Origin of the sequence: Streptomyces sparsogenes, assembly GCF_001704635.1 — a bacterium.
In the GTDB taxonomy this organism is placed as follows: domain Bacteria; phylum Actinomycetota; class Actinomycetes; order Streptomycetales; family Streptomycetaceae; genus Streptomyces; species Streptomyces sparsogenes.
Genome location: NZ_MAXF01000032.1, coordinates 1 through 55194, shown reverse-complemented (window position 1 = coordinate 55194; position 55194 = coordinate 1). Strand labels below are relative to the sequence as shown.

Annotated in this window: 42 protein-coding genes and 1 tRNA gene; 18 read left to right on the top strand and 25 right to left on the bottom strand. The window is 73.0% G+C overall.

Translation table 11 applies throughout. The features are described 5' to 3' along the window. The 5 genes from BBH68_RS07050 to BBH68_RS07030 all read right to left on the bottom strand — a co-directional run. A partial coding sequence (locus tag BBH68_RS07050) for a non-ribosomal peptide synthetase (protein ID WP_141712963.1) occupies positions 1-2618 on the bottom strand: 2618 nt, incomplete at its 3' end. Then, positions 2615-10618 (bottom strand): non-ribosomal peptide synthetase, encoded by an 8004-nt coding sequence (locus BBH68_RS07045; protein WP_065959812.1) that lies wholly within the window; start codon positions 10616-10618, stop codon positions 2615-2617. The genes BBH68_RS07050 and BBH68_RS07045, both read right to left, overlap by 4 nt. Before the next feature lie 2 nt (positions 10619-10620). Continuing rightward, positions 10621-11619 carry a 2,3-diaminopropionate biosynthesis protein SbnA gene (sbnA, locus tag BBH68_RS07040; protein ID WP_065959810.1) on the bottom strand — a complete coding sequence of 333 codons (999 nt, stop codon included), beginning with the start codon at positions 11617-11619 and terminating at the stop codon, positions 10621-10623. A gap of 38 nt (positions 11620-11657) precedes the next feature. Further along, positions 11658-11930 (bottom strand): hypothetical protein, encoded by a 273-nt coding sequence (locus BBH68_RS07035; protein ID WP_065959807.1) that lies wholly within the window; start codon positions 11928-11930, stop codon positions 11658-11660. A gap of 182 nt (positions 11931-12112) precedes the next feature. Further along, positions 12113-12382: a hypothetical protein gene (locus BBH68_RS07030; protein WP_065959806.1), complete on the bottom strand. Its 270-nt coding sequence runs from the start codon at positions 12380-12382 to the stop codon at positions 12113-12115. A 166-nt stretch (positions 12383-12548) separates the two neighbouring features. Between BBH68_RS07030 and BBH68_RS07025 the strand changes: the two genes are divergently transcribed. Further along, complete coding sequence (locus BBH68_RS07025; RefSeq protein ID WP_079150845.1) at positions 12549-13568, top strand: helix-turn-helix domain-containing protein; 1020 nt, start codon at positions 12549-12551, stop codon at positions 13566-13568. Positions 13569-13588: 20 nt separating this feature from the next. Here BBH68_RS07025 and BBH68_RS07020 read toward each other — a convergent pair whose 3' ends face one another. Beyond that, entirely contained in the window at positions 13589-14434 is an 846-nt protein-coding gene (locus BBH68_RS07020; RefSeq protein ID WP_065959803.1) for an ABC transporter permease, read from the bottom strand. Then, the gene (locus BBH68_RS07015) at positions 14431-15396 is read right to left on the bottom strand and encodes an ATP-binding cassette domain-containing protein (protein WP_065959801.1); all 966 of its coding nucleotides are present in this window, start codon (positions 15394-15396) and stop codon (positions 14431-14433) included. Before BBH68_RS07015 ends, BBH68_RS07020 begins: the two co-directional genes overlap by 4 nt. Positions 15397-15678: 282 nt before the next feature. On the opposite strand from BBH68_RS07015, the gene BBH68_RS07010 reads away from it, so the two are divergent. Together BBH68_RS07010 and sbnB are read left to right on the top strand one after the other, a co-directional pair. Beyond that, positions 15679-17919 carry an MMPL family transporter gene (locus tag BBH68_RS07010; protein WP_065959799.1) on the top strand — a complete coding sequence of 747 codons (2241 nt, stop codon included), beginning with the start codon at positions 15679-15681 and terminating at the stop codon, positions 17917-17919. Positions 17920-18061: 142 nt separating this feature from the next. Beyond that, positions 18062-19069 carry a 2,3-diaminopropionate biosynthesis protein SbnB gene (gene sbnB / locus BBH68_RS07005; RefSeq protein ID WP_065959798.1) on the top strand — a complete coding sequence of 336 codons (1008 nt, stop codon included), beginning with the start codon at positions 18062-18064 and terminating at the stop codon, positions 19067-19069. A gap of 45 nt (positions 19070-19114) precedes the next feature. On the opposite strand, the gene BBH68_RS07000 is transcribed toward sbnB, so the two are convergent. Continuing rightward, on the bottom strand, positions 19115-19810 hold the full coding sequence (locus tag BBH68_RS07000) for a response regulator (protein ID WP_065959795.1): 696 nt from the start codon (positions 19808-19810) through the stop codon (positions 19115-19117). After that, positions 19807-21615, bottom strand: coding sequence for a sensor histidine kinase (locus tag BBH68_RS06995; protein WP_065959820.1), 1809 nt, complete (start codon positions 21613-21615; stop codon positions 19807-19809). Before BBH68_RS06995 ends, BBH68_RS07000 begins: the two co-directional genes overlap by 4 nt. 226 nt (positions 21616-21841) lie before the next feature. On the opposite strand from BBH68_RS06995, the gene BBH68_RS06990 reads away from it, so the two are divergent. The 3 genes from BBH68_RS06990 to BBH68_RS06980 are packed head-to-tail and all read left to right on the top strand — an operon-like array spanning position 21842 to position 24623. Further along, positions 21842-22654, top strand: coding sequence for an ABC transporter ATP-binding protein (locus BBH68_RS06990; protein WP_065959794.1), 813 nt, complete (start codon positions 21842-21844; stop codon positions 22652-22654). Further along, on the top strand, positions 22647-23543 hold the full coding sequence (locus BBH68_RS06985; protein ID WP_245737930.1) for an ABC transporter permease: 897 nt from the start codon (positions 22647-22649) through the stop codon (positions 23541-23543). Before BBH68_RS06990 ends, BBH68_RS06985 begins: the two co-directional genes overlap by 8 nt. A gap of 48 nt (positions 23544-23591) precedes the next feature. Further along, positions 23592-24623, top strand: coding sequence for an ABC transporter substrate-binding protein (locus BBH68_RS06980; RefSeq protein WP_065959792.1), 1032 nt, complete (start codon positions 23592-23594; stop codon positions 24621-24623). 9 nt (positions 24624-24632) lie between these two features. Here the strand turns inward: BBH68_RS06980 and BBH68_RS06975 are convergent, their stop codons facing one another. From BBH68_RS06975 to ehuB, 8 genes are all read right to left on the bottom strand, one after another. Next, the gene (locus BBH68_RS06975; protein WP_065959790.1) at positions 24633-25217 is read right to left on the bottom strand and encodes a Uma2 family endonuclease; all 585 of its coding nucleotides are present in this window, start codon (positions 25215-25217) and stop codon (positions 24633-24635) included. A gap of 97 nt (positions 25218-25314) precedes the next feature. Continuing rightward, complete coding sequence (locus tag BBH68_RS06970; RefSeq protein WP_158080406.1) at positions 25315-26364, bottom strand: RNA ligase family protein; 1050 nt, start codon at positions 26362-26364, stop codon at positions 25315-25317. Between the two features lie 121 nt (positions 26365-26485). Then, positions 26486-26559 (bottom strand) — tRNA-Lys (locus tag BBH68_RS06965). 82 nt (positions 26560-26641) lie between these two features. Next, positions 26642-27403, bottom strand: coding sequence for an IclR family transcriptional regulator (locus tag BBH68_RS06960; RefSeq protein WP_065959788.1), 762 nt, complete (start codon positions 27401-27403; stop codon positions 26642-26644). 292 nt (positions 27404-27695) lie between these two features. Beyond that, a complete protein-coding gene (gene ehuA, locus BBH68_RS06955; RefSeq protein ID WP_065959786.1) occupies positions 27696-28466 on the bottom strand; it encodes an ectoine/hydroxyectoine ABC transporter ATP-binding protein EhuA in 771 nt (256 codons plus the stop codon). A 22-nt stretch (positions 28467-28488) separates the two neighbouring features. After that, on the bottom strand, positions 28489-29139 hold the full coding sequence (gene ehuD, locus BBH68_RS06950; protein ID WP_065959784.1) for an ectoine/hydroxyectoine ABC transporter permease subunit EhuD: 651 nt from the start codon (positions 29137-29139) through the stop codon (positions 28489-28491). Further along, positions 29136-29888, bottom strand: coding sequence for an ectoine/hydroxyectoine ABC transporter permease subunit EhuC (gene ehuC / locus BBH68_RS06945; RefSeq protein WP_065959782.1), 753 nt, complete (start codon positions 29886-29888; stop codon positions 29136-29138). The genes ehuD and ehuC overlap by 4 nt, the downstream gene beginning before the upstream one ends. Then, positions 29885-30799: an ectoine/hydroxyectoine ABC transporter substrate-binding protein EhuB gene (gene ehuB, locus BBH68_RS06940; protein WP_076972145.1), complete on the bottom strand. Its 915-nt coding sequence runs from the start codon at positions 30797-30799 to the stop codon at positions 29885-29887. Before ehuB ends, ehuC begins: the two co-directional genes overlap by 4 nt. Positions 30800-30917: 118 nt before the next feature. Between ehuB and BBH68_RS06935 the strand changes: the two genes are divergently transcribed. Beyond that, positions 30918-31418: a DUF3830 family protein gene (locus tag BBH68_RS06935; protein WP_065959778.1), complete on the top strand. Its 501-nt coding sequence runs from the start codon at positions 30918-30920 to the stop codon at positions 31416-31418. A 145-nt stretch (positions 31419-31563) separates the two neighbouring features. On the opposite strand, the gene BBH68_RS06930 is transcribed toward BBH68_RS06935, so the two are convergent. Both BBH68_RS06930 and BBH68_RS06925 read right to left on the bottom strand, forming a co-directional pair. Next, positions 31564-33042: an amidase gene (locus BBH68_RS06930; RefSeq protein WP_170066541.1), complete on the bottom strand. Its 1479-nt coding sequence runs from the start codon at positions 33040-33042 to the stop codon at positions 31564-31566. Positions 33043-33054: 12 nt separating this feature from the next. Then, positions 33055-34002: a D-2-hydroxyacid dehydrogenase gene (locus BBH68_RS06925; RefSeq protein ID WP_065959776.1), complete on the bottom strand. Its 948-nt coding sequence runs from the start codon at positions 34000-34002 to the stop codon at positions 33055-33057. Positions 34003-34215: 213 nt separating this feature from the next. Here BBH68_RS06925 and BBH68_RS06920 point away from each other — a divergent pair, with 213 nt between their 5' ends. The 3 genes from BBH68_RS06920 (at position 34216) to BBH68_RS06910 (ending at position 37528) form a co-directional block, all read left to right on the top strand. Further along, complete coding sequence (locus tag BBH68_RS06920; RefSeq protein WP_065959774.1) at positions 34216-35253, top strand: aspartate racemase/maleate isomerase family protein; 1038 nt, start codon at positions 34216-34218, stop codon at positions 35251-35253. 83 nt (positions 35254-35336) lie between these two features. Further along, positions 35337-36173, top strand: a complete 837-nt coding sequence (locus BBH68_RS06915) for a maleate cis-trans isomerase family protein (protein ID WP_245737929.1) — start codon at positions 35337-35339, stop codon at positions 36171-36173. Between the two features lie 275 nt (positions 36174-36448). After that, positions 36449-37528, top strand: a complete 1080-nt coding sequence (locus BBH68_RS06910) for an LLM class flavin-dependent oxidoreductase (protein ID WP_245737932.1) — start codon at positions 36449-36451, stop codon at positions 37526-37528. Positions 37529-37573: 45 nt separating this feature from the next. Here BBH68_RS06910 and BBH68_RS06905 read toward each other — a convergent pair whose 3' ends face one another. Beyond that, entirely contained in the window at positions 37574-39487 is a 1914-nt protein-coding gene (locus BBH68_RS06905; protein ID WP_104531238.1) for a putative bifunctional diguanylate cyclase/phosphodiesterase, read from the bottom strand. 312 nt (positions 39488-39799) lie between these two features. Here BBH68_RS06905 and BBH68_RS06900 point away from each other — a divergent pair, with 312 nt between their 5' ends. Further along, a complete protein-coding gene (locus BBH68_RS06900) occupies positions 39800-41071 on the top strand; it encodes a M6 family metalloprotease domain-containing protein (protein WP_065959813.1) in 1272 nt (423 codons plus the stop codon). Positions 41072-41088: 17 nt separating this feature from the next. Here the strand turns inward: BBH68_RS06900 and BBH68_RS06895 are convergent, their stop codons facing one another. Together BBH68_RS06895 and BBH68_RS06890 are read right to left on the bottom strand one after the other, a co-directional pair. Next, complete coding sequence (locus BBH68_RS06895) at positions 41089-41814, bottom strand: ABC transporter permease (RefSeq protein WP_065959771.1); 726 nt, start codon at positions 41812-41814, stop codon at positions 41089-41091. Further along, a complete protein-coding gene (locus BBH68_RS06890; RefSeq protein WP_245737928.1) occupies positions 41814-42797 on the bottom strand; it encodes an ABC transporter ATP-binding protein in 984 nt (327 codons plus the stop codon). The genes BBH68_RS06895 and BBH68_RS06890 overlap by 1 nt, the downstream gene beginning before the upstream one ends. A gap of 218 nt (positions 42798-43015) precedes the next feature. Between BBH68_RS06890 and BBH68_RS06885 the strand changes: the two genes are divergently transcribed. The 3 genes from BBH68_RS06885 to BBH68_RS06875 are packed head-to-tail and all read left to right on the top strand — an operon-like array spanning position 43016 to position 46197. Beyond that, positions 43016-44698 (top strand): AMP-binding protein, encoded by a 1683-nt coding sequence (locus BBH68_RS06885; protein WP_065959768.1) that lies wholly within the window; start codon positions 43016-43018, stop codon positions 44696-44698. Between the two features lie 44 nt (positions 44699-44742). Beyond that, on the top strand, positions 44743-45570 hold the full coding sequence (locus BBH68_RS06880) for a 4'-phosphopantetheinyl transferase family protein (protein WP_245737927.1): 828 nt from the start codon (positions 44743-44745) through the stop codon (positions 45568-45570). Positions 45571-45591: 21 nt separating this feature from the next. Beyond that, positions 45592-46197: a response regulator transcription factor gene (locus BBH68_RS06875; protein ID WP_065959764.1), complete on the top strand. Its 606-nt coding sequence runs from the start codon at positions 45592-45594 to the stop codon at positions 46195-46197. A 52-nt stretch (positions 46198-46249) separates the two neighbouring features. Here the strand turns inward: BBH68_RS06875 and BBH68_RS06870 are convergent, their stop codons facing one another. The 3 genes from BBH68_RS06870 to BBH68_RS06860 form a co-directional block, all read right to left on the bottom strand. After that, positions 46250-47509, bottom strand: a complete 1260-nt coding sequence (locus tag BBH68_RS06870) for a sensor histidine kinase (RefSeq protein ID WP_245737926.1) — start codon at positions 47507-47509, stop codon at positions 46250-46252. Between the two features lie 210 nt (positions 47510-47719). Beyond that, positions 47720-50116 carry a TOMM precursor leader peptide-binding protein gene (locus BBH68_RS06865; RefSeq protein WP_065959760.1) on the bottom strand — a complete coding sequence of 799 codons (2397 nt, stop codon included), beginning with the start codon at positions 50114-50116 and terminating at the stop codon, positions 47720-47722. Next, positions 50116-50298, bottom strand: a complete 183-nt coding sequence (locus tag BBH68_RS06860; protein WP_065959756.1) for a hypothetical protein — start codon at positions 50296-50298, stop codon at positions 50116-50118. The genes BBH68_RS06865 and BBH68_RS06860 overlap by 1 nt, the downstream gene beginning before the upstream one ends. Positions 50299-50552: 254 nt before the next feature. On the opposite strand from BBH68_RS06860, the gene BBH68_RS06855 reads away from it, so the two are divergent. From BBH68_RS06855 to BBH68_RS06840, 4 genes are all read left to right on the top strand, one after another. Continuing rightward, positions 50553-51377: an AfsR/SARP family transcriptional regulator gene (locus BBH68_RS06855; RefSeq protein ID WP_065959754.1), complete on the top strand. Its 825-nt coding sequence runs from the start codon at positions 50553-50555 to the stop codon at positions 51375-51377. Between the two features lie 258 nt (positions 51378-51635). After that, positions 51636-52412, top strand: coding sequence for a cyclase family protein (locus tag BBH68_RS06850; RefSeq protein WP_065959752.1), 777 nt, complete (start codon positions 51636-51638; stop codon positions 52410-52412). A 191-nt stretch (positions 52413-52603) separates the two neighbouring features. Beyond that, complete coding sequence (locus BBH68_RS06845) at positions 52604-53923, top strand: beta-ketoacyl-[acyl-carrier-protein] synthase family protein (RefSeq protein ID WP_065959750.1); 1320 nt, start codon at positions 52604-52606, stop codon at positions 53921-53923. Further along, positions 53917-55194, top strand: a 1278-nt coding sequence (locus BBH68_RS06840; RefSeq protein WP_245737925.1) for a ketosynthase chain-length factor, incomplete at its 3' end; no start/stop codon positions are given. The genes BBH68_RS06845 and BBH68_RS06840, both read left to right, overlap by 7 nt.

The following is a 55194-nucleotide window of genomic DNA, read 5'->3' as shown; positions in this document are numbered from 1 at the left end:
GGCCCGCCCCGCCGCACCACCCGGTCGCCGGTGCGGTACATCCGGGCGCCGGGCACCGGCGAGTACGGGTCGGCGACGAACACGGCGGAGGTGCGCCGCGGGTCGCGCAGATAGCCGCGGCCCACCCCGGTCCCGCCGACGTACAGCTCGCCCGGCACCCCGGCGGGCACCGGCCGCAGCCCGTCGTCGAGCACGTACAGGCCGGTGTTGCGCACCGCCGACCCGATCGGCGCCCGCACCCCGGGCACCTCGCCGGCGTCCCGGATCACGGCGTGGGTGACATCGTCCGAGCACTCGGTGGGCCCGTACGCGTTGACCAGCGGAATGCCGGGGAAGCAGCCGAACCAGCGGCGGCACAGCTCGGCCGGCAGCGCCTCGCCGGTGACCACCAGCCGGCGCAGCCGCGTCAGGTCCGGCACCGGCGCGCCCGCGTCCCAGCTGTCGAGGGCCGCCCGCAGCAGCGAGGGCACGACCTCCAGGATGGTGATCCGCTCCGGGCCGACCATCCCGAACAGCTCCGCCGGGTCGGCCGCCGTCCGCTTGGACACCACCCGCAACAGACCGCCCACGACCAGCGGGGACAGCATCTGCCACACCGAGATGTCGAAGGTGACGGGCGCGTTGTGCACCACCGTGTCGCACGCGGTCAGGTCCAGGTCCGCCACCTTCGCCAGCAGGTGGTTGACCATGCCACGGCGGTGGACCATCGCGCCCTTGGGGCGGCCGGTGGAGCCGGAGGTGAAGATGACGTACGCCAGGTCGTCGCCCGCCCCGGCCACGGGCGCGAGGTCGTCGGGCGCGTCGCGGTGTCCGTTCACCGTCAGCACGGGGAGCCCCGCGCCCACCTGCGAGGCGAGTTCCGCGTGTTCGGCGTCGGTCAGCAGCAGCGCCACCCCCGCGTCGGCGACCAGCGCGGCCGTACGGGCCATCGGCGCCGTCACGTCCAGCGGCACCCACGCCGCGCCCGCGCCCAGCGTGCCGAGCACCGCCGTCACGAAGCGGGCCCCGGGCGCGGCGAGCACGCCCACCAGGGCGCCCGGGCCGATGCCGCGGCCGGTCAGCTCCCGGGTCAGGGCGCTGCTCCGGCCCACCAGCTCCTCGTAGTTCAGGGTCTCCCGGCCGTCGGTGACGGCCGGTGCCTCCGCCTGCTCGTGGGCCAGCGCCCGCACCCGCTCGACCACGTCCGCGAACGGGTCCTCGGGCGCCGGGTCGGCGGGCAGGTCCAGGACCCGCTCGCGCTCGCCGGGCAGCAGCGCGTCCAGTTGCCCGAAGGGCCGGTCGGGGTGGTCGAGCAGGGTGCGCAGCAGCCCCGTGAGACGGTCCATGACCGCGGCCGCCTCCTCGGCGGGGTACAGGTCGGGCGCGTAGCCGAGGTCCAGCCGCAGCCGCTCGCCGGGCAGCGCCATCAGGCTCAGCGGGTAGTGCGTGGCGTCCTTGGCCGCGAGATCGGTGACGCGCAGCCCGGGCGCGGGCTGCTCCATCCGCGCCGGGTCGAGCGGGTAGTTCTCGAAGACCAGGACGGTGTCGAACAGCTCCCCGGCGCCGGCGGTCTGCTGGATGCGGGTGAGGCTCAGGTGCTGGTGGGGCAGCAGACCGGTCTGCCGCTCCTGGAGCGTGGTGAGGATCTCGGCGAAGGAGCGCGCCGGGTCCAGGTCCACCCGCACCGGCAGGGTGTTGATGAACAGACCGACCATCGTCTCCACACCGGGCAGCCCCGGCGGCCGGCCCGAGACCGTGCCGCCGAACACCACGTCGCGCAGCCCGGTGAGGGTGGAGAGGGTGGCCGCCCAGGCGCCCTGCACCACGGTGTTCAGGGTCAGGCCGCGGCCGCGCGCCCAGGCGGTCAGCTCGGCGGTGAACGCCGCGGGCAGCTCCACGGCGTGGTGTGCGGGCAGGCCCGCCGCCCGCCCGGTCGCCGCCGGGGCCACCAGCGTGGGCTCGTCGAGCCCCGCCAGCGCCTCGCGCCACGCCTCCTCGGCCGCGGCCCGGTCCTGCCCGGCCAGGTGCGCCAGATACGACTTGTACGGGGTGGCGGGGGTGAGGCTCCCGGCGGCGTCCCCGCCGTACAGCACGAACAGCTCGCGCACGATCAGCGGCATGGACCAGCCGTCGAAGAGCATCTGGTGCGCGGTCAGCACCACGCGGTGGGCGCCTCCGCCCAGGTCCATCACGATGAACCGCAGCAGTGGCGGGCGGCGGACGTCGAACCGGCGCACCCGGTCCTCGTCGGTCAGGCGCCGCGCCTCGTCGGCCCGCTCCCCGGGCGCCAGGCCGCTGAGGTCGGTCTCGGTCCACGGAACCTCGACGGCGCGCGGGATCAGCTGCACCGGGTCGCCGTTCCCGCGGTAGCGGAAGGCCGCCCGCAGGTTCGGGTGGCGCCGCAGCAGGGCGCCGGCCGCGGCCTTGAGGCGGGCCGCCTCCAGCGGGCCCTCGAGGTCCAGGACCAGCTGGACGGCGTACACGTCCAGCTCGGCCTGGTGCTCGTACACCGCGTGGAAGAGCAGCCCTTCCTGGAGCGGGGTCAGCGGCAGGACGTCCTGGAAGTTGGACCGCCTGGCGGTCGGTCTCGCCGGCCGGAGCGCGGTTCCGCCCGCTGGCTGCATAGGATTTCCGCTCATAGGGACCACTCATCCATCTCGTCTTCGAACTCGTCGATCTCGGCCTGGCTCAGCTCCACCAGGTCGACATCGGAAGGGGTGTGCCCGCCCGAATCCGGGCTCTGGGCGTGCAGGGCCAGGGCCGCCAGCGCGCGGAACCAGGCCTCGGCGATGTGCCGCGCGTCGTCCTCCGGCAGGAGGTCCGCCGCGAAGGTCCAGGCGGCGACCAGCCGGGGCCCGTCCGGGCCGTCCTCGGTCAGGGCGTTGAGCCCGAGCACGTGCGGCAGCGGCAGGTCCGGGTCCGTGCCGGCCGCCACCAGCGCCGACTCCGGCGTGACGGACCAGTCCTCGGCCACCGGGGCGGGCAGCCGCCCCAGGTAGTTGAAGCCCAGCTGCGGCGGGTCCGCGGCGACCAGCTCGGGCGCGGTGTCCGGGGCCAGCCGGCGCAGCAGCCCGTGGCCCAGGCCGTGGTCGGGGAGGGCCCGCAGCTGCTCCTTGACCGCCTTGAGGACGAGACCGGCGGCGGGCCCGCCCGACCAGGCCTCGGCCCAGTCGACTGCGCCCAGATCGAGGCGCACCGGGCAGGTGGTGGTGAACCAGCCGACGGTCCGGCTCAGGTCCACCCCCGCCGTGAACTCCTCGCGCCCGTGGCCCTCCAGCTCCACCAGCACCGCCGAGCTGTCCTCGCCCCTGCGCCGCCTCCAGTCGGCCACCGCGAGCGCGAGCCCGGCCAGCAGCACGTCGTTGGCCTCGGTGTGGAAGGCGGCCGGGACCTCGGTCAGCAGCGCCGCCGTGGTGGCGGTGTCCAGGGACATCCGCAGGGTGCGGGCGGTGGCCGTGGTGTCCCGGGCCCGGTCGAGCCGGCGGCCGCCCAGCGGCGGATCGGGGGTGGCCACCACCTCGCGCCAGTACGGCAGTTCCGCACCGCGCCGCACCGTGCGCGCCTCGGCCGCCAGCAGGCCGGACCAGTGGCGCAGCGAGGTGCCCACCGGTTGCAGCGCCACCGGGGTGCGGTGGGTGACCGCCTCGTACGCCTGGGCCAGGTCGGGCAGCAGGATCCGCCAGGACACCCCGTCCACGACCAGGTGGTGCATGGTCAGCAGCAGCCGCCCGGGGCGGCCCGGGCCCGCGTCGAACCACACCGCCTGGACCATGACGCCCTCGCGCGGGTCGAGCCGGGACTGGGCGGCGGCGGCCGAGCCGGTCACCGCCTCGGCCCAGGACTCCTCGGGCAGCGAGGCCACCCCGACGCGGGTGAGCAGCTCCTTGGCGCGCACCGCGCCCGGCTCGGCGATCCGCAGCGACCACGCCCCGGCGGTGTCCTCCAGGCGGGTCCGCAGCGCGTCGTGGTGGTCGAGCAGGGCTTGCAGCGCGGCGGCCAGGGTGGCCTGGCTGGCGCCGGCCGGGGTGCGGACCACCACCGCCTGGTGGAACCCGGCGAACTCGGCCCCCTGGGAAAGCTCCTGGAGCCACAGCCCGATCGGGGTGGGCGCCAGGGTGCCGACCCCGTCGTCCGTGCCGAGCACCACCTGTTCGGTGGCGGGCTTGGCGGCGGCCGCGAGCGCGGCGGGGGTGCGGTGGGTGAACACGTCCTGCGCGGTGATCAGCAGCCCGGCCTTGCGCGCCCGGCCCACCAGCTGGATCGAGACGATCGAGTCGCCGCCCAGGTCGAAGAAGCTGTCGTCGGCGCCCACCCGCTCCAGGCCCAGCACATCGGCGAAGACCTGGCACAGCGTCTCCTCCTGCGCCGTGACCGGCGCCCGGCCGGTGGCGCGGGCGGTGAAGTCGGGCGCGGGCAGCGCCGCGCGGTCCAGCTTCCCGTTGCCGGTCAGCGGCAGCGCGTCCAGCGTGACGAACGCGGCGGGCACCATGTAGTCCGGGAGCCGCCCGGCCAGCCGCTCCCGCAGCAGCGCCGCGTCGGGCGCCTCCTCGCCGGCCGGTACGACATAGCCGACCAGGCGCTTCTCCCCGGGCCGGTCGGAGCGCACGACCACCGCGGCCTGGGCCACACCCGGGTCCGCGAGCAGGGCGCTCTCGATCTCCCCGGGCTCGATCCGGAAGCCGCGCAGCTTGACCTGGTCGTCGGAGCGGCCGACGTAGTCCAGCGTCCCGTCGGGCAGCCAGCGCACCAGGTCCCCGGTGCGGTACATCCGCGCGCCCGGCTCCCCGTACGGGTCGGCGACGAACCGCTCGGCGGTCAGCCGCGCCCGGCCCAGATAGCCGCGGGCCAGCCCGGCGCCCGACACGTACAGCTCCCCGGTGACCCCGGGCGGCACCGGCCGCAGCGCCGCGTCCAGCACCCGGACCCGGGTGCCGGCCAGCGGGCGGCCGACCGGCGGCTTCACGGCCCCGGCGAGCGGCTCGCTGACGGTGGCGCACACGGTGGTCTCGGTCGGCCCGTACGCGTTGATCATCCGGCGCCCGGCCGACCACCGCTCTACCAGCTCCGGCGGGCAGGCCTCGCCCGCCGTGATGACCGTGATCCCCTCCGGCATGGGCAGTTCCTCCGGCCAGGCGGAGAGCACGGTCGGCGGCAGGCAGACCACGTCGATCCCGGCCTCGGCGATCAGCGCCGCGAGCGGCTCGCCCGGCGCCCGGTCCCGCTCGTCCGCCAGCACCAGCACCGCGCCGGTCAGCAGCGAGGTGCACACCTCCCACGCGGCCGCGTCGAAGCTGAACGAGGCGAACTGCAGCACCCGGGTGCCCTCCCGCACCCCGAACGGCTCGCCCTGCGCGGCCAGCACCGCCACATTGGCGTGCGGCACGACCACGCCCTTGGGGCGGCCGGTGGAGCCCGAGGTGTAGATGACGTACGCCGGGTGCTGCGGCGCGAGCGGCCGCAGCCGGTCGGCGTCCGCCGGGGCGTGCGCGGGCGCGGCGGCCAGCCGGGCGGCCGTCTCCGGCGCGTCCAGGGCGAGAATCCCCTCCGAGCGCTGGAACGCCTCCGCCCGCTCCACCGTGGTGAGCACCGCCGCCGGCCGGGCGTCCGCGATCACATAGTCCACGCGGTCCTGCGGATACGCCGGGTCCACCGGCAGATACGCCGCCCCCGCCTTGAGCACCCCGACCACCGCGACCACCGCCTCGGCGGTGCGCGGCAGCACCAGCGCCACGGTGTCCTCCGGGCCCACACCGAGCGAGATCAGATGGTGCGCGAGCCGGTTGGACCGCTCGTCCAGCTCCCCGTACGTGACCGGGCCCGTGCCCGTGGCCAGCAGCGCCGTGCGGCCCGGGTCCCGCGCCACCCGGGCGGCGAACAGCTCGGGGAGCGTGGCCGCCCCGGGTGCCTTGGCGTCGCGGCCGGACCACGCGCCGAGGATGCGCGCGGACTCCTCGGGCAGCAGGGCGTCCAGCCGGCTCAGCGGCCGGTCCGGCTCGGCCGTGGCCTTGCGCAACAGCTCCACCAGGCGCTCGGCGAGCGTCGCCGCGCTCGCCTCCGTGAACAGGTCCGCGCTGTACTCCAGCTGCCCGGCGATGCCCCCGGGCGCGCCCTCGGGGCCGTCCTCCTCGGTCAGCTCGAAGGCCAGGTCGAAGCGGGCGGTGCCGGTGGGCACCGGGGCCATGGTGGTGGTCAGGCCCGGCAGCCCGAAGTCGGCGGGCGCGGTGTTCTGGAAGGCCAGCATCACCTGGAACAACGGCTGCCGCGACAGCGAGCGGGCGGGGCTCACGGCATCCACCAGCGCCTCGAACGGCACGTCCTGGTGGTCGAAGGCCGCCAGGTCCGCGGCGCGCGCCCGCCCCACCAGCTCCCGGAAGGTCGGATCGCCGGACACGTCGGTGCGCAGCACCAGGGTGTTGACGAGGAAGCCCACCAGGCCCTCGAGCGCCGTCTCGCCGCGCCCCGCCACGGGCGTGCCCAGCGGGATGTCCTCCCCGGCGCCCAGCTTGGCCAGCAGCGCCGCCAGCGCGGCCTGCAACACCATGAACACGCTGGCCCCCGTGGACCGCGCCAGCCCCGTGACCGCCGCGCGCAGCTCGGGCTCCAGGCGGAAGTCCACGGTGCCGCCCCGGTAGGAGGGCAGCGCGGGGCGCGGGAAGTCGGTGGGCAGCTCCAGCTCGTCCGGCAGGCCCGCCAGCGCCTCGCGCCAGAAGGCGAGCTGCCGCGCGGCCAGGGACTCCGGGTCCTTCTCGTCGCCGAGCAGCTCCCGCTGCCACAGCGTGTAGTCGGCGTACTGGACCGGCAGCGGACGGTACGCGGGCGCCCGGCCGCGCAGCCGGGCCGCGTACGCCTCGCGGAGGTCCTGCGCGAGCGGCAGCACCGACCAGCCGTCACCGGCGATGTGGTGCAGCACGACGAGCAGTACGTGTTCCTCCCCCCCTGTCACGGCTCGGTTCGCCTCCGGGGCGCCAAAGCCGCTGTCGACGGTCGACCGTGCTCGGCCCCTCGTTCCTCGGGGCCTGTGCGCGCTCTCCCTTTCGACAGCGTCGCGCCCCTTCGGCTCACTCGCCGGGTCGAGCCTGAACAGCTCGGCCCGCAGCGGCAGTTCGGCGCTCAGGTCGAAGGGGCGTGCCGCCCGCTCGGCCAGCAGCGGCGCCAGCCCGTCCTCGGTGGCCGCCGTGACCGGCAGGCCGGGCCTGGCCACCTCGGGGGCCAGCACGACCTGCGTGGCGCGCCCGTCCGCCTCGGGGAAGACCGTCCGCAGGCTCTCGTGGCGGGCGACCACGTCGGCCAGCGCCTCGGCGAGCGCGGCGGTGTCCAGCTCGCCGGACAGCCGCAGGGCCCGGGGCAGGTGGTAGGTCGCGCCGCGGTTGTCGAGGTGGCCGAGGAACCACAGCCGCTGCTGGGCGAAGGACAGCGGCAGCTCGGCCGGGCGGTCCACCGCGACGAGCGGGGGCCGCGCCCGTGCGGCGCCGTCCAGCGAGGCGGCGAGCCGCTCGACGGTGGGCGCGTCGAACAGGGCCTTGATGGGCAGTTCGATGCCGAGCAGCACCCGCAGCCGGCTGACCACCTTGGTGGCGAGCAGCGAGTGGCCGCCGAGGCCGAAGAAGTCGTCGTCGATCGACACCCGCTCCACGTTCAGCACATCGGCGAACAGCTGGCACAGCACCTCCTCGCGCGGGTTGCGCGGCGCGCGGCCCGAGCCCGCCGCGGCGGCGGCGAAGTCCGGCTCCGGCAGCGCCTTGCGGTCCACCTTGCCGTTGACCGTCAGCGGCAGGGCGTCCAGCACCACGAACGCCGCGGGCACCATGTAGTCGGGCAGCGCGCCGGCCACCCGGTCCCGCGCGGCCACCACATCGGCCGGGCCGGACAGGAAGGCCGCCAGCCGGGAGTTGCCCTCGCGGTCCACGGCCACGGTCACCACGGCGTCGACGACGCCGGGCACCTCGCGCAGCACGGCCTCGATCTCGCCCAGCTCGATGCGATGGCCGCGGATCTTGACCTGGTGGTCGACGCGCTCCAGGAACTCCAGCTGCCCGTCCGGCCGGTGCACCACCCGGTCGCCGGTGCGGTACATCCGCGCGCCGGGCACCGGCGAGTACGGGTCGGCGACGAACACCAGCGCGGTGCGGCGCGAGTCGTCCAGATAGCCGCGGCCGACGCCGAACCCCCCGACGTACAGCTCGCCCGGCACCCCGGCGGGCACCGGGCGCAGCCCGTCGCCGAGGACGTACAGGCTGGTGTTGCGCACCGCCGAGCCGATCGGCGCCCGCACCGGGCCCAGGTCGTCCTCGGAGCGGATGAAGGCGTGGGTCACATCGTCCGAGCACTCGGTCGGCCCGTACGCGTTGACCAGCGGAATCCCGGGATAGTACGCGAGCCAGCGGCGGCACAGGTCCACCGGCAGGGTCTCCCCGGTGACCACCAGGTGGCGCAGCGCGGCCAGCTCCGGCCGGGCCGCCCCCGCGTCCCACTCGTCCAGCGCCACCCGCAGCAGCGAGGGCACCACTTCCAGCACGGTGATCCGCTCGGCGTCGGCCAGGCCGAACAGCGCCTGCGGGTCGCCCGCCACCTCGCGGGACACCACCCGGGTGCGGCCGCCCACGACGAGCGCGGACAACATCTGCCAGATGGAGATGTCGAAGGTCACCGGCGCGTTGTGGACCACCGAGTCGTCGGCGGTCAGATCCAGGTCCTCGACCTTGGCGAGGAGGTGGTTGACCATGCCGTGGCGGTGGACCATCGCGCCCTTGGGACGGCCGGTGGAGCCCGAGGTGAAGATCACGTAAGCCAGGTCGTCGCCCTGGCCCGCCACCGGTGGAAGATCCGCCGCGGCATTCCCGGAGCCCTCCGCGCCACCGCTTCCGGCTCCGCCACCCAGCTGGATCACCCGCGGCCACTTGCCGCACGCGGCAAGCACCTGGTGGGCGAACTCCTCCTGGTCCGCGCCGAACAGCAGCGCCCCCGCGCCGCTGTCGGCCAGCAGGGAGGCCCCCCGGGCCACCGGGGCCCGTACGTCCAGCGGCACCCACGCCGCCCCCGCGCCCAGCACCCCGAGCACCGCGGTCACGAAGGCCGCGCCGGGCCCCGCGGCCAGCGCGACCAGCGAACCGGTGGTGAGCCCGGCGCCGGTCAGGGTGCGGGAGAGGGCGTCGGCGCGGGCGACCAGCTCGGCGTAGCTCAGCCGGTTGGCGCCGTCGTCCACGGCCGTGGCGTGCGGGGTCAGCCCGGCGAGTTCCCGTACCCGCTCGACCACGTCGGTGAAGCCGCCGGTGCGTGTCGTGGCGTTCCAGTCGACCAGCAGCCGCCGGCGCTCGGCGGGCAGGGTGACGTCGACCCGGCCCAGCGGCAGGTCGTCGGCGCCGTGTGCGAAGGCCTCGATGGCGGCGAGCAGCCGGTCCTGGTGGGCGGTCAGCTCGGCGTCGGTGTACAGGCTGGGGTTGGCGTCCAGGCGGACCGTCCAGCCGTCGCCCGGCGTGTCCAGGTAGACGATCTGCAGATCGGGCACCGGGCCGGTGGACAGGTTGTGCAGCCGGCCCGTGCACCCCTCGCCGAAGGCGTAGTCCGCCCCGGACTCCAGCACATTGACCGTGGGCCCGAAGGTGGCGTCCGCCTCGCCGGTGAAGCCCAGCTCGCGCCGCAGCTCGTCGCCGCGGTACCGCTGGTGGCGCACGGTGGCCCGCAGCTCGGCCGCGGTGTGCCGCAGCAGCTCGTCGCGGGTCATCGAGGGGCGCACGCTCAGGGCGAGCGGCAGGAAGTTGGCGCGCATCCCGGGCACGGCCCGGGCGGTGGCCCCCGTCCTGGCGGGCACCGGGAGGGTCAGCAGCACCTCCCCGTCGCCACTGGCCCGGGCGGCCCACGCGGCGGTGGCCGCGATCAGCGTCGTGGGCCAGGTGACCCGCGCCGCCCAGGCCAGCTCGCCCAGCCGCGCCACGGTGGACCCGGGCAGCGGGGCGGTGCGGCGCAGGGTGTGGCGGGCGGCCGCCGGGCGCCGCCGGGACAGCCGGGTCGGCTCCGGGGCGGTGTCGAACCGCCCGGACCAGAAGCGCGCGTCGCGGGCGTGGGCCGGGGAGGCGTGGTACGCCTGCTCGTCGGCGAGCAGCTCGGCCAGCGGCGGCAGGGCGCCCGTTTCCGGTCCGTCGTCGCGGGCGTTCCCGGGTTCGTTCGCGTACAGCACGGTCAGCCGCTGGTAGAACACCGCGCGGCTGAAGCCGTCCATCTGGATGTGGTTGGCGCGGGCGTACAGCCGCACCCGACGCGGTCCCAGCAGGTGCAGCTCGCTGTGGAACGCGTCGCCGCCCAGGGAGGAGGGCAGCCGCAGGTCCTCGCGCATCCGGTGGCGGGAGGCGGCGTCGGGGTCGGTGGCGGCGCGGAAGTCCCGTACCGCGAGCGTCCGTTCGCCCAGCGGGTGGATGGTCTGCACGGGCTCGCCGTCGCGCTCGGTGAACCGGGCCCGGACACACTCGGTCTCGTGGATCAGCCGCCACCAGGCGCGCTCGAGCCGCGCCAGGTCCAGCGGGCCGTCCAGGTCGAGGTGGTCGGCCATGGTGAACACGGGGTTGCCGGGGTCGAGCTGCTGCGCGTACCACATCTCCCGTTGCGCACCGGAGAGCGGCAGTTCGAAAAGGGCGGTCTCTCTCATCGTCAGTGCACTCCTGAAGTGACGGCGCCCGGACGGGGAGCCGGCTCAAGCGCGTCCAGGCCGTAGACGTCCTGGACCCAGGTGGGCCGGTAGATGGTGTCCAGGTAGCGGTCGCCGAGATCGGGCGAGATGGCCACGGCGGTGACGTCCTGGCCGGGTCGGTGCTCGGCCAGCCACGTGACGGCGCCGTTGACGACGGTGCCCGTGGAGCCGCCGAACAGAAAGCCGCCGCGGGCCAGGGTGTGACAGGTGCGGATGGTGTCGATCTCGGGGACCAGCACCATGTCGTCGATGTACCGCTGGTCGAACAGGGCGGGCCGGACACCGGCGCCCAGGCCGGGGACCATCCGGGGGCCGGCCGGCGCGCCGAAGGTGACCGAGCCGACGCTGTCGATGCCGACGACCGTGACGGGGGAGTTCGGCTGCTCCTTGAAGTAGCGCGCGCAGCCCATCAGCGTGCCCGTGGTGCCCGCTCCGACGAACAGCACGTCCAGGTCGGGAAACTGCTTTTCGATGGCGGGCGCGGTGGTGCGGTAGTGCGCCTTCCAGTTGTTCTGGTTGGCGTGCTGGTTGAGCCAGACGTAACGCGGGTCCGTGCTGCAAAGGCCCCGTACGAAATCGAGGCGCGCCCCCAGAAACCCGCCGGTGGCGGACGGTTCGGTGATGACGTGCACCTCACTGCCCAGCGATTCGATGACCTGCCGCGTGGACAGGTTGGTCCGTGAGTCCACCACGCAGATGAACCGGTAGCCCTTGGCCGCGGCGATCACGCTGAGCGCCATACCGAGGTTTCCCGAAGAGGACTCGACCAGGATCGTTTCGGGGCCCAGGAGCCCGCCGCGTTCCGCTGCCTCGATCATGGACGCGGCGGCCTTGAGCTTCACCGATCCGGCGAAGTTGAATCCCTCGCACTTCAGGTAGAGCGGATAACCGAACATCTCCCGCAGGTCCACGAAGAGGTCCTCCTCGTTGAACTCCTGCGGCGTCGTGATGATGGGCACGAGACCTTCCCCCTGATCGCCGTATCGCCGTATCGCCGCTAGTCCCAGCCCACGTCCTGCTTGCCGGCCGCGATGTCCCAGCCGACGTCGGGGTCCTGGCCCGCGCCCCGGTCCCACCCGACCCCGGGAGAGGCGACGACGTTGTCCCAGCCGACCTCCGGAACGGAGGCCGCCGCTCTGTCCCAGCCGACGCCCTGCGCGCCCGAGGCGGTCGCGAGAATGACGGCTCCGAAAGCGAGCGAGATGAAGGCGTTCATGCGGGCCGGGGAGTGGGCCGGGGAGTGGGCCGGGGAGTGATTGGCGGCAGCCATGAGTATTCCCTTTTCTCTGGGGAGTGGTTACTCTCGAGTCGTCGGAACCGAGAATTCCAGAATGGGTTTCGAATTCTCGTCCGGTGATAAGAGTCTGTACCGCCCGTAGACCCGGTGTCATGTGTTCACGCTGTCAGGGTCCTGCGATGGCCGGAGAATGCCAGAGGGGATTTGGGAATTCCCTAGGCTTCGCCTCGACGGCCTTCCCACTCCCAGCCGCGGAGTTCATCCTGAGCGAGCAGACGGTCCACGATACGGACCGCGGTGGCCTCGGCCCGCTCCGCGGAAGTGGCGCACAGAAAGAGGACGGTGCCGGCACCCTCGAGATCGGTCTCGGCGTAGACGTGCTCCAGGCCGTCCTCCGGTTCGGCGGCGGCGTACACCAAAGCTCGTAGCTGCCCTGCGTCCACGATGGTACGGCCGCGCACCATGCGTCCCATGACGATGTACATGGCCACCTCTCACGGCTCGATGCCTGGCTGCCGAAGAACTGGTGAATTACTCAACTGCTGCCCGGACGGGCCCCGTTCGTGCCGTAACATGCGAGAGAATGATGATCGGGACGTACGGGTGGGTTTCGATCACGCGCGGGGGCGCGGGGGGCGAGGGGGTACACACGTGCTGGAGATCCTCGGTGTCAGTTCCGCGGCCGAGAGCGTCTACCGAGCCATGCTGGGCAAGCCCGAACTCGGCGTATCGGGGCTGGCCGCGCAGCTCGGCTGGAGTGAGGAGCAGGTCAGGGGCGCCCTGGACGAACTGGCCAGGCTCTCCCTGGTGCGCCAGTCGGACCAGCGGCCCGGCGGGCTCTTATTGGTCAATCCGGAGATCAGCCTGGTGTCCCTGCTGGCCCGCCAGGAGGTCGAACTGACCCAGCGGCAGCAGGAGATCACCTCCGGCCGGCTCGCGATCAGCAAGATCGTCGCCGAGTACGTCGACTCCGTCCAGAACCGGCGCCGCGTGGACGTCGAGGAGCTGAACGGCATCGACATGGTCCGGGTCCGGCTCGAGGAGCTGGCCCATGACTGCACCTCCGAGATCATGGAGTTCACCACCGGCGGGGGGCAGTCGGCCGAGTCCCGGCAGGCCAGCAAGCCGATCGACCAGGCCCTCCTGGAGCGCGGTGTGCACATGCGCTGCGTCTATCTGGAGAGCGTGATCAACCACCCCCAGACGGTGTCCTACCTGGACTGGCTCACCCAGCTCGGCTGCCGGGTCCGGGTGGCCCCCTCGCTGCCGCTGCGCATGGTCGTCTTCGACCGGCGGGCCGCCGTGGTGCCCAGCAACCCCGACAACACCGCGGTCGGGGCGCTGCTGCTGCGTGGCTCGGGGCTGGTCTCCGCCCTGTGCGCGCTGTTCGAGCACATCTGGGAAGACGCCCCGCCCTTCGGCGCCACCCGGCGGCGCGACGAGGACACCGGCCTCACCAGCCAGGCCCGCGCCGTGCTGAGCCTGCTGGCCCAGGGCCACACCGACGAGGTGGTGGCCCGCAAGATGGGCATCTCGGTGCGGACCGCCCGCCGGATCACCGCGGAACTGATGACCCAGCTCGGCGCCCGCAGCCGGTTCCAGGCCGGTGTGATCGCCGGCGAGCGCGGCTGGCTGCAAGGCAGCGTGGACGGGTCTGCGGTACCGGACTGACCGGCGGCGGCCCGCCATGGTCAGCGCGCGGCTGCCGTGCGGAAGGTCCGCAGGGCCACCGGGATCAGTACGGCGATCAGCGCGGCCACCGTGATGACCGAGACCAGCACCGGATGCTGCATCGGCAGGCTGCCGCCACTGGAGGCGGGCGCGTTGCCCCACAGCACCCGGCAGGCCTCGGACACCGAGCTGACCGGGTTCCACTCCACCACCGTGCGCAGCCAGCCGGGCAGGCCGGACAGCGGCATGAAGGAGTTGGACATGAACGAGAGGATGACCAGCGTCAGCGCCGAGATGCCGTTGATGGCCTCCATGTTGCGCAGCACCATCCCCAGCAGCGCGCCGAGCCACAGCATCGCGTAGGCGAAGGCCAGCAGCAGCGCGAAGCCGCCCGCCACGGACAGCACACCGGCGTCGGTGCGCCAGCCGACCAGCAGGCCGATGCCCGCCACCGCCACCATGCTGACCGCCGCCGGGACGAGGTCGGCCGCGGTGTGGCTGACCAGCACCGAGGAGCGGGCCATCGGCAGCGAGCGGAACCGGTCGATCAGGCCCTTGCCCAGGTCGGAGGCCACGCCGAGCGCGGTGATGCCGACACAGGTGAGCCCGATCTGGGCGAACACCCCGGCCATGACGTAGTCGTGGTATTCGACACCGCCGCTGTCCTTGATCGTGATAACACTGGCGAACAGATAGCCGAGGATCACCACCATGGCCACCGGGGTCAGGGCCACCGCGATGAGCTTCTCCGGTGTTCTGCGCAGATGCCTCAGATGCCGGCCGGTCAGGGCCAGCACGTCCCCGATCCCGGCCGACCCGCCCGCGCCCGCCCGGGGCCGGGCCGCCGATGCCGTCACGCCGCTCATGAGCCGTCCTCCGCGGTGGTGGTCTTGTTGTTCTCGCCGGTGAGGTGAAAGAACACGTCGTCGAGCGAGGGCCGGCGCAGCGCGAAGTCGACGACATCTGCCCCGCTGCCCTCCAGCGCCGTGGCGGCGGCCGCGATGGCGCCCATCCTGTCCGCCAGTTGGACGGAAATCCGGTGGCCCGTCTCGTCCACGGTGGGGCTGGCCACGGCCACCGGGCCCAGCGCGGCGAGCGCCGCGGGCAGGTCCCCGGCGGTGGCGACGGCCACCTCCAGCCATTCCTCGCCGACCTTCTGCTTGAGCTCGTCCGGGGTGCCCTCGGCGAGGGTGCGGCCGGCCGCGAACACCATGATCTGATCGGCGAGGTAGTCCGCCTCCTCCAGGTACTGCGTGGTCAGCAGCACGGTCACCCCCTGGGCGACCTGCTCGCGGACCATCTGCCACAGCACCATCCGGCTGGACGGGTCGAGGCCGGTCGTCGGCTCGTCCAGGAACAGCACGGCCGGCGAGGCGATCAGACAGGCCGCCAGGTCCAGCCGGCGCCGCATCCCGCCCGAGTAGGTGCGCACCGGGCGGTCCGCGGCCCCGGTCAGCTCGAACGCGGTCAGCAGCTCGTCCGCCCGCTGCCGGGCCCGCCGGCGGCCGAGCCGCAGCAGCGTGCCCAGCAGGACCAGGTTCTCCCGGCCGGTGAGCAGCTCGTCCACCGCCGCGTACTGGCCCGCCAGGCCGATCCGCCGCCGCACCTCGCGCGGTTCGCGTACGACGTCGAAGCCCGCGACCCGGGCGCTGCCGGAGTCCGGCTCCAGCAGCGTGGCCAGCACCCGGACGGTGGTCGTCTTGCCGGCGCCGTTGTGGCCCAGCAGCCCGAGCACCGTTCCGGCCCGTACCTCGAGATCCACTCCCGCGAGCGCCTGGTGGTTTCCGTAACGCTTTCCAAGATTCTCTGCCGCGATGGCGATATCCACGAATCCCCCTCTCCCAGCCTTCCCTTTCGATGGAATTCCGAATTCCCTTCGAAACGTTCCCTTCGAAACGTGGGAGTTCGGGTATTGATCTGCTGGGAAATGTAGCAGCGGAATCGCACGCCCGGTGCCCGATATGTCCGGATCCGGGTGGCAGTACTCTGCAGCCGCAGCTTGCTGCAAGCTCCACCGGCTCCATGGCCTCTGATCAGCGCCTAGCGTTTTCAACAATCCCCCACGGCCTCCGCGGCTACGGGGCAAACGCCGCTGACCGCAGGAGAGGTAATGGCACGTCATCGAAATTTCGCCGCCGCGCTCGGTGACTGGAGCGCCCGCCACCGGAAGACCGCCGTCTTCGGCTGGATCGTCCTGGTCGTCCTGGTCACCGTCGTGGGCGGCGCCGCGGGACAGAAGACCCTGACCAACGCGGACTACGGCACCGGCGACTCCGGCCGGGCCGAGCGCATCCTCCAGGACGCCGACCTGGCACCGCTCGCCGCGGAGCTGGTCCTGGTGCACAGCGACAAACTCACCGCCGACGACGCCGAGTTCCGGGGCGCCGTCACCGCCACGGTGAACGCCATCAAGGCGACCGGCCTGGTCACCAACCTCCACGACCCGAACACCACACCCGTGGTCTCCGAGGACAAGCACTCCGCGCTCATCCAGTACGACGTCAAGGGCGACCCGGACACCGCGGCCGACCGCATCCAGCCCGTCATCGACGCCGTCGAGAAGACCGACAAGGCCCAGGCCTCGGTGACACTCGGCCAGTACGGCGCCGCCACCGGCCTCAAGGGCATCAACGACAGCCTCGGCGAGGACTTCGCCCGGGCCGAGATGACCGCCCTGCCGGTCGCCCTCGGCATCCTGCTGGTCGTCTTCGGCGCCTTCGTGGCCGCCGTGCTGCCGGTGCTGCTCGCCGCCACCGCCTGCGTGGGCGCCATGGGCCTGCTGGCCCTGACCAGCCAGGTGGTGCCGGTCGACGGCATGACCAGCTCCGTGATGTTCCTCATGGGCCTGGCCGTCGGCGTCGACTACTGCCTGTTCTACCTGCGCCGCGAGCGGGAGGAGCGCGCCGCGGGACGCGACCGGGACACCGCCCTGCACATCGCCGCCGCCACCTCCGGACACTCGGTGCTGATCTCCGGCATCACCGTGGTGGTCGCCATGGCCGGCATGTTCCTGTCCGGGCTGACCGTGTTCAAGGGCTTCGCCTTCGCCACCATCGAGGTCGTCCTGATCGCGGTGCTCGGCTCCATGACCGTCCTGCCCGCCATGATGGCCATGCTCGGCGACAAGGTCGAGAAGGGCCGCATCCCGTTCATCGGCCGCCGCCGCCAGGCCCGCGCCGCGGCCGCCGCGACCGGCGCCGGCCGCCGCAACAACGCCCTGCTGCGCGGGGTGCTCGCCAGGCCCGGGGTGTTCGCCCTGCTGGGCGCCGCCCTGCTGCTGGCCCTCGCCGCCCCCGCCCTGGGCATGAAGACCGAGAAGCTCGGCACCGACAAGCTGCTCCCCGCCGACAACCCGATGGTGTCCGTCTCGGAACGGATCGGAAAGGAGTTCCCCGGCGCGCCCGCCCCGGCCGGCGTGGTGGTCGAGTCCGACGACATCGACTCGCCCAAGGTCACCCAGGCCATCGCCGACTTCAAGAAGGCGGCGCTCGCCTCCGGGCAGACCGGCAAGCAGATCGACGTCACGGTCCACGCCAAGCAGAACATCGCCGAGATCAGCGTCCCGCTGGTCGGCAACGGCAGCGACGCCACCTCCAAGAAGGCCCTCGGGGAACTGCGCTCCACCCTGATCCCCGACACCCTGGGCAAGGTCTCCGGCACCACCGCCCTGGTCCGCGGTGACCTGGCCTTCTCCGAGGACTACAACGACCAGCTCAAGAGCAGCATCGTCCCGGTCTTCGCCTTCGTGATGGGCGTGACCTTCCTGCTGATGCTGGTGTCCTTCCGGTCCCCGGTCATCGCGCTGACCTCGATCGTCCTCAACCTGCTGTCGGTGGGCGCCGCGTACGGCGTGATGACCGCCGTCTTCCAGCACGGCTGGGGCGCCTCCCTGGTCGGCACCGAGGCCCCGGGCGCCCTGGAGTCCTGGATGCCGCTGTTCGTCTTCGTGGTCCTCTTCGGCCTCTCGATGGACTACCACGTGTTCGTGGTCTCCCGGATCCGCGAGGCCTACGACCGCGGGGCCACCACCCGCGACGCCATCGCCCACGGCATCCGCTCCACCGCCGGGGTGGTCACCAGCGCCGGCCTGATCATGGTGGCGGTGTTCGCGGTCTTCGGCACCCTCGCCATGCAGGACTTCAAGCAGCTGGGCGTGGGCCTGGCGGTGGCCGTCCTGCTCGACGCCACCGTCGTCCGGGCGATCCTGCTGCCCTCCGTGATGGCCCTGCTGGGCAAGGCCAACTGGGCCGCCCCCGGCTTCCTCCGCAAGTCCCGCCCCGCCGGGACACACCAGGCGGGCCCGGGCAACGTGGCGGCCCGGGAAACGCAGGGCGTGCCGGTCACCTACTGACCACCCACCTGACCACCCACGAGCCCGACACAGACAGAACACCGGAATGCAGAACGACGGACGGGCGGTGGCCGGCCACGCGTCGGCCCCGCCCGCCATGTCACCACCGCAACCAGCCCGCCAACGACCGGAAGGGAAACCCGTGTTCGAGTTCAGCGTGATCGGCGGCAGAACGGCCCGCGACATCATCGGCCGCAGCCGCCGGGAGATCGTGCGGGAGGTGAGGGAGACCTATCTGACCCACGACGAGGGCGACTCCGTCAACCCGGACAGCTACTTCCTGCGCTTCCCCGACAAGCCCGACGCCCGCATCATCGCCCTTCCCGCCTACCTGGGCGGCAAGCACGATGTCGCCGGCATCAAGTGGATCGGCAGCTTCCCGGGCAACATCAGCCACGGCATCCCCCGCGCCTCCGCCGCCCTGCTCCTCAACGACTACGCCACCGGCTACCCGTTCGCCCTCCTCGAAGCCTCCCAGATCAGCGCCGCCCGCACCGCGGCCTCCGCCGTCCTCGCCGCCGAACAGCTCACCGGCGGCCGCACCGCCCGCCGGCTCACGGTGGTCGGGGCGGGCATCATCGCCCGCAACATCCTCGAGTTCTTCGCCGCCCAGGAATGGTCCGTCGACACCCTCGTCGTCCACGACCAGCACCCCGAGTACGGCCGGGCCCTCGCCGGCTACGCCACCGACTCCCTCGGCTACCGCGCCGAGACCACCGACGACCTGCGCACCGCCCTGGACGTGGCCGACGTGGTCGTCCTGGCCACCACCGCCGGCGAGCCCTACATCCTCGACCCGCGCGCCTTCGCCCCCGGGCAGGTGGTCCTCAACATCTCCCTGCGCGACATCGGCCCCGAGATCGTCCACGACTCGTACAACATCGTCGACGACATCGACCACTGCCTCAAGGCCAACACCTCACCCCACCTGGCCGAGCAGAAGTACGGCAACCGCGACTTCATCACCGGCACTCTCGCCCAGCACATCCGCGGCGAGGTCACCACGCGCCCCGACAAGCCCGTGATCTTCTCGCCCTTCGGCCTCGGCGTGCTCGACCTCGCGGTCGGCGCCCACGTCTACCGCGCCGCCACCGAGGCGGGCGAGGCCATCGCCATCGACGACTTCTTCGGCGAGACCACCCGCTGGTAGCCCCGCCGCCCGGCCACCCGGGAACTCCGCCACCGGCCGCCCGGATCAGTTCACCGCCACCCAGGAGTAACGGTGTTCGGGGCGGCCGGTGTCGCCGTATTTGAGGCTGAGGCTGATCCGCCCCGCGTGTTCCAGGTACTTGAGATAGCGCTGCGCGGTGGAGCGGCTGATCCCCGTGCGCTCGGCGACCTCGTGGGCGGAGAGCGGACGGTCGGCCTGGCCCAGGGCGCGGCGGATGAGGTCGACCGTCGGCGCGGAGTGGCCCTTGGGGAGCGCGGAGCGGGCGGTGGCGTCGGCGGTCCGGAAGGCGCCGAAGATCCGGTCCACCCGCTCCTGGCCCGTCTCACCGCGCCCGCCGACCCCCTCGAGCGTATGGCGCAGCGTCGTATAGCCGTCGAGCTTGACGCGCAGCCCCGCGAAGTTGAACGGCTTGACCAGGTACTGCAACGCGCCGTACCGCATGGCGGCCTGGACGGTGGCGACATCGCAGGCCGCCGTCACCATGATCACATCCGCGTGGTGGCCGAGCTGCCGCATCCGCCGGACCAGGGTCAGCCCGGTCTCGTCGGGCAGGTAGTGGTCGAGCAGGACGAGGTCGACATGGGTGCGTTCCAGGGTCGCCAGGGCCTGGGCGGCGGTATGGGCGCGGGCGGCGACCCGGAAGCCGGGCACCTGGGCCACATACGCGGAGTTGATCTCTGCGACGTGGAAGTCGTCGTCCACGACGAGGACGTCGATCATCGTGACTCTCCCGCTGTGGTGAGCTGCTGGACGGGGATGTGGTCCGCGCGCGTGTCGCCGCCCGGGGCCGGGCCCGGGGCGGTGGTCAGGCCCGGGGCGGTGGTCAGGTCCGGGGCGGTGGTCAGATCCGGGGCCGAGGTCAGGTCCGGGTCCGGGGTCAGATCCGGGTCCGGGGTGCGGGCTCCGTCGGTACGGGCTGGGTCCGGATCGAGTGCCTCGGGCAGGATGACGGTGAACACCGCGCCCCCGCCCGCCCGGGCGGTGACCCGGGCCATCCCGCCGTACCGCTCGGCGAGCCGCCGCACCAGGGCCAGACCGATGCCCCGGCCGCGCGGGGACGGCGCCGAGGACGAGGGGGCCCGCTTGGTGGACCAGCCCTCGGCGAAAATCTGTTCGCGCATCCCGGGCGGCACGCCCGGGCCGTTGTCGCTGACGCGCAGCACGGCCGTGGTGCCCTCGGCGCGCAGCTCGACCTCGATGAACGGGTCGGGGCGGGGCGGTGAGGCCACGGCGTCCAGCGCGTTGTCGACCAGGTTGCCGAGCACGGTCACCAGATCGCGCGGGTCGACCACCCGCTCGGTCAGCAGGGTCTGGGGCGACACGCGCAGGGACGCCCCGCGCTCCGCCACGATGGCGGCCTTCCCGACGAGCAGCGCCGAGAGCAGCGGGTCGCGCACCCGCTCGGAGATCTGCTCGGCGGAGGCCCGATGGGTGTCGGTGAGCCCGGAGATGAATTCCGCCGCCCGCTGGTGGAGCCCGAGTTCGAGCAGTCCGAGCAGGGTGTGCAGCCGGTTGGCGTGTTCGTGGTCCTGGGCGCGCAGGGCGTCCAGGAGTCCGCGGGTGGAGTCCAGCTCCCGGCCCAGCAGCTCCAGTTCGGTGCGGTCGCGCAGCGTCGCCACCGCGCCGCCGTCCTTGGTCGGCATCCGGTTGGCCACCAGGACCCGGCCGCCGCTGACGGTCAGCAGATCCGCCCCGTCGGCCCGTCCCGCCAGCACCTCCGTGGTACGGCCCGGGGGCAGCGCCTCCTCCAGGGTGCGGCCGGTGGCGTCCGCGCCGACGCCGAGCAGCCGCCGCGCCTCGTCGTTGATCAGGCGGATCCGGCCCTCCCGGTCGAAGGCGACCACGCCCTCGCGGATGCCGTGCAGCATGGCCTCGCGCTCGTCGAGCAGCGCCGAGATGTCGGCGAACGCGATCCCATGCGTACGGCGGTGCAGGCTGCGTGAGACGCCGATCGCGGCCAGCACGCCCACGCCGAGCGCCAGGCCCGCGTACCGCAGCAGCCGGGGCACGGTGGCGAGCAACTGGTCGCGGACGCTGCCGTAGCCGATGCCGACCGACACCGCGCCGACGATCTTCCCGTCGGCGGTGCGCAGCGGCACCTTGGCGCGGGCCGAGCGGCCCAGGGTGCCGACGTCGATCTGCATGATCTGCTGTCCGGAGAGCGCTGCCCCCGGGTCGGTGGAGACGTGTTCGCCGATGCGCGCGGTGGTGGTGTGCGACCAGCGCACCCCACGCCGGTCCAGCACCACCACGTACAGCGCCCCGGTGGCCCGGCGGATCCGCTCGGCCTTCCGCTGCACCGGCCCCCGCGCGCTCGGCGCGGTGGTCAGCAGATCGTGGGCGAGGTCGGGGTCGGCGGCGGTGGCCTGGGCGATGGAGAGCGCCTTGTGCATGGCCTGGTCGTCGATCTCGGAGCTGAGCGGGGCGAGGAAGAGCCCGGTGGCGAGCACCATCACCCCGGCGGTGAGGGTCAGCTGCACGGCCAGCACCTGGGCGGAGACACGTCTGGGCCAGCGGATCCGCACCTCGGTCACCCCTGTCTCCAGGCCCTCCGCGCAAGCGGTATGAGCTATTCCGTTTACCTCGCTGCCATCGCACGGTAAGGGTGCTCCGCGCCGGTTGCCCAGGGTCCGTAGCGGATTCGTTGCCGTAGCGCGAGCTAAACGAGCAGAACGGGGTTTGCGCGCACAAGAGCGCGTTGTGCCCTTAAGGCTGCCGGTGTGGTCCGCTCCACTCCTAGCCTCCTCGGCCATGAGCAGACACACCGGCCCTGCCATCGAGTTGCGGGGCACGAGCAAGGTGTTCCGGACGCCGTCCGGGGGCCTCCACACCGCCGTCAGGGATCTGGACCTGACCGTCGGGCGGGGCGAGTTCGTCGCCGTGGTCGGCCCCACCGGATGCGGGAAGTCCACGACACTCACCCTCGTCAGCGGACTGGAGGAGCCCACCGAGGGCGATGTGCTGGTGGCCGGCGAGCCGGTCCGCGGCATCGGGTCCAAGGTCGGCTTCGTCTTCCAGCAGGACGCGGTCTTCCCCTGGCGCAGCGTGCTGTCCAACGTGATGGCCGGCCCCCGCTTCCGCGGCGTGCCGAAGGCGGAGGCCAAGGAGCGGGCGCGGGAGTGGCTGGCCCGGGTCGGGCTCTCGTCCTTCGAGGACCGCTATCCGCACCAGCTGTCGGGCGGCCAGCGCAAGCGCGTCGCGCTCGCCGCCACCTTCGTCAACGACCCCGAGATCCTCCTCATGGACGAGCCGTTCTCGGCGCTCGACGTGCAGACCCGGGCGCTGATGTCCGACGAACTGCTCGAACTGTGGTCCGGGACCGGAGCCTCCGTCGTCTTCGTCACCCACGACCTGGAGGAGTCCATCGCCCTCGCCGACAAGGTCGTGGTCATGACCGCCGGCCCGGCCACCGTCAAGGAAGTGTTCGAGATCGACCTGCCGAGGCCCCGCAAGGTCGAGTCGGTGCGGCTCGACCCCCGGTTCATCGAGATCTACCGCGAGATCTGGGCCTCGCTCGGCGAAGAGGTGCGGATCACCCGCGAGAGAGGAGCCTCGCATGCCTGAGGCCACGGCAGCCGCCACCCCCGTCAAGCAGGGCATCGGCAAGCACGGCATCGGCAAGGAAGGGCCCACCGACCGTACGACCGCCAGGGCACGGGCCGCCCGCAAACGCGCGATCCTCGTGCAGTCCACCCGCGCGCTGGTGCTGGTCGCGGTCCTGGGGCTGTGGGAGTGGTCCGCCCGTACCTCGGTCATCGACCCGTTCAACTTCTCGATGCCCTCGAAGGTCTGGGACCAGCTGAAGGAGTGGATCCTGCACGGCACCGCGCAGGGCCCGCTGTGGGAACAGGTCTGGGCCACGCTCCAGGAAGCGCTCATCGGCTGGGCCATCGGCGTGGCCGCGGGCGTCGTCCTCGGCATCGGCCTCGGCCGGGCCCGCTTCCTCGCCGACGTGTTCGGCCCCTACATCAAGGTGCTCAACGCGCTGCCCCGGATCGTCCTCGCCCCGATCTTCCTCATCTGGTTCGGCCTCGGACCGGCCTCGAAGGTCGCCTCGGCGGTCGTGCTGGTCTTCTTCCCCGTCTTCTTCAACGCCTTCCAGGGCGCCCGGGAGGTCGACCGCAATCTGGTGGCCAACTCCCGCATCCTCGGCGCGAGCAACCGCCAGGTCACGCTGCAGGTCGTGATCCCCGCCGCCACCTCGTGGATCTTCACCAGCCTGCACGTCAGCTTCGGCTTCGCGCTGATCGGCGCGATCGTCGGCGAGTACATCGGCGCCACGAAGGGGATCGGGCTGCTGGTCGCCACCTCGCAGTCCACGTTCAACGCGGCCGGGGTGTACGCGGCGATGGTGATCCTCGCCGTCGTGGCCCTGCTGGCCGAGGGCCTGCTGACCTTCCTGGAGAGGCGGCTCTTCCGCTGGAAGCCGGCCCAGCCCGGCGCCGACGGCTGACGTACCCCTCTCTCTCCCCTCCGTTTTCCCCTCTCCCAAGGACGTGACATGCGCAGCTATGCCAAGATCTCCGCGGCGGCCGTCGCCGCGGCGCTCACCCTGACCACCCTCACCGCCTGCGGCAGCGACGCCTCCGGCGGGGACGGCAAGGACGGCAAGGTCAAGATCATGGTGGGTGGCCTGGACAAGGTCATCTACCTGCCCGCGATGCTCACCCAGCGGCTCGGCTACTTCAAGGACGAGGGCCTCGACGTCCAGCTCCTCACCGAGCCCGCCGGTGTCCAGGCCGAAACCTCACTGGTGGCCGGCGAGGTGCAGGGCGCGGTCGGCTTCTACGACCACACGCTGGACCTCCAGGTCAAGGGCAAGCAGGTGGAGTCCGTCGTGCAGTTCTCCCACGCCCCCGGCGAGGTCGAGATCGTCTCCAACAAGGCCGCGGGCGAGATCGCCTCGCCCAAGGACTTCAAGGGCAAGAAGCTCGGCGTCACCGGCCTCGGCTCCTCCACCGACTTCCTCACCAAGTACCTGGCCGTCAACAGCGGGGTAGAGACCAGCGAGTTCACCCCGGTCGCGGTCGGGGCGGGCCAGACCTTCATCGCGGCCCTGAAGCAGGGCTCGATCCAGGGCGGCATGACCACCGACCCCACCGTCGCCCAGATCATGGACCAGAAGCTCGGCAAGATCCTCCTCGACATGCGCACCCCCGAGGGCTCCAAGGCCGCCCTCGGCGGCCCGTACCCCTCCTCCAGCCTCTACATGAACACGTCCTGGGTGAACAGCCACAAGGACACGGTCCAGAAGCTGGCCAACGCGTTCGTGAAGACCCTCAAGTGGATGTCCACCCACACCCCCGAGGAAATCGCCGCCAAGATGCCCGCCGACTACGCCCAGGGCGGCAAGGAGCTGTACGCCCAGGCGATCAAGTCCACCCTGCCGATGTTCACCAAGGACGGCGTCATGCCGGCGGACGGCCCGGCGACCGTGGAGCGCGTCCTGAAGTCCTTCAACCCGAACCTGAAGAACGCCAAGGTCGACCTCGGCAAGACCTACACCACGGAGTTCGTGAAGAAGGCGGGCTGACACCGGGCCTCAGCGGACGTAGGCCTTCAGGATGTCCGTGTCGAGCGTGATGCCGACCGGCTTGGGGATCACGACCTGCTCCCCGAAGGGTGCCCGGTGGATGTCGAGGTAGCAGCCGCTCTTCGGGTCGGGGTTGGTGTGGACGATGACCGCGCAGGCGTCACGGTCCACGAGGAGGTAGACGGGGATGCCCGCGGCCGCATAGGCAGCGGGCTTCTCTACGCGGTCGCGGCGGTCGGTGTCATAGTCGTACGACGTGACCTCGACGGTCATCAGGACCCCGTCTGGGTCGGCCCACTCACCGTGCCCTGCGAAGTGCGCGATGGGCGCCAGCGAGCCATCCGGACGTGCCCGGCCCTTGCGGTACTCCCCGACCTTCAGCCCCTGCGACGTATGCAGGTCGAGCTCCGGACGACTCTGCATGCACTGCCTGAGCAGCCACATGATGATCGTCTCGTGATCCCCGTCGGCCACGCATTTCTCCCCGATCCGTCCGTTGATGAACTCCAACCTGACGGATTCGCGCGACGTAGAGGCCAACTCCTCGAAGGCCTCAAGCAGCGTGTAAGACGTGCGCTCGGTCATAACCGTCATGTTGCCCCGCTTTCCTGGAGGAGGCCAGTCTTTCCGGATGTATGCGCGACGGAGGCGCGTTCCGTGGCGGATCACTCCTGTGAGTGATTGTCCGATATCACGTGGTGACGTCTCGCGCGGGTTGGACCCTCTGGCGGTCCGCGGCGTCGAACAACGCCAGGGAGCGTGCCCCGGGCCGGACTGCCTGGCCCAAACAGTGCAGGAGGGAGTCCTCCAACCCCCCCACCGCTTCGGCGATCTCCTCCGCTACGTCCCGCGCTATCTCTTCCGTCACGTCGTCCACGGAAGCGTGAGGTCCGAGCTTGCTCACCGCCGCGGCCGCGCGGGCCGGGGTCAGGAGTACGGAGGCGTGGACCAGAAGCCAGGCGGGAACCCCGGCCGCCCCCTGCGGCGGTGCCAGATAGGGGCGTGAGCCGTCGAAGCGCTCGTCCTCGGCGAAGGCCTTCTGCTTCACCTTGGCCACCGGCCGCCCGCCGGCGCCCGAAGAACCCGACTCCCGCCATTCCCCGTCCGGCTTGAGGACATAGCCCTCGGCGAGATTGCCGGCCAGCTCGGGAAGCCCGAAGAGGGCGGGCACCCTGGTGGGAAAGGCGCAGGGCAGGTCCTGGAGCGTGTTCAGCGGGCCCCGTCCGAGAGCGGGAACGCAGACGAGACCGGCAGCGGCGGCCGCGGCGCGCAGAGCCCGGTCGGAGATCCAGCAGCGGCCTTCCGCGGTCTCGACCGAGGCGTCGAACAGCAGCCAGCGCAGGTCCGGCGCGTACCACACGCCGGTCTGCACCGGCTCGACGCCGGGAACAGCGAGGACATCCGGGTGCGGGTAGCGCCCGCCGGCCAGTTCACCGTAGACCGTCACCACCGCGGCATCACCCCACTCGGCCCGCAGCCTCGAGGCGAACCGAGCCGCCGCCACCGACACCGCCGGCCAGATCCTGCTGACGCCGAAGAAACCGTCCAGCCCGTCATCTCCCAGCAGCTCACGCCGCTTCGCCGGGCGGACCCCCGTGCCCTCGCAGACCACCGCGAAGTGCGCTCCGTGCACTTTCTCCAGGGCGACCCACCCCCGCACCCCGGGCACGCCGAGCCGCCCCCTCGACGAGATCTTGGGATACGGCCTGAGCGCAGAGCCTTCAGACGCGATGTCGGACATGAACAGGCATAATCGCCGTGCGCCAGGCCTGAGGCAACAGAGATTCATCGCGTGGCCGAAAACGCGACCAGGGTTTCTCGGAGAACCGAGAAACCCCAGGTCAATGGCGTCAGAGCCAAGGTGCGCCGCCAGGGACTCGAACCCCGGACCCGCTGATTAAGAGTCAGCTGCTCTAACCAACTGAGCTAGCGGCGCCTGCTGACGTCGTAAATACTACCTGCTCCCCAGGGGTGCTTCCGACCAGGTGCTCCCGACCCCGAGGACCACAGGGCATCCCCTAGATCGTGAGGGACAGCAGCACCCGGGCCGCCTCCCGGTTCAGGGTGGACGCGGCCTGGCGCAGTCGGTGGGCGTGCTCCAGGGGGAGGGAGAGGGCGAGGCTGCCGACCGAGCGGCCCGCGGTGATGGGGACGGCGGCGCAGACCGTGCCGACCGCGTATTCCTGGAGGTCGAGGACCGGGACGGTGGCGGGCTGGGCCTCCAGCTTGCGGAAGAGGACCTTCTCGTTGGTGGTCGTGCGGGAGGTGAGCCGCACGGTCTTGTGGCGGGAGAAGTGGTCGCGGCGGCCGTCGTGGTCGAGCTGGGTGAGCAGGCACTTGCCGATCGCCATGGCGTGGGCCGCGGAGCGGAAGTCGACCCATTCGTTGACCTTGGGGGTGCGCGGGCTGTCGGCGTACTGGGTGATCCGGACCTCGCCGTCTATGTAGCGGCTGAGGTAGACCGCCGCGCCGACCGAGTCGCGCAGGGCGGCGAGCGACTTCTGGAGCTGGTGCTCGACCGCGGTACGGCGGCCGGTGCCGGAGGAGCCGAGCAGGGCGAGCGCGGGGCCGCCGACGTAGGCCCCGTCCCCGATCTGTTCCACATAGCCCTCGCGGCGCAGCATCCGCAGCAGCTGGGCGAGGTGCACCGGGGGCAGGCCGGTCTCGCGGGCGAGGCCGGCGTCGGTCACGCCGTCGGTGTGGTGGGAGACGACTTCGAGGACCCGGAGGGCGTGTCGCACCGAGTGGAACGGCGCGGTCGACTCGGGCTTGAGCGCCACGGTTTCCCCCCTGGCAGGTTGTGACCGCTTGCGTCGGCGCCGTCGCCGCAGGTCGTGGCCATGGGATCACCCACGGCAGCCTCGAGCGGCGCGGCCTCGTACCACGATAGCCGCCAAGCGGGCGATTCGGAGCGGGGGTTGGGCATATTGCCGGGCGGGCGGGGGGCCGCTCAGCAGCGCCGCACTACTCTGACATATGCCAGCGGCATGCCCTGTGAAGGGTCTCCCCGCGACCCGCCGCCCTATCCGGCTCTCCCCCCGCGGCCCGCCGCCCCATCCGCTCCGGCGCCCGCTACAGCACGGCGCTCAGGAACTCGCGAGTGCGCTCGTGCTCCGGCTCGCTGAAGATCTTCTCCGGCGGCCCGGCCTCGATGACCCGGCCCGAGTCGAACATGAACACCTCGTCGGAGATGTCCCGGGCGAAGCTCATCTCATGGGTCACGCAGAGCATCGTGATGTCCGTGGTGTGAGCGATGTCACGCAGCACGTCCAGCACCCCGGCCACCAGCTCCGGGTCGAGCGCCGAGGTCACCTCGTCGAGCAGCATCACCTGCGGCCGCATCGCCAGCGCCCGCGCGATCGCCACCCGCTGCTGCTGCCCGCCGGACAGCTGCGTCGGGTACGCGTCGCACTTGTCGCCGAGCCCGACCAGGTCGAGCAGCTCGCGCGCCCGCTCCTCGGCCTCGTCCTTGCTCAGGCCCAGGACGTGCACCGGGGCCTCGGTGATGTTCCGCAGCACCCGCATGTTGGGGAAGAGGTTGAACTGCTGGAAGACCATCCCGATCTTCTTGCGCACCTCGCGGGTGTGCTTCTCGCCCGCCTCGACCAGCTTGCCGCCGCGGTCCTCGTGGGTGAGGTAGTCGCCGTCGACCTTGATCGTGCCCTGGTCCGGCTTGATCAGCGTCATCAGCAGCCGCAGGATCGTGGTCTTGCCGGACCCGGAGGGACCGATGAGGGTCACATGCTTCCCGGAGGACACCGAGAAGTCGAGGTCGTCGAGGACCGTGTTCTCGCCGAAGCGCTTGGTCACCCGGTCGAAGCGGATCAGTTCGCTGCCGTCCACGGCAGGGTTGGTGTGCGGGGTTTCAGTGGCCAAGGCGACGCTCCAGGGCTCGCATGAGTAGGGATGCCGGATAGGCGATGAGGATGAAGGCGATGCCGACCATCGTGTAGGGCTCGATGTACTCGAAGGACGAGGCGCCGTGCGCCCGCGCCTTCTGGAGCATGTCGACGACCCCGATGAGCGCCAGCATCGGCGAGTCCTTGAGCATCGCGATCACGTAGTTGCCGAGGGCCGGCACGACCCGGCGGATCGCCTGCGGCAGGATCACCGCGATCCAGGTGCGGCCGCGCGAGAGGCTGAGCGCGGTGGCCGCCTCCCACTGCCCCCTGGGCACGCCGTCGATGCCGGCCCGGTACACCTCGGCGGTGTACGTCGAGTAGTGCAGACCGAGCGCGATCACGCCGGTGGTCAGCGCGGAGAACTTGATGTCCCAGGTCGGCAGCACGTAGTAGAAGAAGAACAGCTGGACCAGCAGCGGCGTGTTGCGGATGAACTCCACCACCGCGGCCACCGGCCAGCGTACGAAGCGGGTCGGCGAGCGGAAGGCCAGCGCCCACACCAGCCCCAGGGCGAAGGCCAGCACCGAGCCCAGGGCGGTCGCCTCCAGGGTGATCAGCAGCCCGTCGCCCAGCTCGGGGAGGAAGTCCTTCGCGACGTCCCAGTCCCAGTTCACTGGGCACCTCCCGCGGTGATCAGGTCGGAGGACTGCTCGGTCTTCCGGGCGCCGGACGGCTTCCTGGTCAGGGCCGGCCCCTTGGCGCGCTTGTCGGGCGCCTGCCCGAGGCCCGCCTTGGCGCGCCGCTCGAGCAGCCGCATCAGCCGGGTGAGCACGAAGGCCAGCACGAAGTACATGACGAGGATGATCGAGTAGATCTCCAGGCTGTCCCCGGTCGCCAGCCGCGAGAGCTGGGCGGCGAAGGTGGTGTCGGCCACGCTCACCGCGGAGACCAGGGCGGTGCCCTTGAGCAGCTCGATCAGAAGGTTATTGAACGGCGGAATCATCTCGGGGATCGCCTGGGGCAGGATCACCCGCCGCATCCGCTGCGCGGGCGTGAAGCTGAGCGCGATCGCCGCCTCACGCTGCGCGGGCGGCACCGCGGCGACCGCGCCGCGCACGATCTCGGAGCCGTACGCGCCGTAGGTCAGGCCCAGGGCGAGCACCGCCGCCCACATCGGCACCAGCTGGAAGCCGAAGCCCAGAGGCATCACGAAGAACAGCCAGAACATCAGCACCAGGGCCGAGGTGCCGCGGAAGACCTCGACGTAGAAGCCCGTCAGAAAGCGGACGATCCACAGCCTGGAGGTACGGGCGATGCCGACCCCGAAGGCGACGACGGCGGCGAAGAGCGCGCTGTAGAGGGTGAGCTGGATGGTGATCCAGAACCCCGGAAGGAGCCATTTCTCCCACAGTCCGGCTGTCATCGACACAGCTCCTTGGCGGTCAGATCGGTCATTTCGGCCTTGGTGAAGCCGAACGGCCGCACGATGCGCAGGAGTTCGCCGCTCTTCTTCATCTTGTGCAGCTCGACATTGAAGGCGTCCCGGAGCCTGGTCTCCTCCGGGCGGAAGGCGAAGCCGCCCGCGCCGATGTCCGGCTTTCCGTCGAGCATCGCCTGGAACGGCTCGGTCATCTCGGCCCGGCGGCCCCCGCTCTGCCGGACCACGTTGCGCACCGTCACCGCCGTACCCGCGAAGGCGTCCGCGCGGCCCTGCTCGACCGCGAGCAGCCCGGCGAGCTGGTCCGGGAGCACCATGATGTCGTGCTCCTTCACCCCGGCGTTGACCGCGTAGCCGATCTGGGCGTACGCGGAGCCGCTGGCGAGCTTGGCCCCCGTCTTGACGATGTCCTCGTAGTTGTGGAGGTTCTTGGGATTGCCCTTGCGCACGATGAACGCGTCACGGACGCGGTAGTCGGGATCCGAGAAGATCACCTGCTGACAGCGGTCCGGGTTGATGTACATGCCGGCGGAGACCACGTCGAACTGCTGCGAGCGCAGCCCCGGAATCAGCGAGGCGAACTCGGTCGGAACCGGCTGGACGCGTGCCACCCCCAGCCGCTTGAAGATCACCCTCGCGATTTCCGGCGCCTCGCCGGTGAAGTCGCCGTTCTTGTCGATGTACCCGAACGGGATCTCGCCCGCGATGCCCAGGCGCACCGTGCCCTGCGACCGCAGGCGCTCCAGCAGGTTTCCCCCGTCCTTGGCGTCGGCGCTGGACACCCGGCTGCAACCCGTGGCGCCCAGCAGACCCATGGCCGCCCCGCCCGCCAGAAGCGCGCGGCGGTTCAGCCGTCTTCCGCTGATGTCCTTGTGTGTCCGTCGTGGTGGAGCCATGGGCGCGCAGCTACCCGAGTGCTCGGAATATATGCAGATCTTTTTCGGCCCTTTGGCGGTCGGCCGCGCTGGGTAGGGGCTCCCGGCAACAGGTCCCGAACCGAGCGGGAGGAATGTCATGGCTGACCGGTTTATCGAGGTGTCGCTTGCAAAAAGGGGCGTGACCTGCACGGCGAAACTCCTCGACGACCGTGCGCCCATCACCTGTGACGCGGTGTGGAACGCGCTGCCCCTGGGCGGTGACGTCTACCACGCCAAGTACGCGCGCAACGAGATCTACGCGCTGCTGCCCCCCTTCGCCCCCGAGGAGCCGCCCCTGGAGAACCCGACCATCACCCCCATCCCCGGTGACCTGTGCTACTTCAGCTTCACCGACACCCAGTTGGGCACCGCCTCCTACGGCTATGAGCAGGAGGCCAAGCACCAGGGGCAGCGGCGGGTCGTCGACCTCGCGCTCTTCTACGAGCGCAACAACCTGCTGATCAACGGCGACGCCGGATGGGTGCCGGGCATCGTCTGGGGCTCGGTCGTCGACGGGCTCGACCGGATGGCCGACGCCTGCCAGGACCTGTGGCGGGCCGGGGCGCTGGGGGAGACGCTGAACTTCCGCCGGGCGTAGCGCGGGCACGGGTGAACGGCGGTCGGCCCCCGGCCGACCGCCGTCCCCTCCTCCGCCGTCAGCGGACCGCCGACGGGGCCGCCCTCGTCACCCGGCCGCCGTAGCCCCTGGCGCCGTCAGCCGGTCATCGTCGCCCCTGGTGCCCTCAGCCGGCCGCCGTCGCCCCCGTCCCGGTTGCCCGTGGTCCGGTCGCCCCCGTCCCGGTCGCGTCCGGCGCGGGCGGCCTGACGCCGTCCGCCAGCCCCGCCTCGTAGAGCGCGTGCGCCGCCCGCAGCACCACCGCGTCCGCGTGGCGGGCGGCGACCAGCTGCACCCCGATCGGCAGCCCCTCGCCGGACAGCCCGCAGGGCACGCTCGCCGCGGGCTGCTGGGTCATGTTGAAGGGGTAGGTGAAGGGCGTCCAGCCGGTCCACCGGGTGTGGCCCGACCCCTTGGGCACCTCCACACCCGCCTCGAAGGCGGTGATCGGCATGGTCGGGGTGACCAGCAGGTCGTACGCGGAGTGGAACCGCCCCATGGCGTGCCCCAGCGCCATGCGCACATCGACGGCGCTCAGATAGTCCAGCGCGCTGTACGAGGCGCCCTGGGCGCAGATCTCGCGCAGCCCGGGGTCCAGCAGCTCCCACTTCTCCTGCCCGAGCGGCTGCACCACCCGCGCCGCCCCGCTGAACCACAGCGTGTGGAACGCCTCGACCGGGTCCTCGATGCCCGGGTCGATCTCCTCCACGGACGCGCCCAAGGCGGCCAGCAGGTCCACCGCCCGCCGCACCGCCGCCGCCACCTCCGGGTCGACGGACGCTGTCCCGCCGAGCGCCGGGCTGTAGGCGACCCGCAGCCCGGCCACCCCGCCCCCGTCCGCCGTGACCGCCTCGCGGAAGCCGCCCTCGGGCGGCGCGAGCTGGGACCAGTCGCGCCAGTCCGGGCCGGAGATCACATCCATCATGAGGGCCGCGTCGGCCGCGTCCCGCGTCATCGGCCCCACATGCGCGAGCGTCCCGAACGCGCTCGCCGGGTACAGCGGAACCCTTCCATAGGTGGGTTTCAACGCGAAGATGCCGCAGAAGGACGCGGGAATGCGCACCGAACCGCCGCCGTCCGTCCCCAGGCTCAGCGGCCCCGCGCCCAGCGCCACCGCGGCCGCGCTGCCCCCGCTGGAGCCGCCCGCGGTGCGCCGCGGGTCGTACGGGTTGCCGGTCACCCCGTACACCGGGCTGTCCGTGACGCCCTTCCAGCCGAACTCCGGGGTCGTGGTCTTCCCGAGGAACACCGCGCCGTGCTCCCGCAGCCGGGCCACCGAGGGCGCGTCCTCGTCCCACGCCTGGCCGTCGGCCGCGACGGTCAGCGAGCCGCGCAGCGTGGGGCCGCCGCGCTGGAGCAGGATGTCCTTGACCGACACCGGCACCCCGTCGACCAGGCCGGCGGGTTCGCCGCGCCGCCACCGCCCGGCCGACTCCTCGGCCTGCCGCAGCGCCGCCTCCGCGTCCACCCGGCTGAACGCGTTGACCTCTGGCTGGATCTGCTCCACCCGCTCCAGCGCGGCGCGGGTCGCCTCGACGGGGGACAGCTCGCCCGAGGCGTACCGTTCGAGGAGTTGAACAGCTGTCAGATCGTGGATGTCGGTCATCCACCTCTCCTTTCAATCGACCGGTACGTACCCCAGGCGCTTGTCGACCACGTTGAGCAGCGGTTCGCCCGCTTCCCAGCGGTCGTAGTTGTCCTGGAACTGCTCGGCGAGCCGGTCTCGCCAGCCGACCGTGTCGCCGCTCATATGGGGCGAGACGAACAGCCCCGGCACGTCCCACAGAGGGTCGTCGGCGGCCAGCGGCTCGTGCTCGAACACATCCAGCGCCGCGCCGCCGATCCGCCGCGCGACCAGGGCCGCGACCAGGTCGTCCTGTACGACCAGCGGCCCGCGCCCCACGTTGACGAACAGGGCGGTGGACTTCATCCGGGCGAAGGCCTCCCGCCCGAACATGCCGCGCGTGCCGTCGGTCAGCGGCGCCGCGCAGATCACCCAGTCGGCCTCCGGGAGCAGCCCGTTCAGCTCGTCGCCGCCGCGCACGCCCTCGCGCGCCGTACGCCCCACCAGGTCGACGGCGATGCCGAGGGCCTCCAGGGTGCGGCCGATGGCGCGTCCGATCGGGCCCGCGCCGACGACGACCGCGCGAGTCCCGGCCAGCCGCACCGTCTCGCGATGGCGCCAGCGGCGCTGCCGCTGGAGCTCCCAACTTCCGAAGAAGTCCTTGGCCTTGGCGGCGACCAGGCCCGCGACGTACTCGGCGATGGGCTGCTCGAAGACGCCCCGGGCGTTCGTCAGGATCGCGTCGGACGCGATCAGTTCGGGGCACATCAGCCGGTCCACACCGGCGCTGGCCGCGTGGACCCAGCGCGGGCGGGGGCCGTCGCCGGGCCAGGCGGCGCGTACCGCCTCGGAGGTGAAATTCCACACCAGCAGGACGTCGGCGGCGGGGAGCAGTTCGGGCAGGGAGGCCTCGTCGCACACGAGGACCCGGGCCCGGCCGGCCAGCCGGTCGAGGCGAACGGGCGGGTCGTCACCGAAGACGACCACAGTGCTTTCGGACATAGGCGGGAAACCGTTTCGAAACGTAGGTCCGCTTGGCTGTTGAGGGTGTCGGGGAAGTCACCTCAGAGCGAGGATTGACCACGCTAGGCAGCGGAAACTACCGTCGTCAACAACGGAATCGTTCCGGGGTCTCTGTCCCGACGTCCCGGCATTCAGGCCGGCTCTTTCCCTCTGGCCAATGGTCCAGCCCTCCGTTTCGTATTGGGGCTCGATATGGACGTCTCTTTTCTGGGTGGCCCGCAGCCGCAGCGCGGTGTGGGCGTCGTAGCACCATTCGATTTCGCACTCGACCGCGAGTTGTGGCGCTGGGTGCCCGATGAGGTCTCCCTGCATCTGACCCGCACCCCGTTCGTCCCGGTCGAGGTGAGTCTCGACCTGGCGCGGCTCGTCAGCGAGCACGAGACCCTGCACGACGCGGTGCGCGCCCTGTGCGCCGTCGCGCCCGAGGTGGTCGCGTACGCCTGCACGTCGGGCAGCTTCGTCGGCGGCGTCGCCGGGGAGCGGGCGATGTGCGCGGCGATGACGCAGGCGGGCGAGGTCCCCTCGCTCACCACGTCCGGGGCGCTGCTCGAGGCGCTGCGGGAGATCGGCGCCCGGCGCATCGCCGTGGTGACGCCCTACACCAAGTCGGTGACCGACTCCCTGGAGGAGTACCTGGGCGAGGCCGGGATCACCGTGACCGGGCGGGCGTACCTCGGGCTGACCCGGCACATCTGGAAGGTGCCCTACCGCGATGTGGTCGACATGGCGCGGCAGGCGGTGGTCGGCGCCGCCGACGCGCTCTTCATCAGCTGCACCAACCTCCCCACGTACGACGTGATCCCGCAGTTGGAGGCCGAGCTGCGGATGCCCGTCCTCTCCGCGAACCAGGTGACGATGTGGGCGGCGCTGCGGGCGATCGGCGAGCGCGCGGTCGGTCCGTACCAGGCCCTCCTGGACCCGGCGGCGCGCTCCGGCCCGGCGGGGATGGCCGGCCCGGCGGGGCTGGCCGGGCTGGCGGGGTTCGCGGCGGGCGATCCGGTCGCGGGGCCGGTGGAGCCCGTGGTGATCCCGTCCACCCCGCTGACCGACCCCGCGCAGCCGGTGCCCATGCCGGAGCAGGTGCCCATGCCGGAGCCCGAGGCCGCTCTGGCCGGGTCGCCGCAGGGGCCGGACGGGGAACCGGCCGACGGCCTCGACCCGGCGTTCGGCTCCGGGATGGGGGATGCCCCGTATCTGGACGACTCCGGAGGCGCTCCGCCCGCGGTGTGACGGAACGGATCGGGCGGCCGCGGTGTATGAGAAGTGACAGGCGACGGGGCGGCGCTCGCGGGGGCCGCCGGAGGGAGGCAGAGATGGTGGACGTGACGGGGCCGGCCGGGGCGACGGCGCCGGAGCCGGTGGTGCGGGCGGCGCCGGGCGAGGTGCCGGCCACCCCGGCCACCTCCTTGGACACCACCCCCGACACGGTGGGCTTCCTCTACCCGGGATATTCCGCCGAGGACGACTATCCGCGGCTGGAGGGCATCCTCGGCGCCGGCGTCCGGCTCCCCCTGGTGCACACCGACATCGGCGAGGACGCCCATCGGGTGGACGCCCTGCTGGAGATGGGCTCGGCCGCCCGGCTCGCCGCCGGTGTGGCGGAGCTGAGGGCGCGCGGCGCCCAGGCCGTGGTCTGGGCCTGCACCAGCGCCAGCTTCGTCTTCGGCTGGGAAGGCGCCGGCGAGCAGGTGCGCGAGCTGTCGGCGACGGCGGGGCTGCCCGCCTCCAGCACCTCCTTCGCCTTCGCCCACGCGGTGCGGGCGCTCGGCGCCGAGCGGGTCGCCATTGCCGCGACCTATCCGGAGGACGTCGCGGACCACTTCAGGGCCTTCCTCAAGGCGGCGGGCGCGGAAGTCGTCGCGATGCGCGGCAGCGGCATCATCACCGCCGCCGAGGTCGGCACCTGGGGCCGGGAAGAGGTGCTGCACCTGGCGCGCGCGGGCGACCATCCCGACGCCCAGGCGGTGCTTCTGCCGGACACCGCCCTGCACACCGCTGCCTGGATACCCGACCTGGAGGAGGCCCTGGGCAAGCCGGTGCTCACGGCCAACCAGGTCACCGTCTGGGAGGGGCTGCGGCTGCTCGGCCGGGAGGTGCCGTCCGACCGGCTCGGGGCGCTCTTCCGCCCGGCGGCAGCCCCACGGGAATAACGGGAGCCCCCGGGAACAAGAGGTCCTGGGAACAAGCGGTCCCGGGAATAAAGCGGAGCCGTTCTCCGGTTGGCGTTCTGCGGTGCGGCGTGACCTACGCGGCCGCGCAGACGGAGCGACCAGGGAGGCGGGCCACCGTGGCCGACCAGCAGGGCGAGCAGAACCGGCGGCAGGACGAGCAGGGCGATCAAGCCGGGCGCCCCGACCGGGGCGGGCACCCCGGGCAGGACGGGGGCGGTGCCCGGCCCGGCGGGGGCGGGCCGGGGGACCACGGCCTGCATGCCGCGCCCAGGGGGAGCGCCCCCATCCCGCTGTCGGTGCTGGACCTGGCGACCGTCGGCAGCGGGCTGACCGCCGCGCAGGCCCTGCGGACCACGGTCGAGCTCGCCAGGCTCACCGAGCGGCGGGGCTTCCACCGGTTCTGGGTGGCCGAGCACCACTCCATGCCCGGCGTCGCCAGCTCCTCCCCGGCGGTGATCCTGGCCCACCTGGCGGCGCACACCGAGCGCATCCGGCTCGGCTCCGGCGGGGTCATGCTGCCCAACCACGCCCCGCTGGTGATCGCCGAGCAGTTCGGGACCCTGGAGGCGCTGGCCCCCGGGCGGGTGGACCTGGGGCTGGGGCGGGCGCCGGGGACCGACGGGGCCACGGCCGCCGCGCTGCGCCGCACCGACCGGCTGAACGAGGGGGCGGACGACTTCCCGCAGCAGCTCGCCGAGCTGCTCCGGTTCCTCGACGACGACTTCCCGGACGGCCACCGCTACGCGCGCATCCACGCCGTCCCCGGGCCGGTGCAGGGCACGGTGCCCGGCGGGGTGCAGTCCGCCGACCGGCCCTCGGTGTGGCTGCTGGGGTCCAGCGGCTTCAGCGCCAGGCTGGCCGGGGCGCTCGGCCTCCCGTTCTCCTTCGCCCACCACTTCTCGGCCGCCAACACCCTCCCCGCGCTCGACCTCTACCGCCAGTCCTTCCGCCCGTCCGCCGTCCTCGACCGGCCGTACGCCTCGATCGGCGTCTCGGCGTTCGCCGCCGAGGACGAGAAGGAGGCCCGGCGCCAGGTCCTCACCGGGGCGCTGGCCATGGTCCGGCTGCGCACCGGGCGGCCGGGCCTGGTGCCGACCCCCGAGGAGGCGGAGGCGCACCGGTTCAACGCGATCGAGGAGGACTTCGTGAGCGGCTGGCTGACGAACGTGGTGTACGGCACCCCGGACGAGGTGCGGGAGGGTCTGGACGCGCTGATCAAGCGGACCGGCGTGGACGAGATCAAGATAACGTCCAACGCCCATGGCCCCGAGGCCAGGCTGCGTTCGTACGAGCTGATCGCCGACGCCTACGACCTGCCGACGGCGACAGCCTGACGCTGCCCCGTTGAGCCCCCGGTGAGCGTCCGCCGGGGGCGCGCTCTACGGGGCGCCGCTCGCCGCCGGGTGGCCGCCGATCATGGCGGAGACGCGGTCCGGCGGCACCGGGCGGGAGTAGAACCAGCCTTGCCCGGTGTCACAGCCGATCCGGGCCAGCCGCTCCGCCTGCTCGGCGCTCTCCACGCACTCGGCGGTCACCGTCAGGCCGAGCCGGTGCGCCAGCTCCACGAGGGCCTGGACGATCGTTTCATCGGCCGGGTTGGGGTGTTCCTCCGCGCGGAAGCCCTGGACGAACGACCCGTCCAGCTTGAGCGTGGAGACGGGGAGCCGGCTCAGATAGGCGAGGTTGGAGTAGCCGGTGCCGAAGTCGTCGATGGCGATGGCCACGCCCATCTCGCTGAGCCGCAGCAGCGCCTGCAGCGGCCGCCCCGCCGAGCCCATCACCGCGGACTCGGTCAGCTCCAACTGGAGCAGCTCCGGCGGCAGTCCGGTCTCGGCGAGGATCGAGGCCACGTCCGCGACCAGGTCGGAGTCCCAGACCTGGCGGACCGCCACATTGACGCTGACGATCAGCGGGTTGCGGGGGTGGGCGAGCTGCCAGGCGCGGGCCTGCCGGCAGGCCGTCCGCAGCACCCACCGCCCCAGCGGGACGATCGCGCCGTTCTCCTCCGCCAGTGAGATGAACCGATTCGGCGACAGTCTGCCGAATCTCGGGTGATCCCAGCGCACCAGCGCCTCGACGCCCTTCACCGCGCCGTCCACCAGCCCGACCAGCGGCTGGTAGTCGAGCACGAACTCCTCCCGCTCGACCGCCGGACGCAGCGTGCTGGACAGCGCCTGCCTGGTCATGCGGTGGGCGTTGCGCTCGGGGTCGAAGAGCGTCCAGCGCGCCTTGCCGTCCTCCTTGGCCCAGTACAGCGTGGTGTCGGCGGCCTGCATCAGCCAGGTGGTGTGGGTGCCCGCGGCGGGCCGCTCCACCACGCCGATGCTGGCCGACACCGACAGCCGCTGCCCGCCCACCTCGAACGGCCGCTGGAGCGCCGCGAGGACGGACCTGGCCAGCTCGCACAGCTGCTCGGTGCCGGTGGAGTCCCGCACCAGCAGGGCGAACTCGTCGCCGCCGAGCCGCGCCACCAGATGGCCCCCGGGCGCGGCGCACTCGGTGAGACGCTGGGCCACCGCCCCGAGGAGCCGGTCGCCGACGCGGTGGCCGAGCGTGTCGTTGATCGCCTTGAAGCCGTCGAGGTCCAGATAGCAGAGCCCGATCCGCCCGGTGCCGCCCTGGTCGTACGCGGCGGACTCCAGGGCGGCGGCCAGCCGTTCGAAGAAGAGGTTGCGGTTGGGCAGCCGGGTCACCGGGTCGTGCATCTGCAGATGGCGCAGCCGCACCTGCAGATCGCGCCGGTCGCTGATGTCGGCCATCGACAGCAGCATGCCGCAGCTGTCCGGCACCGGCTCGACGGTGATCTCGGCCCACAGGAAGTGGCCGTCACTGTGTCTCAGCCGCCGGGTGCAGCACAGCCGCTCGCGGTGGCCGTGCAGCACTTCGCGGTACTCGCTCCAGGCGCGCGGATCCTCCCTCAGGTCCGCGAGGTCCGCGGCGCTGCGCGCGATCAGCCCGGCCGGCTCGGCGCCCAGCAGCGAGCCGAGCGCCGGATTGGCGTCGAGCACCGTGCCCTCGCGGTCGATGACGGCCATGGCGAGCCGCGCCGCGTTGAACGCGGCCCGGTAGTCGCTCGGCACGGTGCCGGGCGGGCTGCCCGGCACCCCGGCCGGCACCCCGGCCGACACTTCGCCCGCCACTTCGCCCGGCCCACCACTGGCCATCCCGTCACGTTCCGTGATCGTCGGCAGCGTCGCGCCGGGCGCGCGGCCCTGCCCGTCAAGGGATCCGCTCACCGCTCGCTCCCGCGTGGGGCTCGTCTCGTACAGGTCTGTCGTACACGTCTTGTGCATGTCTCACACCGGGTGCCGGACGGGCCGTGAATGCCCGCCTGAATAGGGAGTCCCCGCTGGAAATGTGCCGATCATAGAGGCTCGCGCTCCGACCGTTCCAACAATGCGACCGCGACCATCGGTGCCTTGAACATGTGTTTGGTCGTATCTGTTCGACTCTGCACGGACCCACTGCCCTCACGACCGACTGTGACCGTCTGTTACGTACCCGAATCCGGACCGGTTCACTCGACCGGCCCAATCCAACAGGGCGGAGGGCACGCATCCGCCTCAGGGTGGGTGGGGTGGTCCGAGTATGTCCGGGAGGTCGACATGGCGCGTCCTCAGCTGTCCGAGGGGGTGGGCCGCCCGCCCCGGCTGCGCCGCGCCGGGGCGATGCTCACCTCCCTCAGCGCCATGATGGCGACCACCGTGGTGTCGGGCCCCGCGATCGCGGTCGGCGCGGGCGGCCCGTGCACCCTCGAACGCACCGGAGCCCACCACTCCGAGGGCCTGGACACCTGGAACACCGGCTACCCCCGCCCCGCCCGCACCGTCCACGCCGCGATGCTCTTCCTCTCCTTCCCCGACTCCACGCCCAAGGTCGCCCCCCGCCGGCTGGCCGCCGACCACGTCCCGGCCACCACGGCCTTCTTCCGGCGCGCCTCGTACGGGCAGTTCAGGCTGCGGGTGCACGCCGCGAAACGGTGGATCGCCATGCCCGAGGCCTCCACCTCGTACGCCATAGAGCGCGACTGGAACGCCGGGCGCCGCGCCGCGTATCTGCGCGACGCCATCGCCGCCGCCGACCCCTCGGTCGACTTCGGCCGCTATGACATCGTCTACCTGGTCGCCGACCCCGACGCCCCCGGCGTGGACGCCGACGCGACAAAGGTGGTCAACTTCGAGCAGCCGCTGCGCGCCGACGGCGTCGAGCTGCGCCGGCTCGTCACCGTGTTCGAGCACCACCCGCCGGACCGGAACGTGCTGGCCCATGAGACCGGCCATGTCTTCGACCTCCCCGACCTCTACCACCGGCCCAAGGGCGGCGACGGCGAGGGCGACTGGGACACCTACGTCGGCGACTGGGACCTGATGGGCAGCCAGTTCGGGCTGTCCCCGGACCCCTTCGGGTGGCACAAGTGGAAGCTCGGCTGGCTGCGCCCGCGCCACATCCAGTGCGTGCGCGCCGCCGGCGCGACCCCGCACACCCTCGAACCCCTCGGCGCTCCCATGGAGGGCGGCAGCCCGGCCGCCGACCGCCGCACCCGCCTCCTCGTGGTCCGCACCGGCCCCACCACCGCGCTGGCCATCGAGGCGCGCGGCGCGTACGGCAACGACGCCGACACCTGCACCGAGGGCGTGCTGGTCTACCGCGTGCGCAACGACACCGCCTCGGGCGACGGCCCGGTCGAGGTGCTGGACGGCCACCCGGGCACCGGGGCGTGCTGGAACGAGTCGGTCTACCCCGAACTCGCCGACGCCCCGCTGGGCGTCGGCGAGACCCTGTCCGCGCGGAAGGACCGCGTGCGCGTGACCGTCACCGGCCGCACGGCGGACGGCGGCTGGGCCGTGGAGGTCGACCGCACACCGCCCCCGGCCTGAGGACGGGCCCCGGAAGCTCACCGCGTGTGCGTGCTCTTCCGGTACGCCGACGCCGCGTACCCGCCGAACACCGCGAACCAGCCCGCCAGCACCGCCACCGCCCCCACCGCAGGCAGCGCGCCCTCGGCCACGTCCCAGCCCAGCTGCGCGAAGCGGTTGGTGGGGGTCCACGAGGCGACCTCCCCGAACCAGTGCGGGAAGGCGCTCAGCGGAAACCACAGCCCGCCGATGATGGACAGGCCCATGCTGGCCGCCGTGTTGACCATCCCCGTGCTCTGCGCCGACAGGCGGTAGCCGTTGCCCAGGCCCAGCAGCGTGAACGGCAGGGTGCCCAGCCACAACACCGCCACCAGCGCGAGCGCCCGCAGCAGTGGCATCCGCACCCCGTTGACCAGGAACCCGGCGCCCAGCACCGCCACGATCGACGGCAGCACCACCAGCGAACCGGTCACCGCGCGCGCCCCCACCACCTGCAGCGGGGTGAGCGGGGTGATCCGCAGCTGGCGCAGCCAGCCGCGCCCCCGGTCCTCGGCCACGCCCGTGCCGTTCGCCAGGGCCGCGCCGAGGGCGCCGTACGCCGCCATGCCGATCATCGTCGAGGTGTCGTGGCCGGTCCCGTCGCCGTCCCCGCCGCCGATGTTGGTGAAGAGCAGATACATCACGACCGGCAGGGCGACCCCGAAGATCAGGAACGCGGTGTCCCGCGCCGTCCTGCGCAGCTCCAGCGCGATGGACGTCAGCATCAGACCACCGCCTCCTCTCGGTCCTCGCGCGCGGCCCTGGTGAGCGCCACGAAGGCGTCCTCCAGCCGGGACACGCGCACTTCCAGATTCCGTACGTCCCCGCGCCCGGCGAGCGCCAGCACCGTCGCGTCCGAGTCGGCGCTGCGCAGATACGCCCGGCCGCGCCGGATCTCCACACTCGTGACCCCCGGCAGCAGCTCCAGCCCCTCGGAGGAGCGGTCGCCCAGGTCGAAGGCGACCACATTGCCGCCCACCACCCGCTTGATCTCCTCGCCCGTGCCGTCCGCCACCTTGCGGCCCTTGTCGATGACCACGATCCGGTCGGCGTTCTCGTCCGCCTCCTCCAGATAGTGGGTGGAGAACAGGACGGTGTTGCCCCGCGCCGCGTACGACCGCATCGCCGACCAGAACTCCCGGCGGGCCTCCACGTCCAGCGCCGCCGTCGGCTCGTCCAGCACCACCAGCTCTGGCCCGCCCGCCATGGCGAGCGCGAACCGCAGCCGCTGCGCCTGCCCGCCGGAGAGCCGGTCCGCCCGCCGCCCCGCCAGCTCGGTCAGCCCCGCCAGCTCCAGCGTCTCGGCGACCGGCAGCGGCCTGGGATAGGTGCCGGCCACGAAGGCCACCAGCTCACGGACCGTCACCCGGGTGATCAGCGCGCCCTCCTGGAGCATCGCGCCGAGCCGCCCCGAGCGGACCGCCGCCTCCGGCGAGCCGCCGAACAGCCGCACCCGGCCCTCGCTCGGCGGCAGCAGGCCGAGCAGGATGCCGATCGAGGTGGACTTGCCCGCGCCGTTGCGGCCGAGCAGGGCGATCGACTCGCCGCGCCGGATGGTCAGGTCGATGCCCCGCACCGCACGGACCGCGCCGTAGTGCTTCGCGACACCGGCCAGCTCCACCACGGGCGGGTCCGCCGCCGACGTCGCTCTGCTTGTCGCACGACCCGTCGCATCACCCGTCGCGTCACTCGTCGCTTCACTCGTCATGACAGCGACGCTACGGAAGGTGAGGGCGGCGGCGGCAGAGCCGACCGTCAGCGATCCGACGGGACAAATGTCATGGCCCGAGGGAGGAGCCGCACACGTTCTCGTCTTGTCCTATCAGCTGTTGTCCTATCACCTGCCCGAAATCGAGCCGCCTTCGAGCCGCCACCCCGAGACTCGGGCGCCGGTCCTGACCACTGGGCGGCGCTGGGGAGTTGTGGATGCATCGACATGCGAATCTGGCCGAGGCCCTGATGGACCGGGCCCTGCTGTGCGCCGCCGGCGAGGCGCTGGCGCACCCGGTCCCAGGCGGCGGCGAGCAGCGGATCAGCTACGCCGCGCTCGACGCCCGGGCCCGCGCCGTCGCCGCCTGGCTGCGGCTGCGCGACGCGCCCGGCCGCCGGGTGCTGCTCGCCCTCGACCCCGGCCCGCACGTGGCGGCGGCGCTGCTGGGCTGCCTGTACGCGGGGGCCGTCGCGGTCCCCGTCCCCGCGCCGACCGCCTCCCGCACGGAGGCCGAGCGCACCGCCGCCATCGCCAAGGACGCCGCCGTGGACCTCGTCCTGACCGAGACGGCGCACGCCACGGAGACCTCCCGCAGACTCTCGCTCGTCGGCCGCACCGGCATCACCTGCCTGGCCGTGGACGGCCTCGCCCCGGACGCCACCTCACCCACCGCCACCGCCCCGCCCACCGCCACCGCCCCGCGCGGCCTCCCCGACTCCGGGCCCGTCCGCACCACGGCCGACAGCCTCGCCCTCCTGGCGTACGAGGCGGGGCCGGCCACCGCGCCGCGCGCCGCGCCGATCACCCACGGCAACCTCCTCGCCGCCATGCCCGCCCTGCGCCAGGCCCTGGGCACCGGCCCCCGCTCCCGGATCGGCGGCTGGCTGCCCCGCCACCACACCCTCGGCCTCGTCGGCCAACTGCTGCACCCCCTGTGGCTGGGCGCCACCGCCGTCCCCCTGCCCGTACGGCCGTACCGCGCCGACCCCGTCGCCTGGCTGCGGGCCCTGGACCGCCACGGCGTCACCGAGACCGTCGCACCCGACACCTGCTACGCCCGCTGCGCCGCCGAGGCCACGGACGAGCAGCTCGCAGGGCTCGACCTCTCCCGCCTCCGTACGGCCCTCGACGCCGCCGAGCCGGTCTCGGCCGCCACCATGGCGGCCTTCCGCCGCCGCTGCGCGCCCGCCGGGCTGCGCCCCGGCGCCCTGCTCGCCGGATACGCCCCCGCGCAGGCCGCGCCGCTGCTCATCGCCGAGGGCCGGGGCCCGGTGCCCGGCCTCGACCTCCGCGTCCTCGACCCGGCCACCCGCCGCCGGGTGCCCGACGGCGTGGTCGGCGAGATCTGGGTGCGCGGCCCCGCCGTGGCCGCGCGCCACGGGGGCCGCCCGGCGGCCACCGAGACGGCGGTGGGCGGCTTCCTGCGCACCGGCGACCTCGGCGTGGCCCGGGACGGCGAGATCCGGATGACCGGCCGGAGCCACGAGGACGACCCGGCCGACAGCTTCGTGGTGGCCGGCATGGCCCTGCACCCGCAGGACGTGGAGCGGGAACTGCTGCGCTGCGGACGGCCGTTGGGCTCCGCCCGGGTGTTCTGCGCCGGTCCCGGCACCGGGCCGCTGGTCGTCGTCCAGGAGGTCAGGACGGCGAGCGGCTCCCAGGCCGCGTTCGCCCGGCTGGCCGGGCGGACCCGGGACCGCGTGGCGGAGGAGTTCGGCGCCGCCACGGGCGCGGTGCTGCTCGTCCGCCCCGGCACGGTCCGCCGGGCCGGCTCCCACAAGGTGCCCCGCGCCACGCTCCGCGAGCAGTTCCTGCGCGGCGAGGTCCGGCCGCTCTACCAGGACGCCGAGCCCGGGCTGCGGACACCGGCCGAACCCGCCTCCGGCGGCGCCGCGTGACGGCGGGCCCACCCCCGCCACCCCCGCCACCTGTGCCCATTCCCGTGTCCGAAGGCCCCCGAGGCCCCTGGCACCCGGTGCGCGAGGCGTTCACCGCGCACGGCCGGGCCGTCGTCCACAGCCGGTGGCGGGAGTGGCTGCCCGCCGGCCCCGGCGGCCACGCCGTGAAGCTCGGCCACGCCGTGGCGCTCGGCCCCGCCGCGCGCGGGATGCTCGACGACCACGACCGGCGGCGCCTGCGCACCCTGCCCCGCCCGGCGGCCCGCGCCCGCTTCCTGGCCTCCCGGCTGCTGCTGAAACACCTCGTCGCGGCGGTGACGGACACCCTCCCGGCGGCGGTGTGCCTCGCGTACGAGCCGGGCGGGCGGCCGTATGTGGCCCACCCGGCGGCGCCCGGCCTGGAGGTGAGCCTCAGCCACACCGGAGACCTCCTCGTCGCGGCGGTCAGCCGGTGCGGACGCATCGGGGTGGACGTCGAGCCTGCCGGGCGGCCGATGCGGTACGCCGACGTGGGCCGGCGGCTGTGCGCCCCCGCCGAGCACGCGGCCCTCGCCCCCCTCGCGGAGCCCGAGCGGGCGCGGGCGCTGCTGCGGCTGTGGACCTTGAAAGAGGCCTATACGAAAGCGCTCGGGCAGGGAATGCGACTGGCCTTCGCCGAATTCGAGTTCGAGGCGGCGGTTTCGCGCGGCGGATGGCGATGCGCGGTTTCCGAAGTGCGCGGACCGTTTTCGCCCGTCTTTTCGCCCGGCGGCCATCTGGTGAGCGCGGTATGGCGGCAGCACGGGTGTTCGGTGGGCGGATTCGGCCGAGAATTGGTGGAGTGGCCGAGAAGATTTGGGAATAATCGTATGCGGGCAGACGGCGGGGGATGAGCAAGCAGGGGCAGGGGCGACGTGGTCAGAGTGCTGATAGCCGAAGACATGCATATGCTGCGCAAGGCACTGGTCGCCCTGCTGGAATTCGAACCGGATATCGAAGTCGTCGCCGAGTTCTCGAGCGGTGCCGATATCCTGCCGCGCGCCAAGGAGCTCCGCCCCGATGTCGCGGTCCTCGACATCGACCTCCCGGGCATGGACGGCCTGACCGCCGCCGCCGAGCTGCACACCGCCGTGCCCGAGTGCCGGACGATGATGCTCACCAGCCTCGGCCGCCCCGGCAATCTGCGCCGCGCCCTGGCCGCCCATGTCTCGGGCTTCCTGCTGAAGGACAGCACCCCCGACAAGCTGTGCGACGCCATCCGCGCGGTCGCCAAGGGCGAGCGGGTCATCGACCCGCAGCTCGTCCTCGCCGCCCTGGACGACAAGCCGCAGCCCTTGACGCCGCGCGAGCTGGAGGTGCTGCTGCTCGCCTCCCAGGGGGAGGGATCCGCGCAGATCGCGGCCCGGCTCTATCTGTCCGTCGGCACGGTGCGCAACTACCTCACGTCCGTCGTCACCAAGCTGAACGCGCGCAACCGGGTGGACGCCATCCGCATCGCCCGCGAGGCCGGCTGGCTGTAGGCGCGCGCGTCCTTCGCCCCGCGCCTGCGTCCGGCCCCCGTCCCCGCCGCGCTCACCCCGCCGTCCGGGAGGTCGTCCGGGGGCCGATGCGCGGGCCGCGCCCCGTACCCCGCTCGGCCTCCTGGGCGGGTGAATCCACGGGCAGTTCCAGCTCGGCCCGCAGCTCGAACCAGCCGTCCTCCCGTACGCCCGCGCGCAGCCGCCCGCCCAGATTCTCCAGCCGGACATGGAGGTTGCCGATCCCGCTGCCGCCGTCCGACCTTGCGGCGCTGTCCGCGCCCAGGATGGTGGAGGGCTTGCCCACCCCGTCGTTGGCGAGCGTCAGGCGGACGGTGCGGTCGGTGCGCCGGGCCTCGATCGAGCAGTGCTCGGCCTTGCTGTGCCGCAGCACATTGGTCAGCCCCTCCCGCAACACGCTGGCCAGCACGGTGTCCACCAGGTCGGGCAGCTCCCCGCAGTCCACCTCCGCCGTGGTGCTGATGCCGACCGCGGCCAGCATGGACTTGGCCGTGCCGGCCTCCGCGGACAGCGACATCTTGCGGTATCCGCTGGCCACCGCCCGTACGTCCGCGAGCGCCTGACGCGAGGTCTGCAGGATCTCGGACAACTCCTGCTGGGCACGGGAGTTCTGCGGGGGAACCAGGCGGTGGACGAGTTCACACTTGAGGGTGATGGTGGACAGGCTGTAGCCGAGCAGGTCGTGCAGATCGCGGGCGAACCGCAGCCGCTCCTGGGCCACGGCCAGCCGGGCCAGCTCGGCCCGCGACCGGGACACCTCGGCGACCAGCCCGGACAGCCGGGAGAGGCCGAAGACCACCAGGCCGGTCAGGGCGGTGGAGACGGTCGTGTACGCGACCTCGCCCCAGCCGAACCCCACCTGGAACAGCAGCACATCGGTGCATCCCATGATCGCGGCGAAGGCCACCCAGGACAGCGGGGGAGGCAGCACCAGCAGGGAGGAGCCCGCCAGGAACCCGGGCATGCCGAGCCACGCGTGCTTGAAGATCGCGAAGGGGAGGAAGGTCAGCAGCGCCTGCACCCCCAGCGTCCAGTGCCGGGCGCCGCTGAGCCTGGGCGCGAGCCCGGGGAAGGAGTGGGTGAGCTGGAGCCCCAGCAGGGCGGCCAGTACGGGGAGCAGCGCCAGCATCAACAGCGCCGCGTCCAGGGCCCGTCCGGACGGGCGCGCGTCGACCACATACGTCACCGCGACGCAGAAGTAGCCCACGAGCACCACCGCCGTGATCACCACGGCCAGGCGCGGCGCGAGATCGTCGCGGTAACGAGCCGGGTCGTTCCCGGCGTCGTGGGGCAAGGGCGTCCCCTGCACTCGTCCTCCGGATGGTCGGACCGGATTGGGTGGCTTGCCCGAGAGTATCCGATCTTTTCCGGCGGTGGAGAGGCGACGGAGGAGGCTGAGGGTGTGCACGACGTTACTGGAGGTCACATTCGATCACAGGACATCGCGGGAAGCGGGACATTGTGGAAAGCGGGACATCGGGGAAGCGGGGCATCGCGGCAGGCATCACAGAAAGAGGGGTATGGGGTTGAGGTCCTGGTACGGCGTCGGCTCCGCCAGCCGCCCCAGGGCCACCGGTGTGTGGAAGAGCCGGCCGGGCGCGAACCGGGCCCAGTGCGGGCGGAGCCCGGGGACCAGCACCTTCGCCACGGGCAGCCCCACCTCCGGCCGGGTCTGGTCCAGCGCCAGCAGCTCCATGCCGTGGCCGCGGACCAACTCGACCACGGCGTCCAGGGGATCGCCGGGGCAGGGGCGGGACGTCCCGGCATCCGGCGCCGCCACCCCGGACGGGGTCAGATAGGGCTGGTTGGCGAGGGTCGCGGTGCGGTACCAGCGCAGCGCCTCGGGGTCGGCCGTCGCGCCGTAGCCGCCGCCGTCGGCGCGGGCCTCGACCACGGGGGGCAGCATCTGGTTGAGTTCGGCCAGCGCGTGGCGCAGCGCGGTGTGCCGGTCGAAGTGGGCGCCGAAGCCCAGGGTGATGTCCTCGGCGGGCTTGTCCGTACGGCGTGAGACGGCCGCCACCACCGGGATGCCGAAGTCGGAGGTGAGGTCGAGCGCCCACACCTCGCGCCGCAGACCGGCGTGGACGCGCCGCAGTTCGGCGACCCAGGGGTCGTCGCAGGCGCCGAGGTCGAGCGCCGGCTGGCGGGTGCGGTTGTACCACCACAGGGCGACCGCGTCCCGCTCCACCAGCTCCAGGAAGCCGCGCACCACGGCGTCGGCCGGACTGCCCCCGGCCGCGGCGCCGTTGGAGTCGGCCCGGCAGTAACGCCGCCCGGGCGGCTGGGGGGTGCCGTAGTACAGCAGGGCGGTGGGCAGCAGCCGGTGGCGCCGCGCGGTGAGCGACCACACCGGCGTCCAGTCGATCTCCGCCTCCTCGTCGAAGGGGTCGCACACCCGGTGCCGGGCGGAGGCGCTCCGGTCGTGGAACTGCCGCGGGTCGAAGAGCTGCACCGCGTCCGGGTGCACGGCCTCCTCGGGGCCCAGGTCGCGGTAGCGGGCGCGGCGCCGCGGCTCGTCCCCCTGGAAGTGGCCGCTGTAGTGCTCCAGCGCCTCGCACAGCGCGCTCGCCTGGGCCTGCTCGGCGGTCATGCCCTTGCCGTGGGCCGCGGTGCGCAGCCCGGCGCGGACGGCGTCGAGCCCGGGGGCCGCGCCGGGCCCGGAGGGGCCGCCGGCGGCGATGTTGGCGTACGACGGGTGCCGGGCGTGGAAGCAGTTGAGGAAGGCCGGCCCGCGCGGGTCCCGGCGGATCTCGCTCACCAGCCCGGTGACGGGGCTGATCAGATGCGCGTACGTCTCCATGATCCGCCACGGCGAGCTGTCGGCGCTCCGCGGGGGCGCGCCGCCCTCGCGCGGGGTGGGTGTCAGGGGCGCCCGTATCCGCGCCGCGACCAGCCCGGGGTCGCCGCAGGAGGCGCACTGCGGGCGGCGGCTCACCGCGTGGTGGCCCAGGGCGGAGGTGAGGGTGTCCAGGGTGCACAGGGCCCGCTGGCCCGGGTGGCGGTGGCCGGCCAGCCAGCCGGCCGCCTCCAGCGCGGCCAGCTGGAGCGCGGCGGCCCGGCTGGCGGCCAGCGAGGCGGGCGGGCGCGGCACCGGGCCCTCGCGGCCGAGCCTGCGCTGGAGGTGGGCCTCGGCCGGGCGCCGCCGCCACAGCCGGTCGGCCAGGCAGGACCAGCACGGGTCGTCCGGGGCGCCGAGGAACGGGCCGATCCACGCCGTGGTGCCCACGGGCTTGACCGGCAGCCAGCGGCGGCCGGCCGCGCGGTGCCGGGCGTCGAGCTGCGACAGGCGCGGATCGAGGTAGTCCTCGCAGACCACCAGGGTGAGGTGGTCATCGCCGCGTTGACCCTTCCCGGTTTGACACGGCGGGTCCCCGTCCAGGACGCGCAGGCCCGCCGCGCGCAGCGCCTGGACGGCCTCGTCCCGGTCGGTGCGGCCGAGGGCCACGGGCGTCACGGCGGCGGCCCGGAGGGCCTCGGCGCGGCCCGCCCCCGGGAGGGCGACGGGGGCCGGGACGGGGCCGGTGGTCACGCCCGCCAGGCCCCAGTACGCGTCCTCGGGACGCGGGTGGCGGCCGCGCTCGCACACCAGGCCCGCCTCGCACAGCCGGGCGATGACCCGCGCGGCCTGGGCGGCCCCCTCGGCCCGCGCCTCCCGGGCGGCGTGCTCGGCCGCCTCTCGGGCGGCGTGGTCGGCCGCTTCCCGCGCGGCGTGCTCGGCCGCTTCCCGCGCGGCGTGGTCGGCCAGGATGCGCCCCAGGTCCCGGGAGCCGTCGAGCAGCGGGGCGAGCGTCTGGACCGTGCGCCCGTGCAGCGCCGTGACGCCGCGCTCCGAGACGAGGTAGACGGCCTCGCCCGGGACCTGCTCGACCCGGAGGTGCGGTGAGAAGCCCAATGTGCCCATCAGCCGGCGCTGATGGTGCAGATGCAGATTCCCAGGGCGGGCGCGGGCCAGGGGTCGGCGGAGAGGTCCTCGATGACCAGATCGTCGGCGTCGGGCCCGCCGACGGGGGGCGGGTCGGCGACGCACAGGCCCTGGGCGCTCAGGGCCCGCGGACTCGCGGGGCAGGGGGACGTATCGGTCATTGTGGGCTCTCCTCGGGGTAAGAGGCGGTCCGTGCAAGGAGTCTGCGATGACGGATCCATGGCTTACCAGTGCTTTTGTCATAACTAGGGTGTGAACTTGTCATGGTTTCCGCCTCACAGGACTCATGCACGGTTCGGGAGTCCGGCACTGGTCGTCTCCACCGCCCGCACGCGAGGCTCATATGTGCCTCAATGGCAGGGCCGCGCGGCCAAAGAGGCACCTGACGGAGCGACTGACGGAGGTGTAGGGGACCATGGACATCAAGGTGTTGGGGCCGCTGAGCGTCGAGGCATGCGGTCAGTCGATCGTGCCCAGCGCGGGCAAGCCGCGGCAGATCCTCGCACTGCTTTCCGTGTACGCCAACCAGATGCTTCCGGTGCCCACCCTTATGGAGGAAATCTGGGGCGCGCAGATGCCGCGCAGCGCGCTGACCACCCTGCAGACCTACATCCTCCAGCTCCGGCGCAGACTCGCCGCGGCTTACGGTCCGCAGGCGCCCGAGGCGTCGAAGAGCGTGCTGGCCACCCGGTACGGCGGGTATGTGCTGGAGGCGCAGCCGGGCGCGGTGGACATCCATGAGTACGACCGGCTGGTGGCCGCCGGGCGGGACGCGCTGGACGCGGGCGACGATGTCGAGGCGTCCTTCCTGCTCCGCGAGGCGCTGGCGGTCTGGCGCGGCCCCGCCCTCGTGGATGTGCGCGTCGGCCCGATCCTGGAGATCGAGCTCGCACGGCTGGAGGAGAGCCGGCTCGGGGTGCTGGAGCGCCGTATCGAGGCCGACCTGCGGCTCGGCCGCCACGCCGAACTCCTCACCGAGCTGACCGAGCTGACCGCCCGCCACCCGCTGCACGAGGGCCTGCACGCCCAGTGCATGGCCGCCCTGTACCGGGCGGGCCGCCCATGGCAGGCGCTCGAGGTCTACCAGGGGCTGCGCGCCCGGCTGGTCGAGGACCTCGGGCTCGAACCCTCCCCGCGCCTGCAGAAGTTGCAGCAGGCGGTGCTCGCCTCCGACCCCGCGCTCGACCTGGAGCGGGGCGGCCGGCGGCGCCGCCCGGTGCTCGACCTGTTCGCCGCGTAGGGAGCCACCTCCCGGGGCCCATCGGCTCCACCCTCCCGGCCCCGCCGCACCACCGCACCCGCCTCCCCGAAACGCCCGGCGCCGCCCTTCAGCCGGGCCCGCTACGGCTCCGCTCCCCGACACCCCCCGCGAGGGAGAGCGGAGCCGTAGCGCTGTCCGGAAACGGCCACCGGCCTTCCAGGCGGACTCCAGCACCCCCTGCCACCGTCCCAGCGGCGACCGAGCACATGCCGGGAACACGAGCCAGAGGGGGCCGCTTTGCGCATCATCGACCTGTCGACACCGGTGGACGCCTCCGGCTGGGAGCCCGACCCGCTGGTCCACGAGATCATGACGCCGGCCGAGGCGGCCCACCACATGAGCGAGGAGATGCGCGAACACTTCGGCATCGACTTCGACCCGGCCGAACTGCCCGGCGGGGAGCTGCTCTCCCTGGACACCCTCACCCTGACCAGCCACACCGGCACCCACGTGGACGCCCCCGCGCACTACGGCTCGACCGGCGCGTACGGGGTGCCCCGCACCATCGACCAGATGCCGCTCGAATGGTTTCTGCGCCCGGCCCACGTCCTGGACATCACCGCCGCCGACCCCGACACCCGCACCGTCGGGGTGGCGCACCTCGAGAAGGAGCTGGCCCGCATCGGCTGCCGGCCCGAGCCGCTGGACATCGTGCTGCTGCGCACCGGCGCCTCCCGCTGGGCCGGCACCCCCCGCTACTTCACGGAGTTCACCGGCCTCGACGGGCCCGCCACCGACCATCTGCTCGACCTCGGCGTCCGGGTCATCGGCACCGACGCGTTCAGCCTCGACGCCCCGTTCTGCGACATGATCCGCCGCTACCACGCCACCGGCGACCCCGCCGTGCTGTGGCCCGCCCACTTCGCCGGCCGGCGCCGCGAGTACTGCCAGATCGAGCGGCTGGCGCGGCTGGAGACCCTGCCGCCCACCGGGTTCCGGGTCGCCTGCTTCCCCGTGAAGATCGCCGGCGCGGGCGCGGGCTGGACGCGCGCGGTGGCCCTGCTGGACGAGTGACGGGCTTGCGGGACGAGGGGCTTGCGCCGGACGAGGGGCGGGCGCCGGCGAGTGACGCGGGCGCGCTCCGCCCCGAGTCGAGCGCGGGTTGAGAGCGGGGCGGCACTGTCCCGGCGGGGTCCCTCCCCGCGCCAGCCGGCGGAGAACCGAGCCCCACAGGCGGCTCCGAGCAGGAAGGTCGAACCGACGTGATGCATCAGCGCGTTATCGATCGACGAGGGAGGCGCCGGGTCGCCATCACCGGCATAGGCGTGGTGGCCCCCGGCGGCGTGGGGACCAAGGAGTTCTGGTCGCTGCTGACCGAGGGCCGCACCGCCACCCGTGCCATCTCCCTCTTCGACGCCACCGGCTTCCGCTCCCGGATCGCCGCCGAGGCCGACTTCGACCCGCATCACGAGGGCCTGACGCCGCAGGAGGTGCGCCGCATGGACCGCGCCGCGCAGTTCGCGGTGGTCGCGGCCCGGGAGGCGGTGTCCGACAGCGGTCTGGAAGCGGCCGGGGCGCTGTGCGCCGGCGGGCTCGACCCGTACCGCGTGGGCGTCACGGTCGGCAGCGCGGTGGGCGCCACCACCAGCCTGGACACCGAGTACCGGGTGGTCAGCGACGGCGGGGCGAAGTGGCTCGTCGACTACACGTACGCCGTGCCGCACCTCTTCGACCACTTCGTGCCCAGCTCCTTCGCCGCCGAGGTGGCCTGGGCCGTCGGCGCCCAGGGCCCGGCGTCCGTGATCTCCACCGGCTGCACCTCCGGCCTGGACGCCGTCGGCCACGCCGTGGAGCTCATCCGGGAAGGCAGCGCCGACGTCATGGTCGCCGGCGCCACCGACGCGCCCATCTCCCCGATCACGGTCGCCTGCTTCGACGCCATCAAGGCCACCTCGCCGCGCAACGACGACCCCGCACACGCCTCGCGCCCCTTCGACCGCACCCGCAACGGCTTCGTGCTGGGCGAGGGCTCCGCCCTCTTCGTCCTGGAGGAGCTCTCCCTGGCCCGCCGCCGGGGCGCCCATGTGTACGCGGAGATCGCCGGCTTCGCCTCCCGCTGCAACGCGTACCACATGACCGGGCTGCGCCCCGACGGCCGGGAGATGGCCGAGGCCATCCGCGTCGCGCTCGACCGGGCCCGCCTCGCGCCGGACGACGTCGACTACATCAACGCGCACGGCTCCGGCACCCGCCAGAACGACCGCCACGAGACCGCCGCCTTCAAGCGCGCCCTCGGCGAACACGCCCGCGCCACGCCCATCAGCTCGATCAAGTCGATGGTCGGCCACTCGCTGGGCGCCATCGGCTCCCTGGAGATCGCCGCCAGCGCCCTGGCCATCGAGCACGGCGTCGTCCCGCCCACCGCCAACCTCCACGAGCCCGACCCCGAATGCGACCTCGACTACACCCCGCTGGTCGCCCGCGAGCGGGCCGTCGAGGTGGTGCTGAGCGTGGGGAGCGGATTCGGCGGCTTCCAGAGCGCGATGGTGCTGGCCGGCGCCGGGCGGGAGACGGACACGTGGTGAGCGCCGCCGTGTTCACCGGCATCGGCGTGGCCGCGCCCAACGGCCTGACCGTCCCGGTGTGGTGGAAGGCCACCGTGGGCGGGGAGAGCGGCATCCGCCCGGTCAGCCGCTTCGACGCCTCCGGCTACCCGGCCCGGCTCGCCGGCGAAGTGCCCGGCTTCGACCCCGCCGAGCACATCCCGGGCCGCCTGCTCCCGCAGACCGACCACATGACGCGCCTCGCGCTGACCGCCGCCCAGGAGGCCTTCGACGACTCGGACACCGACCCGGGCCGGCTCCCCGAGTACGCCGCCGGGGTGGTCACCGCGAGCTCGGCCGGTGGCTTCGAGTTCGGCCAGCGCGAGCTGGAGGCGCTGTGGAGCAAGGGCGGGCAGTACGTCAGCGCGTACCAGTCCTTCGCCTGGTTCTACGCCGTCAACACCGGGCAGATCTCGATCCGCCACGGGCTGCGCGGGCCCAGCGGCGTCCTGGTCACCGAGCAGGCGGGCGGCCTGGACGCGGTGGCCCAGGCCCGCCGGCGGCTGCGCGGCGGCAGCCGGCTCATCGTCACCGGCGGCGTGGACGGGGCGGTCTGCCCGTGGGGCTGGACGGCGCAGCTCGCGGGCGGCCGGCTCAGCCTCGCCGACGATCCCGCCCGCGCCTATCTGCCCTTCGACGCCGCCGCCCGCGGCTATGTGCCGGGCGAGGGCGGGGCGATCCTGATCCTGGAGGACGCCGCCGCGGCCCGCGCCCGCGGCGCCCGGGTCTACGGCGAACTGGCCGGCTATGCCGCCACCTTCGACGCCAAACCAGGCGGCGGGCGGCCCGGCGGCGCCCCCGCGCTGCGCCGCGCCGTCGAACTCGCCCTCGACGACGCCGGCCTCGCCCCCCGGGACATCGACGTGGTCTTCGCCGACGCCGCCGGAGTCCCCGACCTCGACCGGGCCGAAGCGGAGGCCATCACCTCCGTCTTCGGGCCGCGCCGGGTGCCGGTCACCGCGCCCAAGACCATGACCGGACGGCTGTACGCGGGAGGCGCCGCCCTCGACCTCGCGGCCGCGCTGCTCTCCCTGCGCGACGCGCTGATCCCGCCCACCGTGCACGTCACGCGGCTCGCCGACGGCCTCGAACTCGACCTGGTGACCGCGCGGCCGCGCCCCCACCCCGTACGCGCCGCCCTGGTGCTGGCCCGCGGCCGCGGCGGCTTCAACGCGGCGGCCGTCGTCGTCGCGGCCCGCCCCCACCGACCGGCCCACTGCCCCCGCCGCCCGCCGTCCTGTCCGACCGGCCCA

Coding starts and splice junctions, on each gene's coding strand:
- BBH68_RS07045 (WP_065959812.1), bottom strand. CDS start 10,618: ATGAGAGAGACCGCCCTTTTCGAACTGCCGCTCTCCGGTGCGCAACGG.
- BBH68_RS07035 (WP_065959807.1), bottom strand. CDS start 11,930: ATGGCTGCCGCCAATCACTCCCCGGCCCACTCCCCGGCCCACTCCCCG.
- BBH68_RS07030 (WP_065959806.1), bottom strand. CDS start 12,382: ATGTACATCGTCATGGGACGCATGGTGCGCGGCCGTACCATCGTGGAC.
- BBH68_RS07020 (WP_065959803.1), bottom strand. CDS start 14,434: ATGAGCGGCGTGACGGCATCGGCGGCCCGGCCCCGGGCGGGCGCGGGC.
- BBH68_RS07010 (WP_065959799.1), top strand. CDS start 15,679: ATGGCACGTCATCGAAATTTCGCCGCCGCGCTCGGTGACTGGAGCGCC.
- BBH68_RS07000 (WP_065959795.1), bottom strand. CDS start 19,810: ATGATCGACGTCCTCGTCGTGGACGACGACTTCCACGTCGCAGAGATC.
- BBH68_RS06990 (WP_065959794.1), top strand. CDS start 21,842: ATGAGCAGACACACCGGCCCTGCCATCGAGTTGCGGGGCACGAGCAAG.
- BBH68_RS06985 (WP_245737930.1), top strand. CDS start 22,647: ATGCCTGAGGCCACGGCAGCCGCCACCCCCGTCAAGCAGGGCATCGGC.
- BBH68_RS06980 (WP_065959792.1), top strand. CDS start 23,592: ATGCGCAGCTATGCCAAGATCTCCGCGGCGGCCGTCGCCGCGGCGCTC.
- BBH68_RS06975 (WP_065959790.1), bottom strand. CDS start 25,217: ATGACGGTTATGACCGAGCGCACGTCTTACACGCTGCTTGAGGCCTTC.
- BBH68_RS06970 (WP_158080406.1), bottom strand. CDS start 26,364: ATGTCCGACATCGCGTCTGAAGGCTCTGCGCTCAGGCCGTATCCCAAG.
- ehuC (WP_065959782.1), bottom strand. CDS start 29,888: ATGACAGCCGGACTGTGGGAGAAATGGCTCCTTCCGGGGTTCTGGATC.
- ehuB (WP_076972145.1), bottom strand. CDS start 30,799: ATGGCTCCACCACGACGGACACACAAGGACATCAGCGGAAGACGGCTG.
- BBH68_RS06935 (WP_065959778.1), top strand. CDS start 30,918: ATGGCTGACCGGTTTATCGAGGTGTCGCTTGCAAAAAGGGGCGTGACC.
- BBH68_RS06930 (WP_170066541.1), bottom strand. CDS start 33,042: ATGACCGACATCCACGATCTGACAGCTGTTCAACTCCTCGAACGGTAC.
- BBH68_RS06925 (WP_065959776.1), bottom strand. CDS start 34,002: ATGTCCGAAAGCACTGTGGTCGTCTTCGGTGACGACCCGCCCGTTCGC.
- BBH68_RS06920 (WP_065959774.1), top strand. CDS start 34,216: ATGGACGTCTCTTTTCTGGGTGGCCCGCAGCCGCAGCGCGGTGTGGGC.
- BBH68_RS06915 (WP_245737929.1), top strand. CDS start 35,337: ATGGTGGACGTGACGGGGCCGGCCGGGGCGACGGCGCCGGAGCCGGTG.
- BBH68_RS06905 (WP_104531238.1), bottom strand. CDS start 39,487: ATGCACAAGACGTGTACGACAGACCTGTACGAGACGAGCCCCACGCGG.
- BBH68_RS06900 (WP_065959813.1), top strand. CDS start 39,800: ATGGCGCGTCCTCAGCTGTCCGAGGGGGTGGGCCGCCCGCCCCGGCTG.
- BBH68_RS06895 (WP_065959771.1), bottom strand. CDS start 41,814: ATGCTGACGTCCATCGCGCTGGAGCTGCGCAGGACGGCGCGGGACACC.
- BBH68_RS06890 (WP_245737928.1), bottom strand. CDS start 42,797: ATGACGAGTGAAGCGACGAGTGACGCGACGGGTGATGCGACGGGTCGT.
- BBH68_RS06885 (WP_065959768.1), top strand. CDS start 43,016: ATGCATCGACATGCGAATCTGGCCGAGGCCCTGATGGACCGGGCCCTG.
- BBH68_RS06865 (WP_065959760.1), bottom strand. CDS start 50,116: ATGGGCACATTGGGCTTCTCACCGCACCTCCGGGTCGAGCAGGTCCCG.
- BBH68_RS06860 (WP_065959756.1), bottom strand. CDS start 50,298: ATGACCGATACGTCCCCCTGCCCCGCGAGTCCGCGGGCCCTGAGCGCC.
- BBH68_RS06855 (WP_065959754.1), top strand. CDS start 50,553: ATGGACATCAAGGTGTTGGGGCCGCTGAGCGTCGAGGCATGCGGTCAG.
- BBH68_RS06845 (WP_065959750.1), top strand. CDS start 52,604: ATGCATCAGCGCGTTATCGATCGACGAGGGAGGCGCCGGGTCGCCATC.